The sequence below is a fragment of the Psychrobacter sp. Cmf 22.2 genome (genome assembly GCF_001921745.1).
Taxonomy (GTDB): domain Bacteria; phylum Pseudomonadota; class Gammaproteobacteria; order Pseudomonadales; family Moraxellaceae; genus Psychrobacter.
Genome location: NZ_MRYA01000002.1, coordinates 403,700 through 461,370 on the forward strand (window position 1 = coordinate 403,700; position 57,671 = coordinate 461,370).

Consider the following 57,671-nt stretch of genomic DNA (forward strand, 5'->3'; position numbering starts at 1 on the left):
CGTTTGCTCGCAGGCATCGCGAGTGGGGTTGCAATGATTTTAAGCTCGTCATTGGTGATTCAAAGTTTTAGCAATGAGCGTCGCTCTGTGCTTTCGGCATTACATTATGCGGGGATAGGAGTAGGTATTAGCCTCTCAGCTGTATTAACTTGGTGGTTATTATTGCTTGGCTATCATTTTGATATTATCTGGCTGGTAGCAGGCGTGAGTAGCTTGCCGCTGCTCTGGCTACTCTATGGCATACGACCAATAAATGCAGATACAAATACAACTGCATCTGGCGAGACACGATTAGCAAACTCATCGTCCAATGCTGCGCACCGGTCTATACGCCAAACTTATATTAATTTTAAACGTTCATTATACGAGGCAATCACCGGACATACCAAAGCTATTGCATTGTTGTCAGCGAGCTACGTGCTGGCGGGGTTTGGTTATATTACATCAGCAACCTTTTTGCCCGTCATGGCAGCACAGCGACTCACAACCCAAAGCTATGCTGGACTGCTTATTTGGTTGCTGGTTGGTATTTTTGCGATGCTGTCCAATCCTCTGTGGGGCGCGCTTGCGAAACGTATCGGTGAGACCAAAACCTTGATGGGTTTAACTTTATTACAAGCATTAGGGATGCTTTTACCTTTATGGTTCAAAGGTGCATTTGGCTTATACGCGAATGCGGTAATTTTAGGATTAACCTTTGTTGGTATGGTCTCAATGACTTTGAATATTATCAAAAATATCAATCCAGCTTATTCTAATTTGCTCATAGGATTGGCAACTTTAGCCTATGCACTCGGGCAGTTTATTGGACCATTAGTGACGGTTGCATTAGCAGGGCAGGATGACAATTTTAATGCAGGGCTATTGGTCGCTGCTATTGGGCTATTGATTGGACTTGTTCTAATCCTGTTATTTCGTCGGCAACGCAATAATTATTCTTAAAAGTAGTTTTTTAGACCATGCTGCGACTAAATACTTCTCGTAACTCAAAGCTCGTATGCACTTGTGCGACACCTTCAATACGATTTAGCCGATGTAATAAAAACTCCTCATAGTGCGCCATATCGCGTACGCGCACTTTAATTAGGTAGTCCTCAGAACGACCCGTAACGATGCTGCAACTGATCACTTCATCGAAGCTTTGCACCTTTTTTTCAAACTGCTCAAAACGCTCAGCTGTGTGGCGATCCATACTAATGGCAATAAATATAGCGAGTGGATAGCCAAGCTTTTCTGCGTCGGTTTGAGCATGATAACCTGTGATAATGCCTGTATCTTCTAGACGTTTGATACGGCGTGCGCAGGGAGTAGCTGACAGGTTAACGTTTTCTGCCAGCTCAGTAATGCTCATCCGTGCGTCAGTCTGTAATAGACGTAAAAGACGCTTGTCAATATCGTCGATAGCATGTGTGGTTTGACGGGCAAAGTGGCTCTCGGTCATCTTTTTTATCTAGCATTAGTGATTTGCACTGATTATATCCATAAAATTAGTCATAATCACTAATTATAACTATAAAATTGTTTAATAAAGCTGCTTTTCACTTCAAAATCTTTGCTATTATAATGACATAACTATCATCTCTTATGATAAAGCCATTTAGTTAGATATATATCTAGCTCATCATATCGTCTAAAAGGATTGATTATGTCTGACCAAGCCACCCACAATACGACCACACGTACTGCAAAGATTGCACCTAAAAGCGCTGCTTTTGATTTCCGTAAATATCGTCCATTTGCGTTCGCGCCTTCATTGCCAGATCGCACGTGGCCTAGCAAAACCATTGAAACATCTCCAATATGGGCGAGCGTCGATCTGCGTGATGGTAATCAAGCTCTGATTGATCCGATGACTATCGAACAAAAAATGCGCTTTTTTAAAACTTTGGTTGATGTTGGTTTTAAAGAGATAGAAATTGGTTTCCCATCAGCGGCGCAAGTCGAGTTTGATTTTGCTCGTAAACTTATTGAAGAAAACCATGTACCAGATGATGTGACGTTGCAGGTATTGGTACAAGCTCGTGAGCACTTAATAGCACGTACTTTTGAATCATTAAAGGGCGCAAAGCGAGCCATCGTTCATGTCTATAACTCAACCAGCCGTGTGCAACGTGAAAAGGTTTATGGTAAAGATAAAGCGGATATTAAAGAGATTGCTATTACTGGGGCCAATTTATTGGTTGAATATGCGGCTAAATATCCAGAGACAGAATGGGTATTCCAATATTCGCCTGAAAGCTTTAGCCAAACTGAAACCGAATATGCCGTAGAAGTCTGTGATGCTGTTTGCGACGTATGGCAGCCGCAACAAGGACAAGAAGTTATTCTTAACTTACCAGCGACTGTTGAAGCTTCTATGCCTAATATCTTTGCTGATCAGGTTGAATACTTCTGCTGCAATCTTGCACAGCGTGAGCATGTGATTATCAGTCTTCATACCCATAATGATAGAGGCTGTGCGGTCGCAGCTGCGGAGCTAGGTGTACTTGCTGGCGCCGATCGTATCGAGGGCACTTTGCTTGGCAACGGGGAGCGTACTGGTAATATGGATATCATGGTCATGGCGATGAATTTATTCAGTCAAGGTATCGATCCTGAGCTTGATTTTAGTAATATGAGCGAGATTGTGCAAGTGGTGAGCGAGTGTAACAATTTACCGCTACATCCACGTCATCCGTATGTGGGCGAGCTTGTCTTTACTGCCTTTAGTGGCTCACATCAAGATGCCATCAAAAAATCTCTCGATTATAATGAAAAGCATCAAGATGAGACTGATAATGTATGGGATGTGGCTTATTTACCGATCGATCCTGCGCATATTGGTCGTAGTTACCAAGATGTGGTTCGAATCAATAGTCAATCCGGAAAAGGCGGCGTCGCTTATATCTTGCAACGCAACTATGGGTTTAATTTGCCACGCTGGATGCAAATTGACTTTAGTGGTGTGGTACAAAAGCAGGCTGAGACAGTGGCACGCGAGCTACAAAATGACGAAATATTACAGACCTTTGAAGACACGTATTTGCAAAAAGGTAATTTAGAGCTATTAGATTATAGTGTCAATAACAAGGGCGGTGACGTTTATTTTAATGGTCAAGTACAGATGAATAGCGATACTATTACGATTGATGGAACAGGTAATGGTCCCTTGTCATCGTTCATTGACGGACTTGCGCAGCACACTGGTAAATCAATACACGTTATCAATTATGCCGAGCATGCTATCAATCCGCAGCATAATAGTGGTAATGGTATCGATGATGACAATAACAGCGATAACAAAACCAATGCTAATGCGGCGGCTTATATTCAACTAAACGTTGATGGAGAAGTTTACTCTGGTATTGGTACCTGTAGCAGTACGGTATCGGCGATGCTAAAAGGAGCGCTATCTGCATTTGCTCAAGCGCCAAGCACAGTAGCGGCTTAGTTAAAGTTAAGTAGCGTAAAACTAAAAAACCGTCATATCTTCTATAGAGTATGGCGGTTTTTTATAGAATATAAGTTTCACTGAATGCACATCTGTTTATGCATAGCATAATGTTACTTGTGTGTTTGGCAGCTAGGACTTACACTAAGACAGATAATTTACATTACAAGTATAAGGTTAATTATGGAACCAATCTCGTTTGCGTCATTTACGTTAGCCGCTGTCTTAGCTTCATTACCCGGTAATAGCGAACCTGTTAGTCAGTCAGTGATTACAACGCATATTAGTCCTGCTATTGCTGGACAATGGGAAATAGATTTGGATAGTGGTATCACTATGACCAAAGAGGCTATAGCGGAGCAAATGGCAACAAATAGTGCTCAAGATATGGAGACCAATGAATCTGAGATAACGGCTAAAGCAGATGGTGTGTTGAATCAAAGCGAACGTCGTATCTTTAAAGTCATACCCAATACAGCGCCTAGTACAATAACTGATGATAATGTAAAGACGAAAAGTGCTACGCAATGCCGAGAGTTATATAATTTTGGTGCAGATAATGAGATGTGGGCAGTAAGTGGTAAAGAATGGACTTATGGCCGTTATTTGGTCACGCACCGTGAAGAAGGTTTGCCTATTATCGCCATCAAAACTGTGTATGACAATAACGAAGTAGACTGTTCAGGTAATCAGATTGATCAGACTGACGAGGCACTGATTGCTTACTTAAACCATGATGGTAATGAGATGCAGTGGTGTGCTGATCCTGAAGGCACACAATGCTTTATGAATTTTCATAGAGTCCTACCATAATTAATAGGTTTTAATAGCTTAGTTATAATAAATAAAAAACCGCTCTCTTATAGGGGGCGGTTTTTATTTGAAGCATCAAAATTCTCTTTATTTTGCAACTTTAGTCTTTTGCGTTTCAAGCATTTCTTCTTCAAGATAATGGATATTTTGAGCTTCATTAACGAAGTTTTCATCCGCTAAAATGACATCGCGATGCATAGGAATGTTGGTTTTTATGCCTTCGATAATAAGCTCATCAAGCGCATGTACTGTTTTTGCGATAGCTTGCTGGCGAGTCTGTCCATGACAAATGAGCTTACCAATCAATGAGTCATAATAGCTAGGGATTTCATAGCCAGGATATAAATGCGAATCAAAACGTACACCAGCGCCACTAGGCGCGTACAGCTGCGTAACTTTGCCAGGTGAAGGCATAAAAGTTACTGGGTCTTCAGCATTGATACGACATTCGATTGCGTGACCTTGAATTTCAATCTCATCTTGACGATAAGATAAGCCATAACCTGCAGCGATTTTTAATTGTTCAACCACTACATCAATACCAGTGATCATTTCAGTCACAGGATGCTCAACTTGTACCCGTGTATTCATCTCAATAAAGAAAAATTCATTATTTTCGAATAAAAACTCAAACGTACCAGCGCCGCGATATTCAACCAGCTCACACGCTTTAACACAAGCTTGGAGTATTGGTTCACGGACATCATCCGGAATATCAGGAGCAGGCGCTTCTTCTAACACCTTTTGGTGACGACGCTGTAGTGAGCAGTCGCGATCATAAAGATGAATAGCATTACCATTACCATCGCCCAATACTTGGATCTCGACATGGCGCGGGTTTTGTAAGTAACGCTCCATATAGACAGTATCATCGCCAAACCATAGCTCAGCTTCTTGTCTTGCCGCTTGTACTTGACCAACCAGCTCATCAAAACGTTCAACGACACGCATACCGCGTCCACCACCGCCAGAAGCAGCTTTAATGATCAACGGAAAGCCAATATTACGAGCTTGTTCTTCAGCGTTGTGCATAGTAACAGCACCAACTGAACCAGGAACAGTGGGTACGCCAGCCTTTTTCATCGCATTAATGGCAGAAACTTTATTACCCATGAGCCGAATATGATCAGCATTAGGGCCTACAAAAGTTAATCCAGCTTCTTCAATACGTTCAGCGAATTCAGCGTTTTCGGCCAAAAAACCATAACCAGGATGAATGGCATCAGCACTAGAGATTTCAGCAGCCGTTAAAATAGTATTGATATTCAAATAACTTTCGCTAGCATTTGGTTTGCCGATACAGATAGCTTCATCGACAAAGCGCAGATGCATGAGGTTTTCATCAGCAGTGGAGTAAATACCGACAGTCTCTATACCAAGTGCTTTACATGCACGTACGATACGTAGAGCAATCTCACCTCGGTTGGCGATGAGCAGTTTTTTTATCATAGGGTCATCCTCGTCAAAGCGGCGTTGATCAATCCAGTCGTTATATATTACTCATATAATATGAGTATGAACGAGGTATTGAACATAACAAAATAAGGTGTAGCGAGTACAATTAGGCTTTATAGCGTATAACAGGCTGGCCAAACTGTACAACCTCAGAGTTGTCCACTAAGATTTCAGCAATGACACCACTTTGAGTTGCCTCAAGCGGGTTCATGATTTTCATCGCTTCGATAATACCAAGCGTATCACCAGCCTGCACGGTTTGACCAACTTTTACGAATGGTGGGTCGTTAGGGCTAGGAGCTGCATAGAACACACCAACCATTGGTGAGGTTTCAACACTACCAGCTTTAACAGCTGCTTTAGCTTCAGGAGCAGCAGCAGGCGCTGCACCCATAGCAGGCGCTGCCATCATTGTTGGAGCTGGTGCATCATAATGACGGGTTAAACTGATATGCTCATCATCTGAACTGACTTCTAGATTGACCAGTTCGTTTTCTTCCATGAGAGCGATTAGCGTGCGTATTTTTTCAATATCCATAATTTTAATGATGCCTTTTTTTTAAATTAAAGAAAGAAATAGTGTAACAAAATATTGTTTAATTGATTGCTAATGATACCTATATTCAGCGCAATGAGCAATCAATGTACAGTTGTTAACTGGGACTTTTTACATATTTTTGACGCTAAGGCGAATAATAGTAACATGCATCCTATTATTGTTGAGGTTTTCTTAACATTGTTTAGTTCCACAAGGCCGTTAAGCGTCTTTGCTGATAGCGTAATCGTAAAGACAACAGGATAGAGGCCAAAAATAAACCAGTAATCAAGGCCATCCAGAACCCTTGTGCACCTACGTCTGTAAAACGTACGAGGTAAATACCAAGTGGCAAGGCAACTACCCAATAACAAAAAAGTGTGACCCACATCGGTATCGTGGTATCTTGCATCCCGCGTAATATCCCAGCAACATTGACCTGCCAGCCATCAAAGAGCTGATAAGCCAGCGCGAAGATTAACAGATGCATAGCCTGTGCTCGTAACTCAGGATTGTCGGTAAATGCTGCAGCCAGCTGTGGTCTAAACATCCAAATACCAAGCATGCAGACAAGCGCGATAAGCACTGTCCAAATGAGCCCAGTTGCTTGTACGTGACGTAAAGCGAGCAAATTCTTTTCACCAAAACGATTAGATATCATTATAGTCAGCGCCATCGCGACTGATATTGGAATCATAAATAACTGAGAGGTGACTGCTAGAGCGACTTGATGTGATGCCGTGGCGATCTCACCTAATGGGCTAATGACCAGTGCGCCTAAGCTAAATAAGCTGGCTTCAAAAAAGATAGAAAGACCAATTGGAATGCCAAGTTTAAGTAGCTTGGTTATTTGCTCTCGGTTGGGGGCGGTAAAGCTGTAGAAAAAACGAGTACTGGCAAATTGCTGACGCTTGGAGAGGGTAGTATAAACGCCCAAAATCAATACGTTAATCCATAGCACTAGTGCTGTTGCTACACCGCAACCTGCACCGCCCATCTCGGGCATGCCAAACAATCCATGGATAAAAATATAATTAAGCGGTATATCTGCTAATAGACCGATAATACTAACGACTGTGACTGGCTCAGGTCGACTAAGTGCTTCACAATAACTACGTAATACTGCATAAATGGCAAGCGCAGGAAAGCCAAAAGAAACGCCATGTAAGTATTGAGCGGCGATAGGTTGAATGTTCTCTGGCACACCCATTAAGCTGAGCACATTTGGCATCAAATTCACAATAATAAAACCGCAAATACCGATAACGCTGGCGGTCCATATAGACTGCTGAGTGATATGTGGAACTTGGCTGTATTTATTTTGCCCTATCGCTTCCCCAATTAAAGGGGTCGTGGCAATAAGGATGCCTGTGGCTAATAAAAACAGCGGTAACCAAATACCAGAGCCAACAGCCACGGCAGCCAAATCAAGCGCCGAGACACGTCCTGCCATAATAGAGTCAACGACTCCTAGCGCTGCTTGGCAAAATTGAGTAATTAAAATAGGTAGCGCGAGCACGCCTAAACGTAAGCTGTAGCTTTTAAAGTCTGTAAAAGATAATGGCAAAACCATAGTTAGCAACTTTTCATTATTCACGTTGGTTATTGATGTTCAAATACTGCCATCAACAAATCGTTGACAAGGCAGTATCAAAGAATCTGTGCCGATGATAATACTCCGATAAATAATATGAGCAAGTCTATATAGGCAAAGTCTGAAAATAAAAATGACGTCAATAAAACAAAGCAACCCGCCAATTCACATTATGAACTGACAGGTATAATGATATAAATGGCTAAGAAGCCAGACTGTGATTCCAGCGCTTTAAAAACGTTTAATTTTTTTACAATAGCCTTGAATTAATCGTCATATTTCACTCATAAAAGCTCATAATGCTTCAGGCAAATCTTGTACGATTGCTTGATAGCCAATTAACTTATTATTTGCATCAAATGCCTGCACGACAATAGCGTAGTTAGTCGAAATATCCGGAATGACGGGTGCAAACTGGGTGTTATTGTTAGCCAATACAGCGTTCTGTACATAGCCGTTAGCGCCAGACTCAGCTTTGTTGACATCGATTTGGCTGACTAATACTTGTTTTGTGTTAATTGGATTCTTCCAAGTGACGGTTTTTTGGCTGCCATTACCAGTGATGTCGAGCATCATATTGCCCAGCTGATAGTCGAGGGCATAAGTGGTAAAGTTAGAACGATCACTCAGAGTATAGGTAACCTTACAGTTATCTTTGGCAGCTGAAAGAGTAGTGCCGCCTAGACTGTCTTGATATTCAAAACTACCTCTCCATGGTGAGCCTACTTGGTTTTCCTCAAAGCTACCAGCAAAGGTGGTCATCAAGTTTGGCGTTTCAAGATTTAGATCATTGATATATTTGATGTCTAAAAATTCTGCAGTATCAAGGCTACCAGTTACCTTGCCTGTCATATAATTATCTACTTTAAAGCCTGTGTTGACATCAAGTGTGCGGTTTTCTTGACAAATCTGCTGTTGGTAACTGATACGCCCATCAACACTACCGGCGCCATCCTTACTGATATCAAAATATATCGCCCCGATATCAATGTCGCTATTATCACCATCATCAAGCTCGGTGAAGTGACCAACATAGAGACCGCCGCGTCCACCCTCTGGCGTCAATTTATCTAAGAAGTTATCTAATGACTCTTCAGGTAAAAACACAGACTCCAAAATCTCAGCCATGCTTTTTTCATCATCAGTTAGCTTATCTTCGACTTCTTCATATTTACCTTTGACTTTATCTTCTACACGATCGTACTCGTCTTTAACTTGGTCTTCGATGCGGTCATACTCTTTTTTGACTTTATCACCATCGCTGCCGCAAGCGCTTAGTGTCAGCCCTAATATACTGACAGTTAATACAGATAGTACGAGTTTGGGTGCGCTCATAAAGGGGTCCTAGGGTGTGAAGATAGGGTAGATGCGAGAATCAAGGCGTAAATATAGCAAACTTTGGTAAGGTAGTGCTACAAAAACCTTTGACCTATTACTTATGAGCTCATACTAGCTCCAGCGTCTCTGCCATATCTATAATAGCCTGCCAGTGCTTGGGTTCAAGCGGTATGATTGTCAATTGCTCGCAGCCTTTCCTAAGTAGCAGGGAATCCTCAAGTGTGGGGATAAACTTTAGCTCAGATAACGGTAAGATTGCCTTAAAAGCTTGCTCAAATGTCACATCGACCATATACCAGCGCGGTGTCTCACTGGTTGCGATAGGGTCGTAATGCCGATGTTCAGGATGAAACTGGGTTGGATCAGGGTAACCCGCTTTGCTTATCGTCATGATGCCAGCGACGCCAGAGGGTTTTGCGCTCGAATGATAAAAGAATACTTTGTCACCTACTTGCATATCGTCGCGCATAAAGTTACGAGCGCGGTAGTTACGTACGCCGTCCCAACACTCTGTGCCCAAACGTTGTAGGTCTTCGATGCCAAAAAATTTTGGATTAGACTTCATTAGCCAATATGCCATATTCGTTGTCCTAATATTTGTTATGAATATTTGAGGTAAAGTTTTATATAAGGTATCTACTTTATTTGGTAACAACCATATATTGCAAATCTATCTGGATTTTATAGCCGTGGTTTTATTAATATTTTCGCCAGACATCTATTTAATAGACTAAATTAGTAAAGACAGTGCTTTTCTTTCATGTACGTAGCCGTTATCCTAGCCGTATTTTTTGCGGTTTGTCGCCGCTTTTTATTGAATAAGTTTACGTTATGTCGATATCTGAGTTTGATAATATTAGAGTGTTCTCCAACGCTACAAATACTTCTTGTATAGATGCGACCATTATACCGTTGGCGCTATATATACATATTCCGTGGTGTGTAAAAAAATGTCCTTATTGTGATTTTAACTCGCACGAGTTGGGCGCTGATGTACAGCTGTCAATGTATGATGAGTACGTAGATGCACTCTTGCTAGATGCGCAGATGCAGCAGCCTCTGACTCAAGGACGCCAGATTGGCTCAATATTCATAGGCGGTGGCACGCCATCATTATTACCGATTAGTCAATATCAGCGGTTATTCGCCGGTCTACAAGCCTGCTTTGAATTTGCGGAAGATATTGAAGTCACCATGGAAGCGAATCCTGGCACTTTAGAACATGCACCATTCGCTGAGTATCTAAAAGTAGGTATTAATCGCTTATCTATCGGGGTACAGAGCTTCGCTGCTGATAAGTTGCAAACACTTGGACGTATTCACGATCCTGCTCAGGCAACAGCCGCCATTCATGCGGCTCGCGCTGCTGGCTTTGAGAGGGTAAATGTAGACTTAATGCACGGTTTGCCGCAGCAGTCGCTTAGCGAAGCGTTGTATGATATTCAGACAGCGCATGACGCTGGCGCAACGCACATCTCTTGGTATCAGCTGACAATTGAGCCCAACACCGTATTCTATCGCAGTCAGCCTATCTTACCTGATGAGGATAGCTTGGCTGATATCGAAGAGGCAGGGCAGGCTTTGCTACAGCGCCTGGGTTATGATAACTACGAAGTGTCGGCATGGGCAGGTGCATCAGATAAGCCGTGTCGACACAACGTCAATTACTGGCAGTTTGGCGATTATTTGGCCATTGGTGCTGGCGCACACGGCAAGGTAACTTTGAATCGCAGTGACTTAATAAGTAAGGATTTGCAAAACGATGAACTATTATCAGAGGAACTACTATCAAAGACAGGTATCTACCGTTTTAGTAAATCACGCTCTCCAAAAGACTATATGACTTATGAAGATGCACCAAAAATGGTCAATTGGCTGCCAATTGCTGATGATGAGTTGGTCAGTGAATTTATGCTCAATGCGCTACGTCTGCATGATGGGTTGACATGGTCGCTATTTGCATCGCGAACAGGACTGAGCTATGAAAGCATAGCGCGGCAAGTCAATAAGCTAGTCGAGCAAGGCTTGTTGGTGAACAATACTGAGCTGTTACAACCAACTTTATTAGGTCGTCGTTACTTAAATCAGATATTGCGCACATTTTTATAGTGCTTGTATGCTTAAATTTTTATGTATCTGTATATGATGAAGATTATTTATACATTACTGTTTATACATCACTGTTATTAAGAACAAAAAAAGGCTTACCAAATGGTAAGCCCTTCAAACACAGAATCTAAAATGTTAGAACTTAGATTTTGTTTTGTACGTCTTGTGCACCACCAGTTACTGCTTCGCCAGCGCTTGATACGTCTTGGCCTAGGCCTTTAAAAGTGTTGCAACCAGTCAATACAAACATAGCAGTCAAAGATGCGATAATTACTTTTTTCATAATAATGTTCCCAAAATGGATAGGTTTATTCGAGTAATAACAAGCATGTTGCTTAATCATCACCAACGATGTGCAGGATAAATGGCAATATCATGATATCAGTTGAGCATAAATAAATAGGCTGTTCTGATATCATCAAACTGTCTTGATATCCATTGGAGCCATGATAATCAAAGTTAAAATCTGTGCCCAGTATCAAAATGTAATTATTGACAATAAACTGTAACTTTTAATTACGGTTAGTGGTTAACTGTTTTACATGGCTGTCAGTTGACGATAGTGCATAAGAACAACGTTGGACCAGTATGTCGCAAATAACATCAATCTTTTTAACCCTATTATGGAAATTTTATGACCATTCATATAGTGCTAGTGGCACCCAAAATGCCTAGCAATACTGGCAATATTATTCGTTTGTGTGCCAATAGTGGCGCGCAGCTACATTTGGTGCAGCCACTAGGCTTTGAGCTAGATGATAAAAAGTTACGCCGTGCTGGATTGGATTATCATGAATACGCACACTTGCAAGTGCATGCTGATTGGTCGGCAGCGAAGCAAGCATTACTTGAGGCAGATTGCCAGACAATCACAGCGCTGACAACCAAGCTTAGTAAACCGTTTTATGATTATGATTTTATGGCGCAATTAGATACCAATGCAAACCGTGCGACTGCAACAACGCCTAGTGTGGCGATGGTGTTTGGTTCTGAAACCGCAGGCCTAACGGATGATATACGTGAAGATATTGGCGCTGATAATTGGTTAAGACTGCCCATGTTGCCTGATTCGCGCAGCCTTAACTTATCTAACAGCGTGGCGATATGTCTCTACGAAGTATGGCGACAGCAAGGTTTTAGTGGTGATGAAGGACGCAGCATCGGTTACGAGAGCCTTACTGTTTATGACCCAAAATAGCAGCCCATAAAGAAGTGGTTTTTATAAGCAGTTAGGCGGCTTTGGTAGACCTGCCAGACGATTGACATGACGGGCGACTAAACCAGTATTGAATAATTGCTGCAACTTTTGGTTGCTGATATCTTGTTCAGGCAAAGTCTTCTGCAACCATTTAATTAATGGCCGGGTAGCTGGCGAGTGATTGAATTTATTAAAAAAAGCACGTACCTGCTGTAAGATGGCTAGATGCTCGTCATTTAGCTCTACATCTAATGTATTTGCCAGTTGTTGAGCGATATCAGGCGTCCAGATGCTATGGTCACAAAGATGACCGTCTTGATCTAGAGCGATGTTAGATAGAGTAATATTAGATACAGTCATAAGGCGATTGTCACTACTTTATCAAACTGTGGATCTTGGGTCATGGTTACCCATTCATTATCAGTTAAAACACCAGTTAGCTTGGCGTTTAAGTTTAGCTTGGCAGTCGTGTTGTTACTAAGCTGTGCGACATCATCAGCTAGTGCATAAATGCCAGCGATACCTTCTATATCACTATCACTTAAATAAGCATGAAGCCATTCAATAAAAGCGACAGTTGCGCCTAACAAGATAATACTGTCACCAGCGCGCCACGTTAGCGCCATCTCTTCTGTGCTGCGTCTGAGTCTGTCCATTGTGCTGTGTAATTGGTATAGAGTTGCCATATTAAGTTTCCGAATGTTTATAGATAGCAAGTTAATATCTAGAAATATATACCGTTAAAAGGCTAAAATCTGCTCAAAATCTTGTGAGTTAATGACTTCTGGTACCAGCATAAGCTGCGAGGCCAAGTCGCTTGGTAACATACCTGTAATCCATCCGCTAAATACATCCTCAGGTAGCCAAGCGGGCGGCATATCATACAGCTCAAGAGATTGAATCATACCGTACAAACGCGACTTTGGCTGCATCAGCAGTCCAAAGACAGGAGCGTCTAAATAAAGCTGTACCTCATGACCAAACGTTGCAAGCGTCAAGGCGAGGGCACAGCCTTCATAGCTTGCCATCTCTGTGGGAGTGCGCAGCTGAATGAGTAATTTCATAGATCATCCTTCATTGTTTATGCTCACTTAAAACTGTAGCAGACGGCAGTTGCTTTGCATCATCATTGCAAGATCACTAAGACCAACCAAATGAAAACCATTGGCAATATTTTCACCATTTAGTTGATGGCGTGTACTGTTATCATTATCACTAACGCCGCGGCTAAGCGCAGTGCTGACGCATACAGGTAGCGAGAGCTGGTATTGCTTAGCAAGCGCTTGCCATTCTTTAGTTAAGTCAGTCTGATCTGCTGACTGCCAGCGCAAGCGATTGGCTATGTGGGCGGCATCAGCATAAAAAAAGACATTTAAGGGTTGCGTAACACTTTCAGCGACTTGCTGCCCCGTACTTTCATCGTGATGTTGTACCTGCTTTGATGTTATTTGCTTTAAAAAGGTACGAGCATAACGTAGTGCTAAATGCGCAAGCGGGTGGCCTGGATCGGTAGTAATTAATAATAATGGAGTATCTCTGTCAGTTATCGGCACGGTCATATAGGTAGTATCACCAGTAATCAGTTGTTGGTTGTTAGTTGTTGTGAGTATTAAAAGAGAATGAAATATAAATAAAAATGCTTGGACTTGTTTTAGAATTGCGTTTACGCAGGTTATCACGCATTTTAGTTGTCAATCTAGTATTCTACAACTTCTTACTACCAAAAGTAATGGTTGCTCGTTTAGGTTTTTAGTATTCATGCTACCATAAAATTGACCCAGTCAAATGCTGTATGTATTGTAAACCGCAAGATGGTCATACCTGCAACAGTTTATCTAATGTGACCCTCTCGTTAGAAAAAACTATGAACAAGACGGTTAGGTTCAGGTAGTCTTATTGATCCATGCTGCACGGAGTACTTATTATGTCACTAGTGATGTCATCTACTACACCTAGTAACCAAAGCTATCAGCCTACAGACGAACAAATCCAAGTTTTGAGTACGGCTAGTGCTTTTGCGTATCAGATTTGGGAGAGTCGGACGACTTCTTGTCAGACGTTTTTGCGCAGTTATCCACTCAATCAAACATTAACTCGTCAGCAAATAGATGATCTTATTCAAGATTATACGTTAGATGATAACTACCAGTTGGGTGATGAGGCGACAGTCATGAAAGGGCTGCGAAATCTGCGCAATCTATTGATGATGCGCTGGATTTGGCAGGATGCTCTAAGAATGATAAAGCTTGAACAGTTGACGGATGAGCTCTCTGAGCTTGCTGATGGTTGTATAGTTTTTGCTAAAGAATATACTTATCAGCAATTGGTTGCCCAATATGGCAAGCCAACTTTTATAGATGATAAAGGGGTGAAGCGTATTGACGACATGGCAATTATGGCTATGGGTAAACTTGGCGCTCATGAACTGAATTTATCGAGTGATATTGACCTGATATTTGTCCACCAAGCGCGTGGCGAGACTGATGGCGATAAAGCACAAGGCACGCGAAGTATTGATAATAAACGCTTTATGACGCGCCTTGGTCAAGGTATTATTAAGCTATTGGATAATTGTACCGCAGACGGTTTTGTGTTCCGAGTAGACATGCGTTTGCGCCCATGGGGTGATGGTAGCGATTTGGCTATTCATCTATCAGCATTGCAAAAGTACTTTGCCAACCATGGCCGAGCGTGGGAGCGTTTTGCTTGGCTAAAAGCACGTGTGGTTGGTCAAATATCACCGCCATTTTATGATGAGTTGCAATCGCTCATTAAGTCTTTCGTTTTTCGCTATTACGTCGATTATAGTGCTTTTTCGGCTTTGCGTGAGATGAAATCTCTCATCCAAAATCAAGTGGCACAGCGAGAAGATTTGGATAATATTAAGCTGGGTGCTGGTGGTATTCGTGATATCGAGTTTATCGTACAAGCCTTTCAGCTTATCTATGGTGGTCGTCATCCGCAGCTACAAGTCAAGTCATGTCTGCAAGCGATGGAGGCGCTGTGTGAGCTTGAATATCTCGAATACTCGACCTATGGCCAATTACAGGCCGCTTACCGGTTTTTGCGCCGTCTTGAACACGGTATTCAAGCAATTAACGATCAGCAGACCCAGCGGCTACCTAATGATGAACACTGGCAGTACAATTTGGCCATTACTTTAGGCTTTGAGACTTGGGCTGCACTACTAACAACGCTTAATCTACATCGCGAAAATGTCAATGTTCCATTTGAGCGTATGGTGACTGAACGGCAAGTACCCGATCAAGAAGACACTGAGCTTGACCATGCCAATCTTGATGAGCAAATTGCGCAGCTCAATACCATACTAACGGAGCAAAACCGCGCACAACTACAGGCATTTTGGCAATCAAAAATGGTCGCCAACCTACGCGATGAAGCTCGAACACGTTTAGATGACGCTTATCCAGTAATCGTACATGCGCTGCTTGCGCATCAAGAACAGCAGCAGCTGGCCAATAGTGCACTACCGCGTCTTATTAATTTACTTGAGGCCATCTGTCGACGCTCAATCTACTTGGTCATGATCGCAGAAAACCCAAATGCCACGGTTGAGCTGATTCCGATGTTGTCTGCTAGCCCTTGGATCGCCAATGAGCTGGCACGGTATCCTGTCTTACTGGATACCTTTTTACAGCAGCGCTATCGTCATTTGCCGGACAAACTAGAGCTACACGACATCTTGCGTCAGCGTCTATTGCGTGTAGAGCCTGATGACGAAGAAGAGCTATTGAGCGTGCTGCGGTTGTTTAAAAAGAATCAGGTGTTGGCCGTTGCTGCCAGTGACGTCTTGGCTGAAAGGCCCATCATGAAAGTATCAGATTCTTTAACTTACATTGCAGCTGTGGTGTTAGAAGCGGCACTGGAGCGCGCTTTTGCAGAATTGGTCAAGCGCTACGGCTATCCTATCGCCCAAAATGGTGATCCAGTCACTGAAGCTGATTGTGGTTTTGCTATTATTGGTTATGGTAAGCTTGGTGGTCTTGAGCTGTCTTACTCATCCGATTTAGACTTGGTGTTTTTGCACAAGATAAAAGAGCAGGGCATGACGACTGGTGAGAAGTCAGTAAGTGGGATGAAGTTTGCTGCACGTCTGGCGCAAAAGCTTATGACTTATCTTAATACGCAAACGCGTGATGGACGAGCATATGAGATTGATATGCGTCTGCGACCATCAGGTAATGCAGGTATGATGGTGGTCTCTTGCCATGCTTTTGAGACTTATCAACGTGACAAAGCATGGGCTTGGGAGCATCAAGCACTGGTTCGGGCACGGGCAATATGCGGTGACAAACGTGTAACAGCACTATTTTGCGATATTCGCCGTACGATATTGTCCCTGCCGCGTACACTTGATGAAGTGCGTACAGAGGTAACAAGTATGCGCATCAAAATGCAAAAACATCTTGGCACCAGTTGGGGACAACAACAAGCTGGCAAGTTTCATCTCAAGCAAGACGCTGGCGGCATTATTGATATTGAGTTTTTAGCGCAATTTGTAGTGCTGGCTTATTCGCATGAGTACCCAAGCCTGACCAAGTGGAGCGACAACGTACGTATCTTTGAAGAAGTGGCGCTGCTTGGTATTTGGAATGAGCAAGTTTGCCAAGATTTAACTGATGCGTATCTGCGTATACGAGCTGCTGCCCACCAGCTGGCACTGTCTGAGCAATCCTTGCTGGTAGATGAATCATTATGGACAGAGACACGTGCGCTTGTGCAATCTCAGTGGCAACATTTGATGGGTGGACCGTCAATAGAAGCGAAATAAGCATTTATACAACAAAGGGTATAAATAAAAGCCATGTAACGACAAACTAAAATGTTTCATTTGTTTGGCTTGCCGATGATATAATCATTTGCACACTAATACGGACTCAGTGTAATCATACAATTTTAATTAAAATAGTTACTTAAAACTCAACAAAAAGTTAGTCGTTAGTACTAACATAAGGATTTTTACATGAATATGGCAACACAGGAAGGCAAGCTTTGGATGAACGGTACGATGGTTGAACAACCTGATGCCAAAGTTCATGTACTTACCCATAGTTTGCATTATGGTATGGCGGTGTTTGAAGGAGTACGTGCTTATCAAACTGATGACAATCGTACCGCAATCTTCCGTTTAAAAGAGCATACTGAGCGTCTGTTAGGGTCTGCAAAGATATTTCAAATGGATGTGCCTTTTGATGTGGCTACGCTTGAGCAAGCACATAAAGATGTGGTTAAACAAAATGAATTAGCCGAAGCTTATATTCGTCCACTTATTTGGGTGGGCGCAGAAAAACTAGGCCTGTCCTCCCATGGCAACAGTATCAATGCAATGGTTGCTGCTTGGCACTGGGGTGCATATCTTGGCGAAGAGGGCATTCAAAACGGTATCCGCGTCAAAACCTCTTCTTATACACACCACATGCCAAACGTCACGATGTGTAAGGCTAAGGCTTCAAGTAACTATCCTGTATCTATCATGGCTAACCAAGAAGTGACTCGTAATGGTTATGACGAAGCTATCTTGATGGACCCACAAGGCTTTGTTTGCCAAGGTGCCGGCGAGAATTTATTTTTAGTTAAGAATGGTGAGCTACATACCCCAGACTTATCTGGTGGAGCTTTGGATGGTATTACTCGTCGCACTATTTTACAGTTTGCCGCTGATTTGGGCATTAACGTCATTGAGCGCCGTATCACTCGAGATGAGTTCTACCTGGCCGATGAAATCTTTATGACCGGTACAGCTGCTGAGGTTACGCCTATTCGTGAGTATGACGATCGTACTATCGGTAACGGTAGCCGTGGTCCATTGACTGAAAAGCTGCAAACCTTGTATTTTGATGTGGTGCATGGGCGTAATGAGAAGTATATGGATTGGTTAAGCTTTATTGACTAATGTTATCTAGCAAAATTAAAAAGGCTGAACATAATTGTTTAGTCTTTTTTTTATGTTAATATACGGAGCATATTATTTATTCATACTATTTAAAGTGAGTAGTTTCGATGCCAATAGGTAGAAAAGCAACACATAACAATGATATTAAGCAAATTATCTGTATTAAATGGGGCACTAAATACGGGGCTGATTACGCCAATAAGCTCTACGGTATGGTATCACGCAATATTACGCCACCATTTCGCTTTGTTTGCTTTACGGATGATACGACAAATGTTCGTCCAGAGATTGAGTGTCAAGAGCTGCCTCCTTTAGATGTGACTATGCCAACCAATACCTTAGGTAAATGGCCAAAGTCACGACTTTGGGGCGAAAAATTAGGTGATCTATCAGGCACCGTTCTATTTTTAGATTTGGATGTCATTATTGTCGATAGCCTTGATTCTTTTTTTGAGTATGGCAAACCTGATGATGTTATCTTGTCTTATAATCCAAGTAATCCCTTAGAACGACTAGGGCAAACATCTTGCTTTCGTTTTCAAGTTGGTTCATTGGTATCTCTTCAAGAAAAATTTAAAGCTGATCCGCAAGGTATCGCTGATAAATACCGCTTTGAGCAACGCTTTGTAACTCGTAATGCGCCAAATGGTGTCAAGTTATTCCCAAAAAAATGGGTGGCCCACTTTAGACGTAAGTGTCGTCAACCGTTTCCGCTAAATTATATTAAAGAACCAAAAATCCCTAAAGGGGCACGCATCGTTATCTTCCCAGGTGATCTATATCCTACTCATGCAATTGAGGGAAGATATAACAAAAACGCTGCTAATAATGCAGTAGATCATTTGAAAAGATTGAAAGAACCCAAGAACCTTAAAAAACCACTACGCCATCTGCGTCATTTTATCTTGCCAGTAGGATGGATTGAAAAATACTGGAGAGAGTAGGTTGAACTTATATTTAAATATTTTTATATCCGCAGAAGTTAGTATTGATGTTTTCTATCCTTATTTTCATGAGAATAGAAGCATCACCCAGTAAATGGATAGAATTATGAGCACGAATGATACCATCAAAGTCTTTGTTGGCTGTGACCCAAATAACTGTGATTTAGAGCAGATGATGGTTCTAGATTATAGTATTCATAGACATACTAGTATGCCAGTGGAGATAGTATGGATGCAGCTATCGCGCGATCCTGATAGCTACTGGTATTCAAATCCTGAGACTGGTAAGGGCTGGGATACTACTAAATGGTCAACACCTTTCTCTGGTTTTAGATGGGCAATTCCAGAGTATTGTAACTACTCTGGACGTGCGATATATATGGATGCTGATGTTGTTATTTTAGACGATTTAGCGAAGCTGTGGCAGAATCCTATCGAAGGACAGTCTATAGTGTCTGCTAAGACGAATGCTGATATGACTCGCTTGTGTACTTGTATATGGGATTGCCCCAAAGCGCGCAAATATATTCCATCTGTTGAGCAGCTAAAAGACAACATTGATAGTCATAAAGAGATGATGAAGCTATTCAAAAAAAATAAAAAGCTGATTGAACCTTATCAGGACAGTTATAACTGTATAGATGGTGAAAATTTAGCAATAGAAGAAATCAAAATATTGCATTACTCAGATATGGGAACGCAATTTAGTCATAAGTATTCGCTACCTAGAGTGAATGAGGAAGGGGTAGAGCATTGGTTTGACGGTGAAGTCTTACCACATCCAAGACAGGATTTGGTCGATCTTTTCGATGACTACTATAATGAAGCGCTTGCTGCTGGCTATGATCTAGAGAACTATAGAATTGAGCCTTTTGGTAATTTTCCAAAAAAATCTCAACAAGGCTATATCGGGAATAAAGTGACTCGTCCAAAGTCTTCCAAATCCCTATTTGCAAAATTATTCAAGCGTTGATTCATTTAACATAATAATATTTCACATATTAAATGAATAGTAATTCGTCCATAGGTTATCGTTTATGAAGCAGCATAAAAAAATAGCGTTGCTCGCTATTAATTGTCTACAAGGCGGAGGGGCAGAGCGTGTCGTTCTTACTTTGGGACAGGGATTTTACGAATTAGGATACGAAGTACATATTTTAAGGTTTAAACCGCGGGTCGAATATGATCTTAATCCAAACCTTATTTATCATATGCTCAAATTCAAACCTTATAAGATGATACCAGGAGCAGAGCGTCGCGATAAATTTTTTGCTCATGCGGTAGATCGTTATGTCAAAAAAAATATTGGACAACCTGATATTATTTTATCAAACCTTGATCGTTCAGATAGTATTTTTAGCTACAGTAGTTTATCTAACATCATTTATGTGATTCATAATACTTTGTCGTTGTTATATAAGTTCGCAAAAACGGATGTTGGTCATCAAAGAAAAGAAAACTTTACGAGAATTTATTCCAAAAATCCTTGCGCCTGTGTGAGTAAGGGAGTAGAAAAGGATTTTGTAGAAAACTTTGGTCATGTTACTTCAACCACAGCAATACACAATCCTATTGATAGAGACGGTATTCAAAAGTTAGCTGATGCTTTCATTCCAGAATATCAAAATTATATTATTCATGTTGGCAGTTTTAAAGAAGCAAAACGTCATGATGTGCTATTGAGAGCTTACGCAAAGACAGATCAGTCTTTACCGTTGCTTCTCTTGGGTAAAGGTAAGCTTCAAAGTAATATAGAGGAGTTGGTAGCAGAGCTCAATCTAGAAGATAAGGTAGTTTTTTTAGGCTTCCATGAGAATCCTTTTCCCTACATAAAGCATGCGCAGTTTAAAGTATTGACTTCTGATTGGGAAGGTTTTGCTTTGGTGATTGCAGAATCTTTAGTTTTAGGGACCCCAGTTATTAGTACTGACTGCCAATCTGGGCCAAGTGAGTTGTTGCCTCAAAAAAACCTAATGCCTATGAGAGATATAGATGCTATCGCAGCTAAATTAAGCTTAGCCATGAAGAACCCAGAAAAATTTCGCTCTGAATTTAGTGAAGCACTTCTTCCTGTCACAATAGCAAAGAAATATATTGAATTTGCATCGAATTTTGAGAATACAGACAAGAGATCTTAATCTAACCACCATTTGGACCAATCATCTCTATGCAGTTGACGTAGAGTGGCAAAAGCACTTTGGTTATTCTGTAGTTTTTCGAATACAGCCAGCAGTATAGTAGTAGCTAATTTGTCGAATTTACGAAATTTGTTATAGCGTTTACGCATATTTCTTAAGCTGTCATCAGTACCAATACGAAAATAAGTAAGACCATCGTATAAAGGCAAATCACCGGCATAAAGTATGTCGGTTTTTTCGTCTAATAACGGCATGGGTTCGGCGTTAGCGCTTAGTTGTAAAAAGTTTTTGGTTTCATGAACCCTTAAGGTGTTCATTAGAGTGATGACGTTCATTAGAATAGCAGTTCTAAGAGTATCATTTGAGTGATCAATGAAAGTGTCGCAGGCTGAGACAATCCAGCGCAGCGAAAGATGCTCTAATAAATAGTTGCTTTCTGAATCCCAAAGCCTCTCAAATTCAGCAAAAGTTTTATCTATTTTGTATTTACGACGCATCAATATAATAAGAGTATTATGATAAAAGCAGAGCTCAGACTCTCCTAATGATTGATACTTTAGATTATTTAAGTGAATTTCTAAGTCTGTACTTTTACGCTCATCTGTTAGTGCCTCAATATCACACAATGACTCAGTAATTACTGTCGTTTTCATCTCATCAAAGTTTTTGCCATCATAGTTTTTGATAATCTTACCCGCATTCAATCTTTTTTCGCTTCGAAATGTTAATAGCAGTTTTCTTTGCCAGTTTGAAGGTGTGGTCATGTCGCTAAAATCCTTTGAAAAAATATGATGAGATTAGAACTTGAACATCTGTCTAAGAAAATGATACAGAAATGGCTTATGAAACACTTTTACTTAAACTGAGTAATATTGTTTGTACCACTCTACAAATTTAGCAATACCATCTTCAATACTAATCGAAGGTTTAAAGCCAACATCAGTGGTTAGCTCATCGATATCCGCATAAGTGATCGGTACATCACCTGGCTGCATTGGAAGCAAGTTCTCTCTAGCTTTTTTACCGCATGCTTGCTCAATAGCGCTAATGAAGCGGCGCAACGTCACTGGTTGATTATTACCGATATTATATATCTGGTAAGGTGCTATCGCCGTAGTAATGGAGGAGTTTTGAGGTGCAGGAGTTTTATCAATAAGACGAATGATGCCTTCAACGATATCATCAATATAGGTGAAGTCCCGTTGCATCTCGCCGTTGTTATACACATCGATCTGCTGCCCTGATAGTATTTTTTTGGTGAAAGAAAAGTAAGCCATATCAGGTCGACCATAAGGGCCGTAAACTGTGAAAAAACGCAAGCCAGTTGTTGGAATGTTATATAAATGACTATAAGTATGCGCCATTAACTCATTAGATTTTTTGGTAGCAGCATATAAACTGATAGGGTAATCAACCCGATCTTCAGTGCTAAACGGCTGCTTAACATTCATACCATAAACAGAGCTTGAGCTGGCATAGAGTAAGTGCTTAACCTTGCTCTGTCGGCAACCTTCAAGCACATTCAAAAAACCTACCATGTTTGAATCCATATAAGCATGCGGATTTTCGATAGAATAACGCACACCAGCTTGAGCACCAAGGTTAATAACAACATCGAATTTGTAGCGACTAAAGAGAGTAGACATGGCTTCTCGATCAGCTAGATCGAGCTTAATAAACTTAAAAGTCTCTGTTGATGAGTTTTCAATTAGTATTTTTATACGATCATTTTTCAAGTCCACATCATAGTAGTCATTGATATTATCAATACCAACAATAAAGCAGTTTTTTTCTAACAACTTTTTAATGAGATGAAATCCGATAAAGCCTGCCGCACCAGTTACTAAGATGTTCATTAATCGCTCCCAAATAAATCGCGAGTAAACACCTTGTGCGAGACGTCTTGTATATCAGATGACAATCGGTTTGCGATAATTACATCGCTTATTGCTTTAAATTCTGCCAAATCCTCTATCACCCGTGAATTAAAGAAATATTTTTCTTTTAAGACAGGCTCATAGACGACTACCTCGATGCCTTTTGCTTTAATACGTTTCATAATTCCTTGAATAGCAGACGCTCTAAAATTATCCGAACCGCTTTTCATGACCAACCGATGCACACCAACGACTTGTGGTTTTTTCTCGATAATTTTATCTGCGATGAAGTCTTTACGAGTTCTGTTAGAGTCAACGATGGCTCTAATAAGGTTGCTTGGTACTTCATGATAATTTGCTAAGAGTTGCTTAGTGTCTTTAGGTAGGCAATAACCACCATAACCAAAAGATGGGTTGTTATAGTGATTACCAATACGAGGGTCTAAGCCGACGCCTTCAATGATTTGTTTGGTTTCAAGTCCAAACATCTGCGCATAAGTGTCCAATTCATTAAAATATGCAACTCTCATGGCTAAATAGGTGTTTGAGAACAATTTTATAGCCTCTGCTTCAGTTGATTTCGTAAAAAGGATTGGCACCTCTTTTTTTATAGCGCCTTCTAGTAATAAGTCTGCAAATAGCTGAGCACGTTCTGATTGTTCTCCAATGACAATTCTAGAAGGATAAAGATTATCGTATAAAGCCTTTCCTTCTCTCAAAAATTCAGGAGAAAAAATAATATTATTGGTAGAGTATTGTTTTCTTGCTTCAATAGTATATCCGACTGGTACCGTTGATTTAATAATAATTAAAGCAGTTTTATTTACTAGAAGTATTTGTTCAATAACTTTTTCTACGCTTTGAGTATTAAAATAATTGGTTTTTGAATCGTAATCAGTAGGCGTCGCAATAATGATAAAGTCAGCATCTTTGTAAGCATTTTTGGCATCTAACGTAGCTTTAAAATCAATATTTTCGTTCGATAAGAAGTCTTCAATATCCTTGTCTTCGATAGGTGACTTCTTTGAATTAAGTAATTCAACTTTTTCTGGAATAACATCCACTGCCGTCACTTTGTTATGCTGGGCGAGCAACATAGCATTTGATAGTCCTACGTAGCCTGTACCTACTACTGTTATATTCATAAAAATTCCAAATATATGTTCAATTTATTATTCTAAATTTGTTTATCTTTATTGTCACTCGCTAATAATGACGAAGGCAAGTAGGCGGAAAACTTGTGTATCATAGCCTCAGTAATAGTTTGATATGAACGCTGCTCTAACAAATCAAGGCTTTGAATACACCCATATCTAATCGCTGTATTTTGTAAGTTGATTACAAAATCCTCAATCCCACTTTCGTTTTTTAAATAATTTATAGAAATGGGTGGCTTTAAACAAGCCTCGTTCTTTTGTATCTTTAAATGGTTCATGAGCGTAATTGGATTTACTTGAGCTACACTTCTAAATTTATATTTAATTTGCTCGGTTAACAGCTCAGGGTTGCTGAGTAGGTACGTCTTTAATATATCTTTGTCGACGATATGTGGATAGTGATGGATCTCAAAAAACTGATCCATACCAAGGGTTTTGGCACTTAGCATTTGCGCCATTGTATGTTTGGGTTGAACAGGCTTGCCTGTTAGTTTTTGGAGAGATTGTCGATACCTAAGTTTGGCTTGTAAAATAGCGCTATTTTTCCAATGTCCATGAATAATAATATGATCTTCGTCTAAAAAGTCCTCAATGCTTGCAGACTGATTGAAGAAAAAGTCGTCATTCATATAGATGAAGTAATCAGACAGCTCTGAGATATTCCATAGCATGGTTTCGATAGAACGAGTGTTAAAGGTAGGCAAAAATTGCTCATAGCCAGCAAAGAGCTCTGTATGATCGACAATACGTATTTTATCGGGCGCACAGATGCCCTGGTTCACAAATTCGTGAATAAGCTTAGGCTGCTGCTGGTCAGTCACTACATAGATATGACGGCAAAAAGGCACATATTTTATGATAGAGGCGATATTGTAATATATCTCATCATTGCTGGCAAAGCGCGTTGAAGTGGTTGCCTCAGAGGCAGCATTGATTGTTTGTTGATAACGCGCTCTTTTTTGTTTAAGTAATGGATCATCACCATCTACCCAAGCAATCACAATATCTATTTGTCTATTGTCACCTGTCTGCATGATTTGTCCTATCTGTTTATCGCCAATGCTCTTTTAACCATGGACTTGGTTTTACATGACGGTACCATTTGCCGCCGCCGCCTTTGATAGCGTCTGGTGGATTGATTTCACCGTGGAAGATGACAATTTTTGCGCCATCAGGCAGCGTTGGGGCACGTACCAGATTGAATGGAATAGGGGCAATACATTGGTATTTGAAGCTCACGCACCAGTCTTTATCCCAGTATTCTAAATGATGATGCTCGCGCAGATAGTTAGATAAATAAGCCTGCTCATGGCGGACCTGTGTGCGAATGGTCTCAAAGTTACGCTCAAAGTTTGCCAGTAAGTCAGGATAAGTACCCATGCCGATATTAAAGCGATAAACTGAGCTATTACCAATCATGCGCCAAGGTTTTTTCCAGTCGCGGATGATAACGACACTGTCTTCATGCTCGGCTTTATAAGTAAAAAACCCATCGATATTATCAACGATGACGATATCGATGTCTAAAAACAGTGCCACGCCTTTGAGGTCATAAATCTCAGGCTTAAAGGTGGTTAGTTTTTTCCAGCCACGCTCGGGGCCAGCAGGTAGATCCAGCTCAGGTATTGGGTAGCACTTTACGGCAGAATCAATACCTGTACTGTCATCGGTAAGACATACCATCTGAAAGTCCAATGTCAGATGGCGGCTAACCATATTATATAGGCGATTGACGTATTCTGGACCATACTTATCACCCCATTTCATACAGATGACATAACGCTGCTGCGGCTGACTATCGTTTGTATGAACTTGACTAAGAGAAGCGGTTTCAGTTTTGTCAGTTGCCATAATAGACTCGTATGGGTGTTAAAGAGGAGTTGAGTGTCGCTAATCTTAGCATAAATATGATTGTCTGTAGCTTAGCGACTGTAGGCGTACGCACTAATTGTCTCTACTTTTGTTAGGATGCTTAGCTTGGTTAGTACGGATAAAGTCAGTCAAAGATTTTTCGTCAGCATTATAGGGATTGCCTAGTTGAGGGATATGTTTAAAGCGCCGATAGCCCCACATATAATGACTGCATTTGTCCTCAATCATGTGCTGCATGGCCAGATTGAGCGCATGCGCTGCTGTTTTTGCATCGCGATCATACAGCGCTGGGTCATCAAGCTTATAGCAATAAATATCAAATCCGCGCCCATCATCACGGCGAATACAAGACAAACCTACCAGTGCACATTTGGTTTTGCTAGCAAGTTTGGAGGACAGCGTACTGGTCAACGTCTCAACTCCAAAGAAAGGCACAACCACGCCACCTGACGGATCAGGGACATGATCGGGCAATATAATACTAAAGCCGCCTTGCTTTAAGGTTTTAAATATAGCTTTGACCCCGCTGCCATCAGTTGGTACTAGCGTTGCATTCAACCGCGAACGGCCTTGCAGGACAAATTCATTAGTGATATCGCCCTTGACAGGCTTATACATGATAGTTGGTGCGCCAAACTGATTAAGCCAAGCGTTCATCATCTCCCACGTACCAAGGTGTGGAACGATGGCTAGCATACCGTTAGGGCTTGCCAATCCTTCTAGTAAAATATCTTTGTTATGAACATCACGTATCTGCTTGATACTCCATTCAGGGGGCATCGCCCAGCTTTTAACCGATTCAATACTGGTCAAACACTGATGATAGATAATATCTTTGGTCAGTGCTTGTTTTCGCTGGTCTGATAAAGAATCAGCAATCAGCGCCATATTGATATTGACGGTGCGCATGATGCTCAGACTGGGTATCTTTATGATAACCCAAGCCACAAAACGTGCCATCATCTGCAAGACAGACAATGGCACGTACTTAAAAATATGATACGGGTTCATGACCACTCACGCAGTGATGAATCCTGTAGTCCGTCAGATAAAGAATAGTTAAACATTATCTGAGGGCTTACTGAGCAGGTCTATTGCTGTCGGCTTGTGCTTTTTCGCGCACACGGATACCCAATTCTCGTAGCTGCTTACCATCAACACCAGCAGGCGCCTGAGTTAGCGGATCTTCAGCGGTTTTGGTTTTTGGGAAGGCAATCACATCACGAATAGAGCTTGCGCCTACCATCAGCATGATCAAACGATCCAAACCAAAGGCAAGGCCACCATGTGGCGGCGCACCGAATTTTAAGGCGTCAAGTAAGAAGCTAAATTTCTCTTCGGCCTCTTGCTCATCGATACCTAGCGCTTCAAATACAGCTTGCTGCATCTCAAGGGTGTTGATACGTAAACTACCACCACCAATTTCTGTACCGTTTAGCACCATGTCATAAGCGATAGAAAGCGCGGTTTCTGGGCTGTTTTTTAGCTCATCTACCGAGCCTTTAGGCTTAGTAAATGGATGGTGCATAGACGTCCAGCGGCCATCGTCAGTTTGCTCAAACATTGGGAAGTCAGTCACCCAAAGTGGTGCCCACTCACACGTGGTCATGTCTAAATCTAGACCGATTTTCTGACGTAGTGCACCCATGGCATCGTTTACCACGCTGGCTTTGTCCGCACCAAAGAAAATAATATCATTGCTTTGGGCACCAGTACGCTCGATAAGACTTGCCAGAACATCATCGGTCATGTTTTTGATGATAGGAGACTGCAGGCCAGATTCTTTGTCGACGCCGTTGTTGATGTTATTGGCGTCATTGACTTTAATATAAGCCAAACCGCGTGCGCCGTAGATACCGACAAACTTGGTATAGGCATCGATTTGCTTACGGCTGAGTGAAGCGCCGCCTGGGATACGTAGTGCTGCCACGCGACCTTTAGGGTCGTTTGCAGGACCAGCAAAGACTTTAAAATCAACGTCTTTCATCAAATCAGCCACATCGACCAGTTTTAATGGAATACGTAAGTCAGGCTTGTCTGAGGCGTAGTCACGCATCGCCTCGGCATAAGTCATGCGCGGGAAGGTGTCAAAATCGACATCAAGCATGGTTTTAAACAGGTGCTTGATCAGACCTTCGTTGATATTCATGATTTCTTCTTCATTTAAGAAAGAAGTTTCGATATCCACTTGGGTAAATTCTGGCTGACGATCAGCACGCAAGTCTTCATCACGGAAGCATTTAGCGATTTGATAATAACGATCAAACCCCGACACCATAAGAAGCTGCTTAAATAACTGCGGTGACTGCGGCAAAGCAAAGAAGTTACCAGGACGGGTACGTGAAGGCACCAGATAATCACGTGCGCCCTCTGGCGTTGCACGAGTCAAGATAGGGGTTTCTACGTCTAAGAAACCGTGATCGTCGAGATAACGACGAATCGCTGAGGTGGCCTTAGCACGGAACACCATGCGCTCTTGCATTTGCGGGCGGCGCATATCTAGATAGCGATATTTAAGACGCAAGTCTTCTGATACCGTGGTGTTTTCGTCATTCAATGGGAAAGGCGGGGTTTCAGACTTCGCTAATACTTCAATCTCTTTACCCAATAGCTCAATCTGACCACTGGTCATATTGTTGTTTTCGGTGCCTTCATAACGGAGACGTACACGGCCAGTGATTTTTAGCACATATTCAGGACGTACTGCATCAGCAGTCGCGAATGCCTCTGGCGTATCAGGATCGACGACGACCTGTAAGATACCGGCGCGGTCACGCATGTCTAAAAAAATCACGCCACCGTGATCGCGACGACGATGTACCCAGCCTACGACGCTGATAGTTTGTTCTAATAAGCTCTCAGTGACAGCGCCACAATATTCGTCTCGGTATTTGCTATGCACCGCCATTTCGCTCTCTGTTGTGATACTTTGCGTCATAATATTAATTATCCAGTTGTCAGCCCAATTCAAAGTACAATAATGCAGCCATCGCTATATGATTTCAACCATCACTATTCTTACTTAGTCCAGTACAAACTATGATGACCGTTATAGCCACATAGTAAGACTGTCATGGTTTATCGATTAAAATTATTGGTTCAGGCGCTGCTATCTCAATACATGTTGGATTCATGTCATCAAAAAATAGCAAATAAAACGCGATCAAGACAAATCCTCATCGCGTTGGCTGCATAAAATAGATGTAAGCGCATATTATGCCTAAAGTGCTTTTGTTATACAACTGTCCTTGCGCAATCCAAGTGCAATCAACCGTTACTAATAACATAGCGTACGGATGCCTAAAGCACTGTTATACTCGCAGCTTATAAAGTAATTATTAAATATCACAGCCTTGCTTGAAAACCGTCTATAAAGTACACATATCAGGCTGACGCTAACTCTATTATATTAATACTCTAGCATCTTATTTAAGGAAAACGCTTCATGTTATTTCATCCTTCCAAAAATCCAGTAGAACTCAGAGTTATTCATCTAAATAAAAACCAAGAACAGCGTCGTCAAGACTTGATGGAGGCGACACAAGGCAAAGCTGCATTAAAACAGCTTAAAAAGCGTATGGCCAAAAAAGCCAAGCAAGCTTTAAAGGAGAAAGCGAAAGGTAAAAATAAAGGCAATCAAGTTTTTGTACTCGACTTCGATGGTGATATCAAAGCGACAGCTGTTAAGCATCTGCGTGAAGAGATTAGTACGCTAATAAGTACGGCTAATGAAGGCGATGAAGTCGTTGTACGCCTAGAGTCTCCGGGCGGCTTGGTGCATGGATATGGGCTTGCAGCAGCGCAACTTGCACGCCTAAAAGATGCAGGAATTAAACTGACCGTTTGTGTAGATAAAGTCGCCGCTAGTGGTGGCTATATGATGGCTTGTGTCGCTGATAATATAGTGGCAGCGCCATTCGCTGTGATTGGTTCAATCGGTGTGGTGTCGCAATTACCAAACTTTCACAAATGGCTCAAAAACCACGATGTTGATTATGAGATGTTTACCGCAGGTGACCATAAACGCACTGTGACAGTCTTTGGAGAAAATGATGACGAAGACCGTGCCAAGTACCAAGAAGAGCTTGAGCAAACGCATGAGTTGTTTAAACATTTTGTCAATCGTTATCGCTCAGTACTAGATTTAGATAAAGTGGCGACTGGTGAACATTGGTATGGCGAAGATGCCCTACATCTTAATTTGGTTGATAAGCTGCAAACCTCAGATAGCTATCTTTTAGAGCTGATGGATAACAGCGAAATCTACGCATTGCATTCTCGGCAAAAGCCAACCTTGGCAGAAAAGCTAGGGTTGTCTCAAGCGGCAGAAGCAACTTTGAGTACGGTTGCTGACAAGCTCCCTGATGCTTTAATGCGCTTTGATTTTAATAGCCGTTTAAATATTTTAAAATAAAATATTAGCGGTTTTATGAAAGTATAAGACATAAAGTTACTGCTGAAATCATCTATTGATCTAATAAATTCGTTTAGTAAATATAAAGGTGTGGCCTAGTCGGTCGCACCTTTTTTACTGTTTATTGATAATGGCTATGTTATAAATATAGCAGATAAAAAATAGTAAACGTACGTACACTATACGAATGACATCGAATTTTTATTAAAAGAACCAACAAGGAAGAGGAGTATATCCATGTCTACAGACACATTAATGTTTACCGCCAGCGAACATGGTCAAGCTATGTATGAGCAAGTCAAAGAATTTATCACTACTCAAATTGAGCCGATAGAAGCTCAGTTCTGGCAAGATTGCCATGAGAAAAATCCCGATGGTAATTGGAAAAATTGGCAATGGCCCGAAAAGTACGAAAGCCTACGCAAGCAGGCACGTGAAGCTGGTCTATGGAATCTGTTTTTACCTGATGATACCTTAGGCGCTGGATTATCTGTCACTGACTATGCACCAATTGCAGAATTAACAGGACGTAGCTTACTTGCACCTTATGTTTTCAACTGCAATGCGCCAGATAGTGGCAATATGGAGCTGTTATGGCGCTATGGCTCAAAAGAGCAGCAAGACCAGTGGCTGACGCCGTTGTTAGAAGGTAAAACGCGTTCGGTATTTTGTATGACTGAGCCTGATGTGGCGTCAAGTGATGCGACCAATATGCAAGCGACGGCGGTGGTAGAGGGCGATGAAATCGTCATCAATGGCAGCAAGTGGTGGTCGTCAGGTTTAGGTGATCCTGCGGTCGATGTATTAATCGTAATGGCTTATACCCCTGATGACAATAAAGACCGTCACCATCAGCACTCAATGGTATTAGTACCAGTAAAAACGGCAGGCGTCAATATTGAGCGTATGCTAAAAGTATTCGGTGATTATGACGCGCCGCATGGTCACGGAGAAGTTAGCTTCGATGATGTGCGTGTACCAGTCAGTCACTTTATTGGTGGACCTGGTATGGGCTTTGAGATTGCGCAAGGTCGCTTAGGGCCAGGTCGTATTCATCACTGTATGCGCTGTGTTGGTGCGGCAGAGAAGTCTTTAGAATTAGCAGTGAAACGCGGTATGGAACGTACTGCCTTTGGCAAACCGTTATTGCAACTAGGTGGCAACCTCGAGCGTATCAGTGATGCTAGAGTTAAGATTGACCAAGCGCGCCTGCTTACGCTATACGCCGCCCAAAAAATGGACGCGCAGGGGACCAAAGCTGCATTGACAGAGATATCAGCCATCAAAGTTGTAGCGCCAACAGTACTACAAGAAGTTGTCGATATGGCGATTCAAATTCATGGTGGGATGGGCGTATGCCAAGATACAATGTTGCCAAGCTTTTTTGCACAAGCGCGCGCGCTGCGCTTAGCCGATGGTCCTGACGAAGTGCATAAGACGATGATTGCCAAATTAGAACTAAAGCGTCAAGGGTTTCGTCTTAAACGCTAAGTAATAATTTACGAGTCATTAAAATAGCCTAAGTAAAGAGATCCAATTTCACAATAATAAATGACCGATTCTGAGACAATTTCTTGAAACCATTTAAGTTTAAAATAAGTTTCAAGGTCGGTCTTTCTTAAAATATAAAAATATTAGTATTAATAAGTGGCTCCTAAGCAACCACAGGATAAGGAATATCACATGGCAACAGATAACAATAATACGATGGTTAGTAATAAGGTGTTAGATAAAGGGGGGCCAGTACGAGAAGGTGAAGCACTTGATGCACAAGCAGTTAGCGACTGGTTGCATGCTCAGGGCGTTGATATCAAAGGCGAGCCTACCGTTACGCAGTTCTCAGGCGGTGCGTCAAACTGGACCTATCGTTTACAATACGGCGATGAGGGCGAAGGCCAAGATCTCATTTTACGCCGTCCGCCAAAAGGTACTAAAGCTAAGTCTGCCCACGATATGGTACGTGAATACACCGTACAGAATGCGCTGATGGACGCTTATCCTTATGTGCCAAATATGGTGGCGCTATGTACCGATGAGTCGGTCATCGGAGCGGATTTTTATGTCATGGAGCGTATGGAAGGCATTATTCCGCGTGCCAATCTGCCCAAAGGGATTGAGTTAGATGAAGCGCAAACACGCGCATTATGCACCAATGTCATCGACGCCTTGATTGAGCTGCATCAAGTAGACTATAGCGCGCATCCTGACTTGGTCGAGCTTGGCCGCGGCGAGGGCTACTGCGAGCGTCAAGTAACCGGCTGGGACAAGCGTTATGTGAAAGCCAAAACCCCTAACGTCCCAAGTTTTGCATTGGTACGTCAATGGCTTGGCAAGCATACGCCTGCTGATAGTAAGACTTGCTTGATTCACAACGACTGGCGCTTTGATAATGTGATCTTAGATGCCAAAGACCCAACCAAGGTCATTGGCGTGCTCGATTGGGAAATGGCGACTTTGGGTGATCCGTTGATGGATTTGGGCAGTGCCTTGGCCTACTGGATCGAAGCCGACGATAACATGATTATGCAGCAGTCCCGCCGTCAGCCCACGCATCTAAAAGGCATGATGACCCGTGAGGAAGTGGTGGATTATTATCTGGAGCGTACGGGCCTACAGATAGACAACTGGACATTTTATGAAGTGTTTGGGTTGTTTCGCTTAGCGGGTATCGTACAACAAATCTATTATCGCTATTATAATAAACAAACCACCAATCCTGCGTTCAAAAACTTTTGGATTATCGTTCATGTATTGCATGCTAAATGCCTAAAGCTGATTGCAAAGTATGAAGGCGATGCGTTATTCACGACTCGGGTGCAGCCGCATCTGCAAGATATGGGCGTCGATGCTGGAATGGTTGAGCAGCTACCAAGCCCAGTACAAAAAGTGATTAAAAGCATACTGCCAAAAGGCTACTTTGATCAAGATACCAAGTCATCTAACAAGTCATCTAACAAGTAAAATAACAAAATACAATAAAAGGTAATAGTGTTATGACAACTATTCTCTTAGCACGCCATGGTCAAGCATCGTTTGGACAAGAAAATTACGACCAGCTTTCAGAATTAGGTAGTACGCAGGCGCGCTTGCTTGGTCAGCATTATGCGACCACACAGCGCCGTATCGATGCCATATTTACAGGCAGCCTATCAAGACAACAAGACTCTGCACGCTACTTTTGGGAGACCTACCAATCTTCTATAGCTGCTGGCGATGTGACACTTGTACTAGATCTGTCTGCTCCTGACAGCTATGTGATCGAGGCCTTTAATGAGTTCAACCATAAGGACGTCTTTATTAAGTCTGATCCAGCTTTTACGACTCAAGAAGCGATTGCCGAAGAGCTTGCTAAGTCCGACACACCCAAAGCTCGTTTAGCCGAGTTGTTTAATCTTGCTATGCAGCGCTGGCATGCTGGTGATAATGATTCAGACTATTTGGAGAGTTGGCCACAGTTTAACTTACGCGCGCAGCAAGCGCTTGAACATGTACGCATACAAGCTACGCAACTGAGTCATTTAGGGCGTGATAGTACTATATTAGTGTTTACCTCAGGTGGCGTCATCGCTGCTATTACTGCACATTTATTGCAGCAAGGTAGTCAGACGGCCTATCAATTGAATAGAAGCCTTGTGAATACAGGCGTGACCTCTATTACTGTAAAGGAGCAAGTGCCGCGTTTATTGTCTTTAAACGAATATAGTCATTTATTTTCTGATGGTAAGCGCTATGTCACTTGGCGCTAGTAGTCTTTATCATTGCTTTTGATACACAACCGACACCCATCTGCTCAGACATATCTACTATAATAGATGGTTTTTGAAGACCTGCTTTTAGATTTATATTAATGCACTGATAGATAAAGGACTGCTTATGCAAAATAAATTAATGAGCCTAGTAACGCAAACGGCTAAGCAAGGCAAGGATCAGGCATTAAGTGCCATTCAACCGGCACGCTACTTAAAAGGTTTGACCAAATCTCAAGTTGGCAAAGGTAAAACTGTCTTGATTACAGGGGCCAGCTCGGGTCTTGGTGAAGGCATGGCACGGTTATTTGCAAAATTAGGCTACAATTTAGCCATTTGTGCGCGCCGTACTGATCGTTTGGATCAACTCAGAGCTGAATTGACAGAGTTATATCCTGAGATAAGCGTGGCGTATCGTGTTTTAGACGTCACCAATTATGATGCGATATTTGAAGTATTTGATGCTTTCGCTGAAGACTTTGGTCATATTGATCGGGTCGTCGTCAATGCTGGGGTAGGTGAGAGTCGCCGTATCGGTAAAGGTCGTTTTGAGACCAATCGCCGCACTGCTGAGATAAACTTTGTCTCTGCATTGGCACAATGTGAAGCGGCAATGAAAATCTTTCGCGCGCAAAATAGTGGTCACCTCGTAGTCATATCGAGTATGTCAGCGATGCGCGGTCTACCCAAGCATATGACTACTTATGGGGCGAGTAAGGCAGGCTTAGCATATTTAGCAGAAGGTATTCGCGCCGATATGCTATTAGAGAAACTACCAATCAAAGTGTCTACTATTTATCCAGGTTATATTCGTACTGAGATTAATACCAATGCCAAGCCATTGCCTTTTGAGGTTGATACAGATACAGGTACTAAAGCTATGGTTGCTGCTATTGAGTCAGAGACGACTGAGGCTTGTGTACCAAGCCTGCCATGGTCGATTGTGGGACAAGCGATGAAGCATCTGCCGCTGAATGTAGTCAATAAAATCAGCTAGTCAATGAACCAACCATTATTTATAGTCGATTCTAAAAAAACAGATACATTATATGTCAGCGCGGAACTGGTATAAATTTTTCGAGCGTGCTGTGCCTGCGCAGACAGAGGCTGCGTAAAATTCATCCCAGTCCCGTGTAGAGGGTTTTTTATAAACCTTAATCTTCATCAAGCTTGATAATTTTTAGCCTAAATATTTAAAAATATACAGCATTATATGTATAGCTTAGATTGGTTTAGGCATTGTCCGATAGATGCTTTTCACGTAATTTTTGACGCAGTACTTTACCAACATTGCTTTTTGGTAGCTCACTGACAAATTCGATATGACGCGGGCATTTATAACCAGTCAGATTGTCGAGCGCAAAATCTTTAATGATATCTGCGGTGACGTTACTGTCTGCTGGCACGATATAGATTTTGACGGCTTCGCCTTGGCGTTCATCGTCGATACCAATCACGGCACAGTCGACGACACCGTCACAATCTAGCATCACTGATTCAATCTCATTGGGGAATACGTTGAAGCCTGAGACCAAGATCATATCTTTTTTGCGGTCGAGCAAAGTAAAATAGCCTTTTTCGTCCATACTGACGATATCGCCAGTACGAAAATAGCCATCTTTGGTAAAGCTCTTACTATTATCATGGTTGAAATAACCAGCGGTCACGTTGGGGCCCTTGATACACATCTCACCTGCCTGATGCACGCCAACACGCTGATCTTTGTCGTCGATCACAATGATATCAACACCAGGACCTGGAACGCCAATTGTCCCATTAAATTTACGATCAGTGACTACGTTGGCAGTACCTACAGCAACGCCTTCTGTCATACCCCAACCTTCTATCATCGCACAGCCAGTGGTTTCTAACCAACGCGCTGCCGTTTGCTCAGTCGCCGCCATTCCGCCTGCTTGCGTGATACGTAGTGAGCTAAAATCTAACTGTTTGAAGTTTGACTGATCAAGCAGACCCTTAAACAAGGTATTGACTGCAGGAAAGATATGGAAAGGTTGCTTTGATAAGGTTTTTATAAATCCTGGCATATCACGCGGGTTGGGTATCAATATAAAAGTATAGCCCGAACGCATCCCTAATAGGCTGAGCATGAAGGCAAAAATATGATAAAGCGGTAGAGCCATAATCATATTAATGTATGCCTCATTCATGTTTGAGGTGACAGGTCGGTACCAAGCCTCTGACTGTAGGGCAGCGGCTATAATGTTGCGCTGGGTCAACACTGCTCCTTTTGATAGTCCTGTCGTACCACCAGTATATTGTAAAATGGCCTTTTGCTCTGATGCCATTGTTGGTGCCTGAAACGGCAGTGCTCTGCCTTTTTTAAGAACATCAGGGAATTTGGTTACTTCATGCTTAGGATCGTTAAGATTATATTTAGGGACTAAGCGTTTGACCTGCCGAATCATGGTATTGACCAACATGCCTTTTAGACCCATCATATCGCCCATTTTCGATAGCACAATACGATTAATAGAGGTCTCATCAACCACTTGTTCAAGCGCTTGGGCAAAGTTGTCGACGATGAATATGATTTGGGCGCCTGAATTATTTAGTTGGTGGCGTAACTCGCGTCCAGTATATAAAGGATTGATAGGGGTGCAAACATAGCCTGCGCGCAAAATACCAATCATAATTGGCAAATACTGCGGTACGTTTGGCATCATCAGCGCTACAAGACTACCTTTTGGCAACCCCTGGGCTTGCAACCATGCAGCGACCGCCAATGATGCTTTATCGACATCATCATAAGTATGAGTAACGCCCATACAGATACTCATAGGGTGCATACGATAGCGGTTAAAGCACTCTTCATATAGCTCTATTAAGTTGCCATATTTATCAGGATCAATCGTTTTGGGTACAGTACTAGGATAATGATCCAGCCAAGGTTTGTTCTCTGTCATCGTTAGCGTCCTTAAAAATATTGATTGCTATATAGAGAAAGCTTAGAGGCGAGCAGTTTTATATCTGTCAACAATAAAGACGAACGCTAATGTGACCAATGTGGCGCTAAGCGCGTTAATATCCTTATTTACTAATGATCTGCTAAGCTACTTTAATCGTTATATAACACAAGTTTAGGTCATTATTAGCATTAATAATGAAATAATAAAAGGGTGTAATTTAACCGTATAGTAACATAACTGCAATTGTTGTTTATATTGGAGTGATAGCACTGTATAGTATATAAAGATAGTAGACAAATGTACTAATATATGGTGCAAGATAGAGTAAAACGGCGACTAGTAAGGTAGGACAAATTGTTTTCTGCTATTAAAAAAACGTCTATAAATAAGGAGTGCGCTTATTGTGCAACCAAGCGTACTGCTCACACAGATTAAAAACATGGTTACTATCTGATAGCGTACGGCTTGAGTGGGATCTGCACCAGCAAGTATTTGTCCGGTCATCATACCTGGTAGACTGACGATACCGACAACCAGCATGGAGTTAAGGGTAGGCGTCATACCGTTGACGACTGCCGCCCGTATTTGCTCGTGTACTGCTTCAAATGGACGCGCAGATAAGCTTAACATCATCTCAATACGTGGCTGCTGCTCATGAAAAGACTCAACAAGCTGATTGCTGGTCAAGGAGATAGCGGTCAAAGAGTTACCTAGTATCAAACCCAATATTGGAATAATAAATTGCGGTGTATACCATGGCTGAACGTTTAAAATAAAGCCAATGGCGATGATGGTAACCAATACTGCTGATGTGCCTACTGCAATAAGAGTGTCAGTAAACAATCCTTTATAAGTGCGTTTAACACGACTCTTGGCAGCAGCCCCTGCAATCAAGGTCATGATGGTCAAGATCGATAATACTTCATACCACTGCTCACGTGCAAAAATCCAAGCCAAAATTAGGCCAATAAAACTGAGCTGAACCACGGTACGAATAGCAGCTGTCAGTAAGGTTTTGGTTAGACTTAAACGTAATCGCCATGACACGATGAGTACAATGACGATAAGGCTGCTGGCAAGCGCAATGTCACCGTAAGTCAGTAAGATTTGCATATCGTCTGTACGCATCATATGTGCTCGTCATAAAATCAATTAATAGTGAACATGAAATGGCGAATAAAATACTGGTATGGCATATCGTTAATCGTTACATGGATCATTGCGTCCTAGTAGGACTGTAGCTGTTCAAAAGTGATTTAACTATACTAAAATGCTTCAGTTAATACGCCTGCTTGCATTTGCCAATGCTGATTTGCTAATGGCATGATATTTTGCGTGTCATGAGTTATCCATAGGAGAGTGCGCTGAGGCTCTGAGTGCAACCAGCTAATTAGCAAACGCACAAGCTTCGCTGATGTATCAGCATCTAAGGCGGCAGTAGGCTCATCTAAGAGCAGTACTTGTGGATTCAACTGTAACAAACGTAGTGTATTAACCAGTTGTCGTTCACCACCTGATAGATGACTGGCGTCTTGTTGTAAAAATTCTGGGGTACGCTCTAGAGACGCAAGCTGCGTTATATGCCAGTCAATATTAAACTGGCCATGCTGATGGGCTTGTAAGCGATAAGGCATTTTTAAGTTTTCAAGGACACTGCCTTCTAGCAACTGTGGATGCTGGGCAAGTAAAGCGACCTGCGCGCGCCATCGCGTAGGCAGGGTGTCATGAATGCTATGATCGTTATTACTATTTTGTCCGTTACTATCTTTATACTCGTCACTATCTTGATGCAACCAAACATCGCCTGTAGTGAGAGGTGATAGTCCTGCTAGAACCCTTAATAATACTGATTTACCACTACCAGAATGTCCAGTTAATACTGTCACTTGTCCTTCTAGTAAAGCGCCACTAACGCCAGTTATCAATTCGCGTTTATAAGTAGATAGAGTAGGATCCGAGCCTATTTTAAATTTGTCTCTTATCTTCATAAGCCATGTTTGAGACATGGCAGGCGCAATAGCCAGAGTAGGTGTCTTTTTACTGCTTGGATTGACTACTGTAGAGCGCCTACTATATACCCAAATGTTCTCAAAGGTGAGCATGGGTTTTTTATCAATATTCATGTATGAGTGTTATGCATCGTTAGAGTGATGCGCAATAGCCTGTTGAATATTATCATGAAGGTTTTTTGGCACTCGTATTGGCCGTATTGGTGCAGCATTAGCCGCTATGTCTGATGTATCAGCATTATTAGCTGGTTCTGGTTTTGTCTGATTTTGCACGCAAGCAATGACAATCTTAGCGCTACTTAATAGGGTTTTTGCAGAAGGGTAGTGATTTTCATTTGAGTTCTGTGACGCATGGCGATGAATACTTTGATAGAATACAATGCTGGCAGGTTTTAGCTCAACTCGATCGATATGTACCTTAATGACTTCATCTAAAAATATTGCCTTTTTGTACTGTAGCTGCGCTTGACTCACTACAAAATGCTGGATTTGACCATCATCAGCATGCATAAAATAGCCGTTTAGACCAAGCTTACTAAACCAGTCGCGGCGACAATTTTCAAAAAACACCAGATGATTGGCATGGTAGACTATACCGCCAGCATCAGTATGATTGATATACACGCGGTAATCGGTAGAGTATAGAGGTGAAATAGTAGAATTTGATGGCGCTGTCGTCATAATTTGGCTCACATCGTTTGGCTAAAGAAGTAGCTCAGTAAAAGTACTTCAATGTTTATAAAAATATATAAGATAAACATGATTAGAAGGAAAGTATGCCGCTATTTGTTATGTCATAACGGTCAGTAAAGTAAGTTTTCTACTGTATCTTAAGATTTGAAGACACGCAATAGCCAGGTCGACTTAGCTATTTTTATTGCTATTTATCGTCCTTTTACATTCCAAAATTTACCAGAATGATTTGTAAAGCATGAACAAACTTGAACCAGTCAATATAGGATAAAGCATGACCCGTTTTGTGAGTTTTAATATCAATGGTATTCGCGCCCGCCAGCATCAGCTTGAAGCTGTGCGAGAAGTAATAGACCCTGATATCATGGGGCTACAAGAAACCAAAGTCCATGATGATCAGTTTCCATTAAAAAATGTAGAAAGTCTTGGCTATCATATTGAATATTTTGGACAAAAGGGACATTACGGTGTGGCATTTTTGTCTAAAGTTGCGCCTATATTTGTACAAAAAGGCTTTCCTGGTGATAATGAGGAAGCACAAAAACGCTTTATTCATGCGCGCTATGAGCTGCAAGGCCGTGAAATTGATGTGCTTAATGGTTACTTTCCACAAGGTGAGAGCCAAGATCATCCAACTAAGTTTCCGATGAAGCGCGCTTATTACGCTGATTTGATGGCCTATATTGATACTTTAAAAGCGGAGGGTCGCTCGATTGTCATCATGGGTGACATGAATATTGCGCCAGAAGATATAGACATCGGAATCGGTGAAGCTAACGCTAAGCGCTGGCTTAAAAATAGAAAAACCTCATTTTTACCCGAAGAGCGTGAATGGTATTCAGCACTCATGTCGCGGGATCTAACTGACACCTATCGTCTACATTATCCAGAAAGCACTGAATTATATAGCTGGTTTGACTATCGCAGTCGCGGCTTCAATGATAATCCCAAGCGTGGCCTACGTATCGATCATATTTTGTGTACCGCTGATCTAACGAGTGGATGTGTGGACGCGGGTATCAGCTATGAGCTACGTGCAATGGAGAAACCCTCTGATCACGCGCCTATCTGGGCGGCGTTTGACTTGAGCCAAAACTAGTACGTGCGCCAAAATACTATTTATGTATACGCTTTTAATAAGTGAACATATCTTTGATATTAAAAAATGACTAATAAGGATTGAGCTATGGCTGTCGGAAACATATCAGTACCCAACACTATTTATCCTATCGATGGTATCAGATTGAGTGCTACCGCAGCAGGCGTGCGTTATAAAGATCGCGACGATTTAGTGGTTATCGAAATTGCTGAGACTGCAACCAGTGCAGTTGTGACGACTAAAAACACGTTTTGCGCTGCACCTGTACGCGTACTGCGAGAGCACTTTGCGAAAATGGCTCCGCGCTACTTAGTAACCAACACAGGTAATGCCAATGCGGGTACAGGGGCTGATGGCAAACGCCGAGCAGAAGAGATTTGTGCGGCTTTAGCGAGTAAGGCTGGTGTAAACACCAGCGCGGTGCTGCCGTTTTCTACTGGCGTGATAGGCGAGCCATTAAATAGTGAAGCGGTCATAGCGGGACTAGATAAGGCTTTAGACAGCTTAGGAGCGGATAACTGGTTGGCAGCGGCTAACGGGATTCGTACGACTGATACTATCCCTAAGCTTGCAAGCCAAAAAGCGGATATTGCAGATACGAGCTATCATATCACTGGTATATCTAAAGGCTCAGGTATGATCCGCCCTAATATGGCAACCATGCTAGGTTATGTGGCGACTGATGCCAATATTGCAGCTGACCTATTGCAAGAGATGCTGATTGCTATTAACGAGCAGTCTTTTAACCGTATTACCGTCGATGGCGACACCTCAACCAATGACTGCTGCGTATTGATAGCGACAGGGGCTGCCAGTACTGAGGTAATCGACAGTCCTGAACACCCGCATTATCAGTCATTGTTTAGTGCCTTAACCGAAGTATTTGTGCGTCTGGCACAGTTGATCGTGCGTGATGGTGAAGGGGCAACAAAGTTTATGACCGTAAAAGTCACTGGTGGTAAAACCACTCAAGAATGCTGTGATGTGGCTTATGCAGTCGCGCATTCACCACTGGTAAAAACAGCGTTCTTTGCGAGCGACGCTAACTGGGGTCGTATCTTAGCAGCCGTTGGTTATGCTGGTATCGAAGACTTAGACACTGAGCAAGTAGATGTGTATTTAGATGACGTTATGATCTGTCAAAACGGTGGCGTAGCACCTAGCTATACTGAAGACGCTGGCAAGACCGTTATGAGTCGCCCTGAGATTACTATTCATATTGACTTAGCGCGAGGTGAGGCCAGCGACACTGTTTATACCTGTGATCTGTCTTATGATTATGTCAAAATTAACGCAGATTATCGTAGCTAGATAAGCGTTGTATTCGTTTTCTATTTAACCCTTGGTATTAATAATTTAAAGCTTACAGTGTAAAAAGTCGCTAAGGTGAGAGTACGTTTGAATAACATCGGTTGCAAATACTGACGTTACGTTACAAACCAGTTATAGAGGCAAAGCTTATTCAGGACCTATACTAATTGCAGTACAACAATAAGTAGTACTGCTTTTGTTTGGGCACTATATTTGGCTCTTATAGAAAAGTACTCACTATTAACGTTTATATCTTGGAATGTCGTGTTGTTTATCAGGTTTTATAAGAGCCATAAATAGACTGACAATGTTTAACAAGATATGAACTATTTAACAATAATTGATCGAGGGTATAAAAATGAAAAAATTAGCAATTGCAGCATTTGCAGCCACTTTTGCATTAGCAGGTTGTTCTACGATGGGTCTAGACGACGAGCGGACTATGGTTGTTGAAGGTCAAGCAGTAAACGTTAAAGTCGTGAATATTCCAAGCTTTGAAGTAGAAATTGCACCACGTAAAGCACTCTGTGAGCGTATGGATACTACTGGTAATACAGTTGAGACACAGTGCCTACAGTACCGTCAAAGTTATCAAAAGAATTACAACACGTTGAACGGTAGCATCCAAGGCTTTACCTATGAGCCAAATTATCGCTATATGTTAGATGTGCGTCAAGAAGCAATTGCTGATACTAAAACTGGTGTGGTTAAGCCTGTTTGGATCTTAAATGACGTTATCTCAAAAACAGCTGAATAATTAGTAAGAACTCACAAAAAAGCCTCTATATTATTAGAGGCTTTTTTTATGACATTTATTAAGTGTTTGTTTTTTAACTACAGTTTTAGCACTGGCTATAGTTGACACTAACGCCATGGGTAGCGGTAGGTATGCGATTATCTGCATAAACGGCAAGACCGCCACGCGCAGTTTCTTTATATTTATCCGACATATCGGCTCCAGTTTGTTTCATGGTTTCAATCGCCTTGTCTAATGAGACAAAGTGTTGACCATTGCCACGGCAGGCAAGACGGGCAGCGTTGATTGCTTTTACTGCGCCCATGGCATTGCGTTCAATACAGGGTACTTGTACTAAGCCGCCAACAGGATCACATGTAAGACCCAAATTATGCTCAATGCCGATTTCAGCTGCATTAAGACATTTAGCAGGATCGCCGCCCATAATTTCTGCTAATGCGGAAGCGGCCATCGCACAAGCAGAGCCAACTTCACCTTGGCAGCCAACTTCGGCACCAGAGATTGACGCGTTTTGTTTGATTAAGCTACCGATTGCCGTGGCATTTAGTAAGAATTTGCGTGCACCTTCTTGAGTGTAGTTTGATAAAAAATCGCGGTAATAGCACATAACTGCAGGGATAATACCAGCCGCACCGTTGGTTGGGGCAGTGACGACATTACCACCATTGGCGTTTTCTTCATTGACTGCCAGCGCATATAAATCAACCCAGTCCATCGCAGCAAGCTTATCGTTCTTTGTCCTCGGTTGATCTTTTTCTGCACATAGCTGCAAATGCAGCGCTTGAGCACGGCGTTTGACGTCTAAACCACCTGGCAAAATGCCACTATTTTGACAACCTTGTTTGACACAGTTTTGCATTACCTCCCAAATGGAGTCTAGATAAGCAAAAATCTCTTCTTTATCACGATAATGGCATTCGTTTGCCAATACCAGATCACTCACACTCAACTCATGCTGACGACATTGCTCAAGAAGCTCAGCTGCAGTATTAAAAGGGTAGGGGACTATATCAATCGTTGGTGTACCATGGTCTTCATCTGGATTATGAGCATCATCGTCATTAATAACGAAGCCGCCACCAACTGAGTAATAAGTTTGCTGATAATGAGTGTCTTCTGCCAGTATGGCACGAATGGTCAGCGCATTAGGGTGATAAGGTAGGACAGTATCATCGTACCAATAGATGTCATGTTCTGTATCAAAGTCGATAATATGCTGACCTGATACATTCATTTGTTTATCTGAAAAGATGGGTGTGAGGTATTGGCTGGTCAGTCGTGTATCGATGGTACTTGGAGTATGACCAAGTAAACCTAAGAGGATGGCTGTGTCAGTAGCGTGGCCTTTACCCGTTGCAGCGAGTGAGCCGTATAGCTCAATCTCTAATTTTATGATATCTGTCAGCTCAAATTTTTTACTCAAAGAAGTCAAAAATAAATTGGCGGCTACCATAGGTCCTACGGTATGTGAGCTTGAAGGCCCAATGCCAATTTTAAATAGATCAAATACACTAATCATAATAAATTACCAAAAAATAAAAGTGAGTGAATATGGTTGTCATCGTAACCAATTGATTAACAAAAACGACTTTATAGCTTAATCAATATTGCAAGCATCATAAGTATGACTAGTCACGACAGAGAGTAGGCATGGCTACACAATGAATTTGGAGCATCGTCTATATGAACGTTTAAACTTGGTAGTATGGATGATAGAAGAATAATAGCTTTTGTTTATTATAAATTTCCGTTATGATGCTTGGCATCAACGCTTATGTAACATCCTGTAAGCGGTTGCTGCTATAAGAAATATCAGAATATAAGCAGCTAAAGCGATGGATTTAGTAGAACATATCTTATCTTAGACATCTAGCAAAATGTGACAAATTTGTATAAACAACTACCATTTATTAAGTATATCAGTGTTGCAGGTTGAGCTAAATAATTATTGTTAGATGTATTAGGCAATACGGTGAGATATACTAAATAGGATGGTGCTTGCGTCATTAATTCTTTATTTATCCTTTTTAGCTATTATTTTCGGCCACATAGGACACGCGCGCATGGTAACTCCCTCAGAAGATCCTTCCAAGACACAGCATTCATCTCACTCAGAAAATAGCGCCAAAACTCAAACCCCTTTAACGGCATTAGAAGCAGCAGGTATCACACCTGCTATGATGCAACTTACCAACAATCCAGACTTTGAAAATGGACGCTGGTTCCCTACATGGCGACCTTATCGCGGGGATCTTGACCACAATCCTGTCGGTATCAATGAATATCTACCCGCTTCTAAAAGTATTTTACTTGGTGTTCAGCATACCTTTGCTATGTTTGGTGCAACTGTCCTTGCACCGCTATTAATGGGTTTTGATCCCAACTTGGCTATTTTGATGTCAGGTATCTGTACGGTGATGTTTTTTATGATTACCGGCGGTCGTATGCCAAGCTATCTTGGCTCAAGCTTTGCCTTTATTGGCCCTGTTATTGCTGTGACAGCTTATGCTGGCGTAGGTTTTAATACCAATTTAGATGTCGCTTTAGGCGGCATTATGGCCTGCGGGATTATTTATGCGCTAATAGGCTTGTTAGTAATGAAAACCGGCACAGGCTGGATTGAGCGTTTAATGCCGCCTATTGTGACTGGTGCTATTGTCATGATTATTGGTCTTAATCTAGCGCCAGTTACTATTCAAGGCGTATCAGCCAATCAGTTTGACGCATGGATGGCAGCATTAACTGTGCTACTAATCAGTAGTGTGGCAGTGTTTACTCGCGGTATGCTAAGACGTTTGCTGTTATTAGTAGGTTTGATATTATCCTATATCGCTTACTATGTTATGACCAACCTATTGGGTTTTGGCACAGCGATTGATTTTACAAGTGTGGCTGCTGCCTCATGGTTTGGCCTACCAGGTATACATGCACCGCGTTTTGAGATGAGTGCTATTATCTTGATAGCGCCTGTGGCTTTTATTCTCGTTGCCGAAAATCTTGGACACTTTAAAGCAGTAGAAGGAATGACCAAATCACGCGTTACGCCTTATATGGGCCGTGCTTTTTTAGCTGACGGTGTGGCGACGACGTTTTCAGCGGGGTTTGGTGGTACTGGGGTGACGACTTATGCTGAAAACATCGGTGTGATGGCGGTAACCAAGGTCTATAGTACAACTATCTTTGTCATAGCAGGTTTGGTTGCTATTTTACTAGGATTGTCGCCAAAGTTTGGCGCTATTATTCAGACAATTCCTCCAGCATTATTGGGCGGTGCCTCTATTGTCGTTTTTGGCTTGATTGCTATTGCTGGGGTGAAAATATGGATAGACAGTCACATTGATTTTAGCAAAAACAGCAATCTTATCATTGCTGCCGTTACGGTGATTATGGGTACGGGGAACTTTAGCTTACATTTAGGAGGTTTTGACTTAGGTGGTATCGGTACAGCAACTCTGACCGCTATCATACTAAACGCTTTGTTTAATAGTCAAAAAGAGTAGAGTATTATATTTAGGTATTCTTATACCTAACAATAGTTATTGTAATGATGAACAGCCTTTACTAGTATTTACGTCTATAAAACCTTGAAAAAAATCGATAACGACGCAGCGCGCCTGGCTTGGGTTTGATTGAGCCTAAATATATGGCAAACATAGTCAGTAGCGCGCCGCTCCATTGTAAAGTATTGATAGGTTTGTCCAGCCAGCTATAATCGATAATTAGCGCTGCAACTGGCTCAGTTAATAAAAGCAGTCCTGTTAGTGCCAATGATAATTTAGGTATAGAATAGGCAATTAACCCCCATGCCACACATTGCATAACCGCGCCATAGACCAGCACCCAACCAACCTCAGACAACGTATTAGGCATTATATTGCCCGTATCCAAAACGAGCATTGGCACGATCATAGCGAGCACCCCGCCAATACTAATCAGTTGCATCAGTACAAAGATCGGGGTCGGTTCTGTATCATGAGTCTTACGAATAAAAGTCATAGACGCAGCCAACATGCCTCCTGACACAATGCCAGCAATAAAACCCCAAGTCGCGTTAGTGTTATGCGCAAACTCAGGGCTACCAATCATCGCCACGCCCAACATCGCTAGGCACAGACTGAGTAGCTGTAAAGCAGACTGACGCTCATTAAAATATAAAAACCCGATAGCCGCCAAAAAGAAAATCTGTAAACTGTTGAGTAAGGTTGAGATGCCAGGGCCAACGGCATAGATACTCTCATGCCAAAGCGCTAAATCCAATCCTAAAAATACGCCCGATAATAAACCGTAGATGATGGCACGCCTTGAGTGCGGCATCCTTTGTCCAGTCAACTTTGCCAATATTGCAAATATAACGCCTGAAATAGCAAGGCGCCAAAACGCCATTGCCCAACCGCCAATATCGACATGGGCGACAATTAGGCTTCCTAAGCCAAAAATAATACAACCAATCGTTAAACCAATCGTTGCAGAATATGAAGAGGCAACCGCCATAAATTATCCTTATACCACAATCATGTGATCAGATAGGCAAATAAAAATAACGCTCAGACTATAGTGACTGTCGCAAAGAATTTTGAATCTACAAGGCAAAAAACAAGGTTAAAACATTGAGCTTATAGTGATGTTATAAGCGGCTTATACGTTTCTGGCGGCTTAAAAGTAGCTAAAAATGTACAATGATAAACGCTTCACTTTATTATACAAGGGGCATTAATATCTCTTGAGAACAACGGCGATATTTTTTTATAAATGCATCGCTTGTCTTAATACATGACAAATTTTTGACACATGATGCATATCAGAGTCACATTCTTACAAGACTAGTGTTGGTTAAATTGCTACTATTTGCTACTGTGATTGCTTATAATCGTAAGTCTCAATCGCTTACTATTCTAGTCAGTTCTGCACTTCTTTTTTGCACGTCTTTTTGTACTTTTTATTGTTATTAATGCCTTTAACAACGATTACGGTAGGCATTGATACTGTTAGCTTAGGTTTGATTATGTCTCAACAATCCATACTAAAATGGTCAACAGCTGCGCAAATGTTATCAAAGCGACAATCTGTACCATTATCAGCGCCCACTTTATCACTATTACAAGGCTCGCGACTATCTTTGATGGCTGGTATATTGTTAACTACCGTATTTTCAATGCCGACAGCCAACGCTGCTAGCTGCAAAATACCCAAAAGCTACTATAAAAACGTCTCTTGTACGTCCGCTAGTGGCCATTACTTAGCGATAACAGACTTTGGCGCACCAGTTGCATTGATTAATAGCAAAGGTAAAAGGGTCGTTGATCTGTCACGCTACCAAAAGGTGGATGCCAATAATATGGCAGGCGGATTATTGCCTGTATTGCGTCATGGCCGCGTCGGTTATATCAATATGCAAGGTCGTGAGGTTGTCCCTACCATATACGAGATGTTCAAGGGTAATGGAGGTTGGGCGCGTCCAGTATCTGAGGGTCGTATCGTTGTCAAAAGAAACGGTGATTATGGCGTTATTGGCACTGGCAACCAGACAATCGTACCTTTTTCATCGACGATTACTGACATCGACGATTATCGAGGCGGAGTTGCTCGCATACGTAGAAACCAGTCTACAAGTTGGCTGGACAAAAATGGCAAAACCACCAGCGACCCCAATGCTAAAGAGGGTAATAGTGAGGCGATGTCTGCTACTGCCCAGACGCAGCAACCAAGACCCACACCTTTCACTACCTTACAGCCCCATCAGCAAGATGGTCGTTGGGGGTTTGTTGATGATAAAAATGTCACTATGATTACTTATTCCTTCGACGAAGTACGTCCATTTTCTGAAGGATTGGCTGCCGTGCGTCTAAATGATAAATGGGGATTTGTAAATCTAGGGGGTGAGCTGGTTATACCATTTCGATTTGAGGATAGTGGCTTGATTGCTGATAATGAGAATAACAGTAATAAAGATACAAGCAATGTCGAAGATGAAAGCAGCGCTGAAGATACAAGTGCTAAAAAAAGGACTGCGTTTATATTTAAAGATAACAAAGCGTGGGTAGGCAATCTAAAAGATGGCAGTAAGATTTGTATTGATAAAAAAGGTGATAACGTCAGCTGCGAATAGTCGCAAATGAGTAAAAAATTGTCAAAAAAAAGGCTAGGATGCATGTGTCGTTTATGCTTCTAGCCTCTTTTTTTTGGAGTTAATAGAATAGAGCTTTAAAAAAACAATATAAACTGTTTAATTTAGTAGATGATTGCGTATTAAATCAACAAGATAAGGTTGATAGTACGCTGGAATATCATGTGCCATGCCTTCAATTAAATGAAACTTTGCATTTGGAATGGTCTTGGCCACTACGCGACCTTGCGAGGCCGGCAGTAAGCCGTCCGCACTACCATGAATAACGATGGTCGGCGCTTTGACTTGTTTACTGAAGCGACTAATAGAGCCTGATGCCAAAATAGCATTCAACTGTTGCACCGTACCTAGCGGGTGAAAGTTACGTTGATAGCGAAGTTTGGCAATTTCGCGTACCGTTCGTACATTAACATGACCGGGCGTCCCTACTGTTTTCATAAACCAAACACTATGGCGCACAATATCACGCTCAGAATGACTCTCAGGGCGATTGATCAAGGTATATAACTGCTTAGGTTTAGGTGGCTTTAAAAAAGCGCGATTGGTCGTGGTAAACATCAGCGCTAGACGCTCTACTAAACTTGGATAGCGCGCTGCAACGATTTGTGCAATCATACCGCCCATCGAGGCACCAAGCAGATGCGTACTACCAAGATTCAAAGCCTTGATCAGACGTACAGTATCTTCTGCCATATCGGTTAGATTGTAAGCGACCTGTTGGCTCTTGTTGGACAGCCCTGTTTGCAAACGCAGCATCATCTTAAGCTGGCTCACACGCGGCAATCCTTCAATCTGAACTTTAGAAGACAAACCAATATCACGATTGTCAAAACGAATCACAAAAAAACCAGCATTAATCAGACGTTTAATAAAGTCATCTGGCCAAAACACCATTTGCGAACCAAGACCCATAACCATAAGCAGTGGCGGATGCTCAGGATTTCCGCCAGCTTCGACACATAGGTTGATACCATCACCGATATCGATCATGGCTTGATAAAGATGATCGCTTAGATCTGAAGCGCGCCAGTTATGCGCACCAAGCTTTTCCCAAGCAGGTGTAGGGTAGCTGTGTGCTGAATCAGCAGATATTAGAGGACTATCAGAAATATCAGATAAACCTGTCACCTCAGATGAGCCTATAGCCTGTGTGTCTATAGACTCGTTTGAGCTGGAATAAGGGGCGTCATTGGCATAATTCGAATTCGTCATGAGATATCCTAGTTAGCGTTCTGTAAATCTAGACTTCCATCATCTCAAAATCTAACTTACCAACACCGCATTCAGGGCACGTCCAATCATCAGGAATATCGTCCCATTTAGTACCAGGAGCGATACCTTCTTCAGGGCAGCCAAGCTCCTCGTCATAGATCCAACCACACACAATACATTCATAACGTTTCATACATAATCCTATCAATTATTACTAGTTCTATCGCTATTAGCAGCTTGCAAAAACGCACGTAGTTTATCATAGAACAATACTTTACGTGGTTAAGTTTACACTTGTATATTGAGATAAGTAAGCATTTATCAAGTTATAGGTTTTATTTTAGTTAGCGTAATTGACCTTGTCTGTTTACGTTTTCCCATCAAAATAGCAGCCATTATGTTATGATAAGCGCCGCTAACTTGTGCATGATCTGCACTTTTACTACTGTATATGATTTCAAAGAAAGGGTTACTATGAGCGTTACTACCGCTGCTATACCAGTTGATAACAAGTCCGAGCTGTCTTATGCGCGTAATACTGCTCACCCATTCTGGCAAATTATACGCACTGTACCTGACTTTCCAAAAGCCGGCATTGATTTTTATGATATTACACCGTTACTGCGTAGTCATATTGATGAAGTCGTTGATGCGCTTCTGGCAGCATTACCCAATGGACTGATTGATGAAGTAGACTGTTTGGGAGCGGTTGAAGCACGCGGTTTTGTATTTGCAAGCTTACTGGCAGGTCGATTGGGTAAAGGGATGATACTGCTACGCAAACCGGGCAAACTGCCTCCGCCAGTTGCCAACAAGGCTTATGCGCTAGAGTACGGTAAAGATACGCTTGAGATGCAAAACAACCTGCCGCCTGAGCGTGTCCTATTAGTTGATGACATCTTGGCGACCGGTGGCACGCTTACGACTGCTTATGAGCTATGCAGATCAGCTGAGCATACGGTAGTAGGTGCTTTAGTACTGCTTGATCTAGTCGATCTACATGGTGAATTTCCAGTACCTGTTTATACCGTTTTAAAAGCTTAAAATTGTGAACGTGCATAAAAAAGCGCTCTGACGGTTAAGTTAGAGCGCTTTTTTATTGAATAAGGGTGGCTATATCGTTTTGTATAAATTATTAGCGTAACGCTGCCAATGTCTGAGCCAGCTCCTCACGTGCACCAATAAAGCCGTCAATGCCTTTGGGCAACAAGTCTTGTGTGATTTTATCCTGTTGATATTCGTGGATGAAGGCTTCATGAGTCAAGCTGACCTTTTTCATAGCATCTGCCTCTTTAGCCATAGCAGGCGAGAGTTGGGGCGTGACGGTCACATCCATTGCGGCGAGCTCATCGATAAGGTTTGGGGCAATAGTTAGTAAGTCGCAACCTGCTAGCGCGATTATTTGCTCAACTGAGCGAAAGCTTGCTCCCATCACTTGTGTGTCATAGCCGTGCTGCTTGTAGTATTGATAAATAAGCTTTACGGACTGTACCCCCATATCATCAGAGACGGGGACGTTTTGGCGATTTTGTTGGCGTTTTTGCCAATCTAAAATACGTCCAACAAAAGGTGAGATGAGTGTTACCCCTGCATCAGCACAAGCGACGGCTTGGTGTTGTCCAAATAATAACGTTAAGTTGCAATGGATACCTTGAGTCTCAAGGTAACGCGCCGCTTCAATCCCTTGCCAAGTAGCCGCCATTTTAATCAAGATACGCTCAGAGTCGACGCCTGCTTTTTGGTAAGCTTCCATAAACTCTAAAGCCTTATCAATGGTCGCTTGTGTGTCGTAAGATAAACGAGCATCGACCTCTGTAGATACGCGGCCTTCGATCAACTCTAAAATATCGCAGCCAATTTGAATGGTAAGTGCGTCGATGACTGCATCTACATTGCCTTGATGTTGGCTCATGGTTTCTAGCAGCAGCGCTTGATTGTCAGAGTTAATAAGCGCTTTCGTGATTAAGCTTGGATTGGTGGTCGCATCGATAGGTTTTAGTCGCGCAATAGCGGCAAGGTCGCCTGTATCTGCAACAATAGTGGTCATGGTGCTAAGTTGTTGTAATGCGCTCATCATATATCCTTATGAAAACAGTTAACGGTAGCCATTCGCCTAATAGCGGTATGGCTCATATGAAACTGTAGCACAATTTGCTATGTAATTTTGCATGATAGTTTGGCTTGTACTGTTCTATAGCGCATATATACTGAGCAACCATAAAAAAGTTGGCGCTTTATTATAATTTTGCGCCATTTAATTTATTTACGCATGGGCACTGTGCGCGGTTTTTGCTATAGTAGAGGCGGTCGATTGTTTAGCGATCGAATTTACCTAATATTAACTTTAAAAGATAAGTTATAAAAGCTAGGTGATAAAAACCGAATTATAAAAACTGAGTTACCAAATACAGCTGAGCTATAAATAAGTTATCGTCAATCGTAAGCGATCAAGTCAGATAATTGGTAGACAAAGAAATAGAAAAAAGACACCTCAAATATATTAGTGAAATGCTAAATCCGTTAGTATTTAAGATTGTAGTGACACCTAACAGTAATAAAAAGGATGGGCGGTAATGAGTGAGCAGTCATCAGAGCAAAACACAAATAATCTAAATCCAACTGCCGCAGGCGCAAACGAAACCTCGACCGATCAAGCGTTTTTGAACCAGCTGCGCCAGAGTATTGATGCAGTAGACTCTGAAATCCACACACTGATTAATGACCGTGCCAAGCTGGCTCAGCAAGTGGCGACTGTCAAAAAAGAGCATGTGGCAAAAAATGAGGTCGCCGCTGAACAAAACCCCATTTTTTATCGTCCCGAACGTGAAGCACAAGTATTAAAAGCAGTCATGGAGCGCAATACTGGTCCAATCGCCGACGAAAAGATGGCACGTTTGTTCCGTGAAATTATGTCGGTTTGCTTAGATTTAGAAGCACCGCAGCGTATTGCGTTTTTAGGTCCAGTTGGTACCTTTACTCACGCTGCCGCCTTAAAGCATTTTGGTAAAGCTGCTGACACAGTACCGATGACGACCATTACTGATGTGTTCCGTGAAGTTGAAGCAGGTACTGCTATGTATGGCGTGGTACCCGTTGAAAACTCTTCAGAAGGGGTAGTCAACCATACCCTGGATGGGTTTTTGTCTTCATCATTAAAGATAATTGGTGAAGTTGAGCTGCCCATTCATCAAAACTTTTTAGTCGCTGAGCATACTAAGGTTGAAAGTCTAAGCCGTATTTACTCCCATCAGCAGTCGCTTGCCCAATGCCGTCATTGGCTCGATGTTAATTTCCCTAGTGTTGAGCGCGTTGCAGTATCAAGCAATGGTGAAGCGGCTCGTCGTCTCAAAAACGAATGGCATTCTGCTGCCATTGCCGGTGATGTTGCTGCTGCCGAGTATGATTTGCATAAGCTGTATTCAAATATTGAAGACAATCCTAGCAATACCACGCGCTTCTTAATCATCGGTCATGAGGCAATTGCACCATCAGGACAAGATAAAACCTCGATTGTGGTTTCAGCTCATGACAAAGCTGGTGCATTGATCGAAATCCTCAAGCCATTGTCGTATCATGGTGTATCGATGACTAGTATTGAGACCCGACCTGAACGTCCTAATAAATGGGCTTATGTATTCTTTATAGATATGAACGGTCATATTCAAGATCCAAACGTTAGCGCGGCTATCGCTGATATACGTCCGTTAGTGAAGGATGTGCGTGTACTAGGCTCATATCCGAAAGCAGTGCTATAGTCTGTTTACCATAAAAGAGTTATAGCGTTAACCTTGCTTAAAGTATGAAGTATACATCTGCCCTTGGTTGCCTTATAACTCTTTTGAATCGAAGGAACTATGGAAGCTAGGTTAGGTAAACGACTCTTTGTTATTCGTTCATTGTTGGTATTAATACGTAATAGCTGGACATAACATTTAAGGATAAATCATGCAGCCTACTAAATCGACAGAGCTAGAACTGTCACCGCTGACTCCAGCTTATGACAGTATCTTAGAGCTGGCACCGTATCAAACTGGTAAGCCAGTTGAAGAGTTGACTCGCGAATATGGCGTTTCTGATGTGGTAAAGCTGGCGAGCAATGAGAATCCAATAGGATGTTCTCCGCAAGTAACATTGGCTATTACTGAACAGTTAGGAAAGCTGGCGCGTTACCCAGACGGAAATGGTCATTATTTAAAGCAAGCGCTTTCTGACTTCACTGATGTGAATATAGAGTGTATTACTTTAGGCAACGGCTCCAATGACTTGCTTGATATTTTGGCACGCAGCTTTGTCAGTGCTGATGATGCGGTGGTGTATAGTCAGTATGGATTTATCGTCTATCCGATGGTAACGAAAATGCAAGGAGCAACAGGTATAGAAGTGCCTGCGCAGCGATTTAGCCATGACTTGGATGCTATGCGTCAAGCAGTAGAAGATAATCCCAATACCAAGATGGTTTTTATTGCCAATCCTAATAATCCAACAGGCACTCAGCTTCAGCATAGAGAACTGCACAAGTTTGTTGCAAGCGTCCCAAGTTCGGTATTGGTAGTATTGGACGAAGCCTATATTGAGTATAGCCCTGAAAGTAATAACCGTGCGCTGTTAGATGAGTTTAACAATGTGGTTATTGTCCGCACTTTTTCTAAAGCTTATGGCTTAGCAGGTCTGCGCATTGGTTACGCACTCAGCTCAACTGCCGTAGCGGATCTGCTTAATCGTATTCGCCAGCCATTTAATGTCAGCCGTGTTGGACTTGCTGGAGCAGTTGCGGCACTTGGCGATCAAAGCTTTATTGAAGAAACGCGTAAAACCAATCAAGAGCAAATGCTTTGGTTAGAAAAACAATTTGATGCGTTGGGACTGGCATTTATCAAGTCACATGCCAACTTCATTATGGTGGAAATAAAAGTTGAGATGGAAGATATAACCGCTATTTCTATTTATCAGGCGTTGCTAGAGCAGGGTGTTATAGTGCGTCCATTGGCAGGTTATGGTTTGCCTAATTGGTTGCGTATTACTGTTGGCATCGCAGAAGACAATTTACGTCTTATTGATACGCTGCGCTCCATCTTAACCAATGATTAAATAAATACTGTTAGTCTAGGATGTACTGAATATAGATAATTTCAGTATCTTTAGATGAATACCATCTGTGTCATAATCGGATGTTCGTCACTCCTTTATCATTAATAAAAAGTACTGTTTCTTTCATTAAATTTTTATAACGCTAATCTAAACCTACGCTTAAGCTTGTGTAGACATATGGATTGGTTTGTTCAACGAGAAACGCCGTGAGTAGCAAAAAAAACAATCAGAACAATAATAAACAACCACTTTCAAACGCTCAGTCGCCCTTATTTAAGCAAGTTTGCGTGATTGGTTTAGGGTTAATCGGTGCCAGCCTTGCTCAAGCAATCAAAGATAATGGTCTAAGTGAGCGCTTGGTGGCGGTAGATAGGCATGCGCCAAGCATTGATGAAGCCATCCAGCATGGTTTACTTGATGCTGGTAGCTCTATCATTGGTGACGTGGTTAGTGGTAGTGATTTGATTGTCATTGCTGTACCGGTACAAGCCGTACAAGCGGTATTTACCGATATCAAAAACGCAATGGATAATGGCCAGCTCGCGACTGATTGCGTTATTACCGATGTGTGTAGTACTAAGGTCAATATCATTGAGGCTGCAAAAGCCGTATTTACCCCATTACCTGTAGGCTTAGTGCCTGCACACCCGATTGCTGGTGCCGAAAATTCAGGGTATCATGCCAGGCGCGCCACATTATTTGCCAATCATAGTGTCATCATTTGCAAGCTACCAACGACCAATTCTTCCGCGATTGCCAAGCTACGTCGATTGTGGGAAGCAGTAGGGGCTACAGTCATGGCAATGGATGCTGAGCATCATGATGCTATATTGGCGCATACCAGTCATTTACCGCACCTGCTGGCGTTTAACCTTGTTGAGCAGCTGGCAAGTCATGACGATAATTTAGATATGTTTCGCTATGCAGCAGGCGGGTTTCGGGACTTTACTCGTATCGCTGCTAGCGACCCCAAGATGTGGCATGATATATTTTTTGCCAATCAAAGCGCGATTGTGAGCGCCCTTGATGAGTACAGCGTCTATCTACAGGACATACGCCAACTCATCATTGATAAAGATTCAACCGCCCTGATGGGCCTATTGGGCCGCGCGCAAGCCGCACGGCGACATTTTGGCCATATGTTAGCCAGCACCCCTTATACGGATACCTCTGCTATGTCAGCTTCTTACCTTATCTCTCCTAGTAACACCGTCACAGGCACCATTGCTATTCCTGGTGACAAGTCTATCTCCCATCGTAGTATTATGTTAGGTAGCCTTGCGACAGGTGTGACCAATGTCACTGGTTTTTTGGAGGGGGAGGATGCACTCGCAACCTTACAGGCATTTCGTGATATGGGCGTGACAATCGAAGGTCCTGATAATGGCAATCTGACTATTCATGGCGTTGGTATGAATGGCCTAAAACCAAGTAAAACGCCGCTCTATATGGGCAATTCAGGTACCAGTATGCGCCTGCTGTCCGGTATTTTAGCCGCGCAAACATTTGATAGCGTGTTGACAGGCGATACCAGCTTAAATAAACGTCCGATGGAGCGTGTCGCAGCACCACTTCGAGAGATGGGTGCAGTCATTCAAAGTACTGGGCATAGTGGCACAGCGCCGCTTAGTATCACTGGTCGTGATAATGTTGGCAAGCCGCTCCAAGGCATTGAATATGATATGCCAGTGGCATCTGCTCAGGTGAAGTCTTGCTTGCTATTAGCAGGACTTTGGGCAGAGGGCACAACGACCGTCACTCAGCCTGAAGTTAGCCGCGACCATACCGAACGTATGCTGTCAGCCTTTGGTTATCCTGTGACCGTCGATGGTAATCGTATTAGCGTTGAAGGCGGTGGTACGCTCACAGGCGGTGATATCGCTGTCCCTGCTGACATCTCATCTGCAGCCTTTTTTA

Annotated in this window: 51 protein-coding genes (2 of these 51 running past the window's edge); 24 read left to right on the forward strand and 27 right to left on the reverse strand. The window is 42.2% G+C overall.

Annotated elements, in window-relative coordinates; all coding sequences use genetic code 11:
• On the forward strand, positions 1-942 hold the 3' portion of the coding sequence (locus tag BTV98_RS05880) for a YbfB/YjiJ family MFS transporter (protein WP_075103246.1). The gene continues 339 nt to the left of window position 1, outside the view; 942 of the gene's 1,281 nt are visible here — the last part of the coding sequence; its start codon lies off the left edge, out of view; the stop codon is at positions 940-942.
• 10 nt (positions 943-952) lie between these two features.
• Here the strand turns inward: BTV98_RS05880 and BTV98_RS05885 are convergent, their stop codons facing one another.
• Positions 953-1,441: an Lrp/AsnC family transcriptional regulator gene (locus BTV98_RS05885; protein WP_058368669.1), complete on the reverse strand. Its 489-nt coding sequence runs from the start codon at positions 1,439-1,441 to the stop codon at positions 953-955.
• 204 nt (positions 1,442-1,645) lie between these two features.
• Here BTV98_RS05885 and leuA point away from each other — a divergent pair, with 204 nt between their 5' ends.
• Both leuA and BTV98_RS05895 read left to right on the forward strand, forming a co-directional pair.
• Positions 1,646-3,430 carry a 2-isopropylmalate synthase gene (gene leuA, locus BTV98_RS05890; RefSeq protein ID WP_075103140.1) on the forward strand — a complete coding sequence of 595 codons (1,785 nt, stop codon included), beginning with the start codon at positions 1,646-1,648 and terminating at the stop codon, positions 3,428-3,430.
• Between the two features lie 183 nt (positions 3,431-3,613).
• Positions 3,614-4,243 (forward strand): hypothetical protein, encoded by a 630-nt coding sequence (locus tag BTV98_RS05895; protein WP_075103141.1) that lies wholly within the window; start codon positions 3,614-3,616, stop codon positions 4,241-4,243.
• 87 nt (positions 4,244-4,330) lie between these two features.
• Here the strand turns inward: BTV98_RS05895 and accC are convergent, their stop codons facing one another.
• The 5 genes from accC to BTV98_RS05920 all read right to left on the reverse strand — a co-directional run bounded on the left by accC (position 4,331) and on the right by BTV98_RS05920 (position 9,745).
• The gene (gene accC / locus BTV98_RS05900; RefSeq protein WP_075103142.1) at positions 4,331-5,692 is read right to left on the reverse strand and encodes an acetyl-CoA carboxylase biotin carboxylase subunit; all 1,362 of its coding nucleotides are present in this window, start codon (positions 5,690-5,692) and stop codon (positions 4,331-4,333) included.
• A gap of 112 nt (positions 5,693-5,804) precedes the next feature.
• On the reverse strand, positions 5,805-6,236 hold the full coding sequence (gene accB, locus BTV98_RS05905; RefSeq protein ID WP_058368672.1) for an acetyl-CoA carboxylase biotin carboxyl carrier protein: 432 nt from the start codon (positions 6,234-6,236) through the stop codon (positions 5,805-5,807).
• Between the two features lie 202 nt (positions 6,237-6,438).
• Positions 6,439-7,806, reverse strand: a complete 1,368-nt coding sequence (locus tag BTV98_RS05910) for an MATE family efflux transporter (RefSeq protein ID WP_058368673.1) — start codon at positions 7,804-7,806, stop codon at positions 6,439-6,441.
• A gap of 315 nt (positions 7,807-8,121) precedes the next feature.
• Positions 8,122-9,162, reverse strand: a complete 1,041-nt coding sequence (locus tag BTV98_RS05915; RefSeq protein ID WP_075103143.1) for a hypothetical protein — start codon at positions 9,160-9,162, stop codon at positions 8,122-8,124.
• 109 nt (positions 9,163-9,271) lie between these two features.
• A complete protein-coding gene (locus BTV98_RS05920) occupies positions 9,272-9,745 on the reverse strand; it encodes an EVE domain-containing protein (RefSeq protein ID WP_058368675.1) in 474 nt (157 codons plus the stop codon).
• Between the two features lie 251 nt (positions 9,746-9,996).
• Here BTV98_RS05920 and hemW point away from each other — a divergent pair, with 251 nt between their 5' ends.
• On the forward strand, positions 9,997-11,274 hold the full coding sequence (gene hemW / locus BTV98_RS05925) for a radical SAM family heme chaperone HemW (RefSeq protein ID WP_058368676.1): 1,278 nt from the start codon (positions 9,997-9,999) through the stop codon (positions 11,272-11,274).
• 142 nt (positions 11,275-11,416) lie between these two features.
• On the opposite strand, the gene BTV98_RS05930 is transcribed toward hemW, so the two are convergent.
• Positions 11,417-11,557, reverse strand: coding sequence for an entericidin A/B family lipoprotein (locus BTV98_RS05930; protein ID WP_075103144.1), 141 nt, complete (start codon positions 11,555-11,557; stop codon positions 11,417-11,419).
• Positions 11,558-11,908: 351 nt separating this feature from the next.
• Between BTV98_RS05930 and BTV98_RS05935 the strand changes: the two genes are divergently transcribed.
• Positions 11,909-12,472: a tRNA (cytidine(34)-2'-O)-methyltransferase gene (locus tag BTV98_RS05935; protein WP_075103145.1), complete on the forward strand. Its 564-nt coding sequence runs from the start codon at positions 11,909-11,911 to the stop codon at positions 12,470-12,472.
• A gap of 21 nt (positions 12,473-12,493) precedes the next feature.
• On the opposite strand, the gene BTV98_RS05940 is transcribed toward BTV98_RS05935, so the two are convergent.
• Genes BTV98_RS05940 through tusD form a run of 4 tightly spaced genes read right to left on the reverse strand, consistent with a single transcriptional unit; the run spans position 12,494 to position 14,031 of the window.
• Positions 12,494-12,832 (reverse strand): TusE/DsrC/DsvC family sulfur relay protein, encoded by a 339-nt coding sequence (locus BTV98_RS05940; protein WP_075103146.1) that lies wholly within the window; start codon positions 12,830-12,832, stop codon positions 12,494-12,496.
• The gene (locus BTV98_RS05945; RefSeq protein ID WP_075103147.1) at positions 12,829-13,158 is read right to left on the reverse strand and encodes a hypothetical protein; all 330 of its coding nucleotides are present in this window, start codon (positions 13,156-13,158) and stop codon (positions 12,829-12,831) included. Before BTV98_RS05945 ends, BTV98_RS05940 begins: the two co-directional genes overlap by 4 nt.
• Before the next feature lie 54 nt (positions 13,159-13,212).
• Positions 13,213-13,536, reverse strand: coding sequence for a hypothetical protein (locus BTV98_RS05950; protein WP_075103148.1), 324 nt, complete (start codon positions 13,534-13,536; stop codon positions 13,213-13,215).
• 27 nt (positions 13,537-13,563) lie between these two features.
• Positions 13,564-14,031: a sulfurtransferase complex subunit TusD gene (gene tusD, locus BTV98_RS05955; protein ID WP_075103149.1), complete on the reverse strand. Its 468-nt coding sequence runs from the start codon at positions 14,029-14,031 to the stop codon at positions 13,564-13,566.
• Positions 14,032-14,408: 377 nt separating this feature from the next.
• Between tusD and glnE the strand changes: the two genes are divergently transcribed.
• The 5 genes from glnE to BTV98_RS05980 all read left to right on the forward strand — a co-directional run bounded on the left by glnE (position 14,409) and on the right by BTV98_RS05980 (position 21,468).
• The gene (glnE, locus tag BTV98_RS05960; protein ID WP_083606131.1) at positions 14,409-17,264 is read left to right on the forward strand and encodes a bifunctional [glutamate--ammonia ligase]-adenylyl-L-tyrosine phosphorylase/[glutamate--ammonia-ligase] adenylyltransferase; all 2,856 of its coding nucleotides are present in this window, start codon (positions 14,409-14,411) and stop codon (positions 17,262-17,264) included.
• 192 nt (positions 17,265-17,456) lie between these two features.
• Positions 17,457-18,386: a branched-chain amino acid transaminase gene (locus BTV98_RS05965; RefSeq protein ID WP_075103151.1), complete on the forward strand. Its 930-nt coding sequence runs from the start codon at positions 17,457-17,459 to the stop codon at positions 18,384-18,386.
• A 107-nt stretch (positions 18,387-18,493) separates the two neighbouring features.
• On the forward strand, positions 18,494-19,330 hold the full coding sequence (locus BTV98_RS05970; protein WP_075103152.1) for a glycosyl transferase: 837 nt from the start codon (positions 18,494-18,496) through the stop codon (positions 19,328-19,330).
• 106 nt (positions 19,331-19,436) lie between these two features.
• Positions 19,437-20,303 carry a glycosyltransferase gene (locus BTV98_RS05975; RefSeq protein ID WP_058368679.1) on the forward strand — a complete coding sequence of 289 codons (867 nt, stop codon included), beginning with the start codon at positions 19,437-19,439 and terminating at the stop codon, positions 20,301-20,303.
• Between the two features lie 64 nt (positions 20,304-20,367).
• A complete protein-coding gene (locus BTV98_RS05980) occupies positions 20,368-21,468 on the forward strand; it encodes a glycosyltransferase (RefSeq protein WP_075103153.1) in 1,101 nt (366 codons plus the stop codon).
• On the opposite strand, the gene BTV98_RS05985 is transcribed toward BTV98_RS05980, so the two are convergent.
• The 7 genes from BTV98_RS05985 to aspS all read right to left on the reverse strand — a co-directional run bounded on the left by BTV98_RS05985 (position 21,465) and on the right by aspS (position 29,312).
• Complete coding sequence (locus BTV98_RS05985; protein WP_058369837.1) at positions 21,465-22,232, reverse strand: hypothetical protein; 768 nt, start codon at positions 22,230-22,232, stop codon at positions 21,465-21,467. The genes BTV98_RS05980 and BTV98_RS05985 overlap by 4 nt on opposite strands.
• Positions 22,233-22,325: 93 nt before the next feature.
• Positions 22,326-23,324 carry an NAD-dependent epimerase gene (locus BTV98_RS05990; RefSeq protein WP_075103154.1) on the reverse strand — a complete coding sequence of 333 codons (999 nt, stop codon included), beginning with the start codon at positions 23,322-23,324 and terminating at the stop codon, positions 22,326-22,328.
• Complete coding sequence (locus BTV98_RS05995) at positions 23,324-24,490, reverse strand: nucleotide sugar dehydrogenase (RefSeq protein ID WP_075103155.1); 1,167 nt, start codon at positions 24,488-24,490, stop codon at positions 23,324-23,326. Before BTV98_RS05995 ends, BTV98_RS05990 begins: the two co-directional genes overlap by 1 nt.
• Positions 24,491-24,522: 32 nt before the next feature.
• Positions 24,523-25,536, reverse strand: coding sequence for a Stealth CR1 domain-containing protein (locus tag BTV98_RS06000; protein ID WP_075103156.1), 1,014 nt, complete (start codon positions 25,534-25,536; stop codon positions 24,523-24,525).
• Positions 25,537-25,552: 16 nt separating this feature from the next.
• Positions 25,553-26,269 carry a glycosyltransferase gene (locus tag BTV98_RS06005; RefSeq protein WP_143505674.1) on the reverse strand — a complete coding sequence of 239 codons (717 nt, stop codon included), beginning with the start codon at positions 26,267-26,269 and terminating at the stop codon, positions 25,553-25,555.
• Between the two features lie 177 nt (positions 26,270-26,446).
• Entirely contained in the window at positions 26,447-27,385 is a 939-nt protein-coding gene (locus BTV98_RS06010; protein WP_075103158.1) for a lysophospholipid acyltransferase family protein, read from the reverse strand.
• Positions 27,386-27,452: 67 nt separating this feature from the next.
• Complete coding sequence (aspS, locus tag BTV98_RS06015; RefSeq protein ID WP_256713847.1) at positions 27,453-29,312, reverse strand: aspartate--tRNA ligase; 1,860 nt, start codon at positions 29,310-29,312, stop codon at positions 27,453-27,455.
• A gap of 507 nt (positions 29,313-29,819) precedes the next feature.
• Between aspS and sohB the strand changes: the two genes are divergently transcribed.
• The 5 genes from sohB to BTV98_RS06040 all read left to right on the forward strand — a co-directional run bounded on the left by sohB (position 29,820) and on the right by BTV98_RS06040 (position 35,531).
• Positions 29,820-30,788: a protease SohB gene (gene sohB, locus BTV98_RS06020; protein ID WP_058368684.1), complete on the forward strand. Its 969-nt coding sequence runs from the start codon at positions 29,820-29,822 to the stop codon at positions 30,786-30,788.
• A gap of 255 nt (positions 30,789-31,043) precedes the next feature.
• The gene (locus tag BTV98_RS06025) at positions 31,044-32,279 is read left to right on the forward strand and encodes an acyl-CoA dehydrogenase family protein (protein WP_058368685.1); all 1,236 of its coding nucleotides are present in this window, start codon (positions 31,044-31,046) and stop codon (positions 32,277-32,279) included.
• A 192-nt stretch (positions 32,280-32,471) separates the two neighbouring features.
• Complete coding sequence (locus BTV98_RS06030; RefSeq protein ID WP_075103159.1) at positions 32,472-33,749, forward strand: phosphotransferase family protein; 1,278 nt, start codon at positions 32,472-32,474, stop codon at positions 33,747-33,749.
• 32 nt (positions 33,750-33,781) lie between these two features.
• The gene (locus BTV98_RS06035) at positions 33,782-34,534 is read left to right on the forward strand and encodes a histidine phosphatase family protein (RefSeq protein WP_058368687.1); all 753 of its coding nucleotides are present in this window, start codon (positions 33,782-33,784) and stop codon (positions 34,532-34,534) included.
• 127 nt (positions 34,535-34,661) lie between these two features.
• Positions 34,662-35,531, forward strand: coding sequence for an SDR family oxidoreductase (locus BTV98_RS06040; protein WP_082638002.1), 870 nt, complete (start codon positions 34,662-34,664; stop codon positions 35,529-35,531).
• A gap of 235 nt (positions 35,532-35,766) precedes the next feature.
• Here BTV98_RS06040 and BTV98_RS06045 read toward each other — a convergent pair whose 3' ends face one another.
• The 4 genes from BTV98_RS06045 to BTV98_RS06060 form a co-directional block, all read right to left on the reverse strand.
• Positions 35,767-37,458: an AMP-binding protein gene (locus tag BTV98_RS06045; RefSeq protein WP_075103160.1), complete on the reverse strand. Its 1,692-nt coding sequence runs from the start codon at positions 37,456-37,458 to the stop codon at positions 35,767-35,769.
• Positions 37,459-37,797: 339 nt separating this feature from the next.
• Positions 37,798-38,592 carry an iron export ABC transporter permease subunit FetB gene (fetB, locus tag BTV98_RS06050; protein ID WP_082638004.1) on the reverse strand — a complete coding sequence of 265 codons (795 nt, stop codon included), beginning with the start codon at positions 38,590-38,592 and terminating at the stop codon, positions 37,798-37,800.
• A 134-nt stretch (positions 38,593-38,726) separates the two neighbouring features.
• Positions 38,727-39,584 (reverse strand): ATP-binding cassette domain-containing protein, encoded by an 858-nt coding sequence (locus tag BTV98_RS06055; RefSeq protein ID WP_058368690.1) that lies wholly within the window; start codon positions 39,582-39,584, stop codon positions 38,727-38,729.
• 9 nt (positions 39,585-39,593) lie between these two features.
• Complete coding sequence (locus BTV98_RS06060; protein WP_075103161.1) at positions 39,594-40,151, reverse strand: thioesterase family protein; 558 nt, start codon at positions 40,149-40,151, stop codon at positions 39,594-39,596.
• Between the two features lie 286 nt (positions 40,152-40,437).
• Here BTV98_RS06060 and xthA point away from each other — a divergent pair, with 286 nt between their 5' ends.
• The 3 genes from xthA (at position 40,438) to BTV98_RS06075 (ending at position 43,330) form a co-directional block, all read left to right on the forward strand.
• Entirely contained in the window at positions 40,438-41,262 is an 825-nt protein-coding gene (gene xthA / locus BTV98_RS06065) for an exodeoxyribonuclease III (protein WP_075103162.1), read from the forward strand.
• 87 nt (positions 41,263-41,349) lie between these two features.
• Entirely contained in the window at positions 41,350-42,573 is a 1,224-nt protein-coding gene (gene argJ, locus BTV98_RS06070; RefSeq protein WP_075103163.1) for a bifunctional glutamate N-acetyltransferase/amino-acid acetyltransferase ArgJ, read from the forward strand.
• Between the two features lie 358 nt (positions 42,574-42,931).
• Positions 42,932-43,330, forward strand: a complete 399-nt coding sequence (locus tag BTV98_RS06075) for a DUF4377 domain-containing protein (protein ID WP_075103164.1) — start codon at positions 42,932-42,934, stop codon at positions 43,328-43,330.
• A gap of 85 nt (positions 43,331-43,415) precedes the next feature.
• Here BTV98_RS06075 and BTV98_RS06080 read toward each other — a convergent pair whose 3' ends face one another.
• Positions 43,416-44,849, reverse strand: coding sequence for an L-serine ammonia-lyase (locus BTV98_RS06080; protein WP_075103165.1), 1,434 nt, complete (start codon positions 44,847-44,849; stop codon positions 43,416-43,418).
• Between the two features lie 661 nt (positions 44,850-45,510).
• On the opposite strand from BTV98_RS06080, the gene BTV98_RS06085 reads away from it, so the two are divergent.
• Positions 45,511-46,830 (forward strand): solute carrier family 23 protein, encoded by a 1,320-nt coding sequence (locus BTV98_RS06085; protein WP_256713860.1) that lies wholly within the window; start codon positions 45,511-45,513, stop codon positions 46,828-46,830.
• Positions 46,831-46,891: 61 nt separating this feature from the next.
• Here BTV98_RS06085 and BTV98_RS06090 read toward each other — a convergent pair whose 3' ends face one another.
• A complete protein-coding gene (locus tag BTV98_RS06090) occupies positions 46,892-47,821 on the reverse strand; it encodes a DMT family transporter (RefSeq protein ID WP_075103167.1) in 930 nt (309 codons plus the stop codon).
• 511 nt (positions 47,822-48,332) lie between these two features.
• Between BTV98_RS06090 and BTV98_RS06095 the strand changes: the two genes are divergently transcribed.
• The gene (locus BTV98_RS06095; protein WP_075103249.1) at positions 48,333-49,436 is read left to right on the forward strand and encodes a WG repeat-containing protein; all 1,104 of its coding nucleotides are present in this window, start codon (positions 48,333-48,335) and stop codon (positions 49,434-49,436) included.
• A gap of 117 nt (positions 49,437-49,553) precedes the next feature.
• Here BTV98_RS06095 and BTV98_RS06100 read toward each other — a convergent pair whose 3' ends face one another.
• A complete protein-coding gene (locus BTV98_RS06100; RefSeq protein WP_058368714.1) occupies positions 49,554-50,582 on the reverse strand; it encodes an alpha/beta fold hydrolase in 1,029 nt (342 codons plus the stop codon).
• A gap of 112 nt (positions 50,583-50,694) precedes the next feature.
• Positions 50,695-50,859, reverse strand: a complete 165-nt coding sequence (locus tag BTV98_RS06105; protein ID WP_058368698.1) for a rubredoxin — start codon at positions 50,857-50,859, stop codon at positions 50,695-50,697.
• A 281-nt stretch (positions 50,860-51,140) separates the two neighbouring features.
• Between BTV98_RS06105 and BTV98_RS06110 the strand changes: the two genes are divergently transcribed.
• Complete coding sequence (locus BTV98_RS06110; protein WP_058368699.1) at positions 51,141-51,710, forward strand: adenine phosphoribosyltransferase; 570 nt, start codon at positions 51,141-51,143, stop codon at positions 51,708-51,710.
• 91 nt (positions 51,711-51,801) lie between these two features.
• Here BTV98_RS06110 and BTV98_RS06115 read toward each other — a convergent pair whose 3' ends face one another.
• Positions 51,802-52,740 carry a transaldolase gene (locus BTV98_RS06115; protein ID WP_075103168.1) on the reverse strand — a complete coding sequence of 313 codons (939 nt, stop codon included), beginning with the start codon at positions 52,738-52,740 and terminating at the stop codon, positions 51,802-51,804.
• A 499-nt stretch (positions 52,741-53,239) separates the two neighbouring features.
• On the opposite strand from BTV98_RS06115, the gene pheA reads away from it, so the two are divergent.
• The 3 genes from pheA to BTV98_RS06130 form a co-directional block, all read left to right on the forward strand.
• The gene (pheA, locus tag BTV98_RS06120) at positions 53,240-54,421 is read left to right on the forward strand and encodes a prephenate dehydratase (RefSeq protein WP_075103169.1); all 1,182 of its coding nucleotides are present in this window, start codon (positions 53,240-53,242) and stop codon (positions 54,419-54,421) included.
• A 190-nt stretch (positions 54,422-54,611) separates the two neighbouring features.
• On the forward strand, positions 54,612-55,754 hold the full coding sequence (gene hisC / locus BTV98_RS06125; RefSeq protein ID WP_058368700.1) for a histidinol-phosphate transaminase: 1,143 nt from the start codon (positions 54,612-54,614) through the stop codon (positions 55,752-55,754).
• 206 nt (positions 55,755-55,960) lie between these two features.
• Positions 55,961-57,671, forward strand: the 5' portion of a protein-coding gene (locus BTV98_RS06130; RefSeq protein WP_075103170.1) for a bifunctional prephenate dehydrogenase/3-phosphoshikimate 1-carboxyvinyltransferase. 632 nt of this gene lie beyond the right edge of the window; 1,711 of the gene's 2,343 nt are visible here — the first part of the coding sequence; the start codon lies at positions 55,961-55,963; its stop codon lies off the right edge, out of view.

Coding starts and splice junctions, on each gene's coding strand:
- BTV98_RS06025 (WP_058368685.1), top strand. CDS start 31,044: ATGTTTACCGCCAGCGAACATGGTCAAGCTATGTATGAGCAAGTCAAA.
- BTV98_RS05915 (WP_075103143.1), bottom strand. CDS start 9,162: ATGAGCGCACCCAAACTCGTACTATCTGTATTAACTGTCAGTATATTA.
- BTV98_RS05910 (WP_058368673.1), bottom strand. CDS start 7,806: ATGGTTTTGCCATTATCTTTTACAGACTTTAAAAGCTACAGCTTACGT.
- BTV98_RS06080 (WP_075103165.1), bottom strand. CDS start 44,849: ATGATTAGTGTATTTGATCTATTTAAAATTGGCATTGGGCCTTCAAGC.
- BTV98_RS06055 (WP_058368690.1), bottom strand. CDS start 39,584: ATGAATATTGATAAAAAACCCATGCTCACCTTTGAGAACATTTGGGTA.
- BTV98_RS05995 (WP_075103155.1), bottom strand. CDS start 24,490: ATGAATATAACAGTAGTAGGTACAGGCTACGTAGGACTATCAAATGCT.
- BTV98_RS05980 (WP_075103153.1), top strand. CDS start 20,368: ATGAAGCAGCATAAAAAAATAGCGTTGCTCGCTATTAATTGTCTACAA.
- BTV98_RS05985 (WP_058369837.1), bottom strand. CDS start 22,232: ATGACCACACCTTCAAACTGGCAAAGAAAACTGCTATTAACATTTCGA.
- tusD (WP_075103149.1), bottom strand. CDS start 14,031: ATGACCGTGCCGATAACTGACAGAGATACTCCATTATTATTAATTACT.
- BTV98_RS06000 (WP_075103156.1), bottom strand. CDS start 25,536: ATGCAGACAGGTGACAATAGACAAATAGATATTGTGATTGCTTGGGTA.
- BTV98_RS06110 (WP_058368699.1), top strand. CDS start 51,141: ATGAGCGTTACTACCGCTGCTATACCAGTTGATAACAAGTCCGAGCTG.
- BTV98_RS05970 (WP_075103152.1), top strand. CDS start 18,494: ATGCCAATAGGTAGAAAAGCAACACATAACAATGATATTAAGCAAATT.
- BTV98_RS05895 (WP_075103141.1), top strand. CDS start 3,614: ATGGAACCAATCTCGTTTGCGTCATTTACGTTAGCCGCTGTCTTAGCT.
- BTV98_RS06115 (WP_075103168.1), bottom strand. CDS start 52,740: ATGAGCGCATTACAACAACTTAGCACCATGACCACTATTGTTGCAGAT.
- BTV98_RS05940 (WP_075103146.1), bottom strand. CDS start 12,832: ATGACTGTATCTAATATTACTCTATCTAACATCGCTCTAGATCAAGAC.
- BTV98_RS05920 (WP_058368675.1), bottom strand. CDS start 9,745: ATGGCATATTGGCTAATGAAGTCTAATCCAAAATTTTTTGGCATCGAA.
- BTV98_RS06075 (WP_075103164.1), top strand. CDS start 42,932: ATGAAAAAATTAGCAATTGCAGCATTTGCAGCCACTTTTGCATTAGCA.
- BTV98_RS05965 (WP_075103151.1), top strand. CDS start 17,457: ATGAATATGGCAACACAGGAAGGCAAGCTTTGGATGAACGGTACGATG.
- BTV98_RS06090 (WP_075103167.1), bottom strand. CDS start 47,821: ATGGCGGTTGCCTCTTCATATTCTGCAACGATTGGTTTAACGATTGGT.
- BTV98_RS06005 (WP_143505674.1), bottom strand. CDS start 26,269: ATGAAATGGGGTGATAAGTATGGTCCAGAATACGTCAATCGCCTATAT.
- sohB (WP_058368684.1), top strand. CDS start 29,820: ATGTTATTTCATCCTTCCAAAAATCCAGTAGAACTCAGAGTTATTCAT.
- BTV98_RS06045 (WP_075103160.1), bottom strand. CDS start 37,458: ATGACAGAGAACAAACCTTGGCTGGATCATTATCCTAGTACTGTACCC.
- BTV98_RS06085 (WP_256713860.1), top strand. CDS start 45,511: ATGCAACTTACCAACAATCCAGACTTTGAAAATGGACGCTGGTTCCCT.
- BTV98_RS05950 (WP_075103148.1), bottom strand. CDS start 13,536: ATGAAATTACTCATTCAGCTGCGCACTCCCACAGAGATGGCAAGCTAT.
- argJ (WP_075103163.1), top strand. CDS start 41,350: ATGGCTGTCGGAAACATATCAGTACCCAACACTATTTATCCTATCGAT.
- aspS (WP_256713847.1), bottom strand. CDS start 29,312: ATGACGCAAAGTATCACAACAGAGAGCGAAATGGCGGTGCATAGCAAA.
- hisC (WP_058368700.1), top strand. CDS start 54,612: ATGCAGCCTACTAAATCGACAGAGCTAGAACTGTCACCGCTGACTCCA.
- BTV98_RS06060 (WP_075103161.1), bottom strand. CDS start 40,151: ATGACGACAGCGCCATCAAATTCTACTATTTCACCTCTATACTCTACC.
- leuA (WP_075103140.1), top strand. CDS start 1,646: ATGTCTGACCAAGCCACCCACAATACGACCACACGTACTGCAAAGATT.
- BTV98_RS06010 (WP_075103158.1), bottom strand. CDS start 27,385: ATGAACCCGTATCATATTTTTAAGTACGTGCCATTGTCTGTCTTGCAG.
- fetB (WP_082638004.1), bottom strand. CDS start 38,592: ATGATGCGTACAGACGATATGCAAATCTTACTGACTTACGGTGACATT.
- accC (WP_075103142.1), bottom strand. CDS start 5,692: ATGATAAAAAAACTGCTCATCGCCAACCGAGGTGAGATTGCTCTACGT.
- BTV98_RS05990 (WP_075103154.1), bottom strand. CDS start 23,324: ATGAACATCTTAGTAACTGGTGCGGCAGGCTTTATCGGATTTCATCTC.
- BTV98_RS06035 (WP_058368687.1), top strand. CDS start 33,782: ATGACAACTATTCTCTTAGCACGCCATGGTCAAGCATCGTTTGGACAA.
- hemW (WP_058368676.1), top strand. CDS start 9,997: ATGTCGATATCTGAGTTTGATAATATTAGAGTGTTCTCCAACGCTACA.
- BTV98_RS05885 (WP_058368669.1), bottom strand. CDS start 1,441: ATGACCGAGAGCCACTTTGCCCGTCAAACCACACATGCTATCGACGAT.
- xthA (WP_075103162.1), top strand. CDS start 40,438: ATGACCCGTTTTGTGAGTTTTAATATCAATGGTATTCGCGCCCGCCAG.
- BTV98_RS06095 (WP_075103249.1), top strand. CDS start 48,333: ATGTCTCAACAATCCATACTAAAATGGTCAACAGCTGCGCAAATGTTA.
- BTV98_RS06040 (WP_082638002.1), top strand. CDS start 34,662: ATGCAAAATAAATTAATGAGCCTAGTAACGCAAACGGCTAAGCAAGGC.
- accB (WP_058368672.1), bottom strand. CDS start 6,236: ATGGATATTGAAAAAATACGCACGCTAATCGCTCTCATGGAAGAAAAC.
- BTV98_RS05975 (WP_058368679.1), top strand. CDS start 19,437: ATGAGCACGAATGATACCATCAAAGTCTTTGTTGGCTGTGACCCAAAT.
- BTV98_RS06105 (WP_058368698.1), bottom strand. CDS start 50,859: ATGAAACGTTATGAATGTATTGTGTGTGGTTGGATCTATGACGAGGAG.
- BTV98_RS05935 (WP_075103145.1), top strand. CDS start 11,909: ATGACCATTCATATAGTGCTAGTGGCACCCAAAATGCCTAGCAATACT.
- BTV98_RS05945 (WP_075103147.1), bottom strand. CDS start 13,158: ATGGCAACTCTATACCAATTACACAGCACAATGGACAGACTCAGACGC.
- glnE (WP_083606131.1), top strand. CDS start 14,409: ATGTCATCTACTACACCTAGTAACCAAAGCTATCAGCCTACAGACGAA.
- BTV98_RS05930 (WP_075103144.1), bottom strand. CDS start 11,557: ATGAAAAAAGTAATTATCGCATCTTTGACTGCTATGTTTGTATTGACT.
- pheA (WP_075103169.1), top strand. CDS start 53,240: ATGAGTGAGCAGTCATCAGAGCAAAACACAAATAATCTAAATCCAACT.
- BTV98_RS06030 (WP_075103159.1), top strand. CDS start 32,472: ATGGCAACAGATAACAATAATACGATGGTTAGTAATAAGGTGTTAGAT.